Below are 57148 nucleotides of genomic sequence, written 5' to 3'. Positions count from 1 at the left end.
GACCGTCTGGCGGAATGGGCTACTTTGCCGGATTCCGATCTCAAGGACCGCATCGCCGCCATCGAAGGCAAGGCGCCGGATCGCATCAAGCTCGCCGAGGCGCGCAGGCTCTTCGCCAAGGCGCTGGAAACACCGGGCGGTTTGAAGATCCAGACAATCCACGCCTTCTGCGAGGCGTTGCTGCACCAATTTCCGCTGGAAGCCAATGTCGCCGGCCATTTCTCCGTTCTCGACGACCGCGCCGCAACCACGCTGCTGGCTGAGGCGCGCCGTTCGCTCCTGACCGCGGTTTCGACGGAAAGCGATGCGGACTTGGCGCAGGCGCTGGCCTATGTTCTCGATCTCGCCGATGAAAGCGGGTTGGAAGCGCTGCTTTCCGCCATCATCGCCAATCGCAGTGCCCTGCGGGCCTTCCTTCTGGATGCCAAACAGTCAGGCGGCATCGATGCCCGGTTGCGGCAGGCGATGCAGATTGCAGATGGAGAGACCGAAGAAACTGCCGCGGCCGCTTTCTGGCCTCTCCCCGGCCTCTCCGGCCTCGCGCTCGATACGTATCTCACCCTTGCCGACGAGGTGGGTGGATCACGCGTCATCGATGTCGCCTATGCACTCAGGGAAGCAAAACGACAACCAGACCCCGTGCGGCGGATGGAATTCATCGAAGCCGCCCTGCTGACGGCCAAGGGTGAAAAGAAATCGGATGCCTATGTCATCAACAAGGGCATGCAGAAATCCGCCCCCGAACTTCTCGATGCGCTGACACTGGCGCGGGACCATGTCGTTTCCTGCCGCAACCGTTATCGTCTGGTGCGAATGCTGGCGGCGACCAAATGCGCCCTTGTTCTGGCGGAAAGGCTGATCGGTGATTTCGAAGACCTGAAGAAACAGCGAAGCCAGCTCGATTTCGAAGACCTGATCGAGCGCGCGGCCAACCTCCTCAACCGCGATACGGCGGGTGCATGGGTGCATTACAAGCTGGATCAGGGCATCGACCATATTCTGGTCGATGAGGCGCAGGACACGAGCCCGGTGCAATGGTCGATCATCCAGTCGCTTGCGGCGGATTTCTTCACCGGCGAGAGCGCCCGCATGGGGCGGCGTACGCTGTTTGCCGTGGGCGATGAAAAACAGTCGATCTATTCATTCCAGGGCGCGCGGCCGGAACGGTTTTCGCAGGAGCGCGAAGAGACCAAGAGACGGGTCGATTCGGTCGAACAGGCCTTTCACCGCATTCGCCTGCCGCTATCCTTCCGATCCACGGAGGATGTGCTGGCGGCTGTCGACCAGGTGTTTTCGGACCCGAATAACGCAAGCGGCCTCAGTGCCGATAACGAGCCGGTGGAGCACCGGTCCAACCGCGCTGGCCATCCCGGCACCGTGGAAGTGTGGGATATGGTGGCACCGGAAACCACCGAGGACGAAGAGGATTGGACAGCCCCCTTCGATGCGCTGCGGGAAAGCGCGCCGGCCACCATAATTGCCCGCCGGATCGCCGCGCGCATCGCCGATATGATCGGACGCGAGACCATCATCGAAAAAGGCGTGGAGCGCGCCATCGAACCGGGCGACATTCTGGTGCTCGTCAGAAAACGTCATGCCTTCGTCAATGCACTGACCCGGGAGCTGAAACGGCGCAAGAACATACCCGTTGCCGGCGCTGACCGCCTTCGTTTGACCGACCACATTGCCGTGCAGGACCTTCTGGCGCTCGGTCATTTCGTTGTCCTGCCCGAAGACGACCTTTCCCTTGCCGCACTTTTGAAAAGTCCACTCTTCAACCTGACGGAAGACGACGTTTTCGACATTGCTGCCATGCGATCGGAAACGGAGAGCGTCTGGAAACGGCTGCAAATCCTTGCGCAGGAAGATAATAGCCATCTTTCCAGCGTTACCGCCAAGCTGGAAGGTTTTATCGCGCTTTCTAAAACGGCCACCGTACACGATTTCTTCGCAGCGGTGCTTACACTGCATGACGGACGCAAAAAATTTCTCGGCAGACTTGGCAACGAGGCAAGCGACGTTCTGGATGAATTCCTGTCCTTTGCGCTGGATCACGAAAGGACCGGCCTGCCCGGCCTGCAGGCCTTTCTCTCCGTTCTGGGAACTGACTCACCGGAGGTGAAGCGGGAGCAGGATAAGGATCGCGGCGAAGTGCGCATCATGACCGTGCACGCCTCCAAAGGGTTGGAAGCACCGGTCGTTTTTGTCGTCGATGGAGGTTCGAAGGCCTTCAATCACAGCCATGTGCCTAAACTGCGTTTTGTCGAAGCGGGTGAAGACGCCTTCCCGGTCTGGTTGCCCGGCAGCGGATTTTCAAACCACCTTATCCGATCGGATGAAGAGCGGCTGAAGACCGCCGCAGAAGATGAATATCGGCGGCTGCTTTATGTGGCCATGACGCGCGCCGCCGATCACCTCGTCGTCTGCGGTTATCGCGGCCAGAAGGAAAATCCCGAATGCTGGCATGCCATCGTCAAAAAGGCGCTTGCCAACAACGAAGACCATTGCAAGCCCCAGCTTTTCACGGCGGATGGTGAGGAATGGCAGGGGCTTGTCTGGCGCAAATCCGAACCGCGCTCGACACCTGTCCCACAAAGGCCGTCGGAAACGCCGCAGCAGGAAGACTATGCCCTTCCAGCGGGACTTCTTACCCCTTTGCCGGTCCTGCCCTCTCTACCGAGACCACTCAGCCCTTCCGGCGCGGGCACCATCATCGATGACGGTGCGGATGATCTCGCCGTGCGCTCACCACTGTTCGGGGAGAAAGCCGAGGTCTCTTCATTGGCGCTGCAGCGCGGACGGTTGGTGCATCGCATGCTTCAGGCGCTGCCCGATTTTCCGGAGGTCGAACGGGAAGAGGCGGCGCGCCGTTATGCTGAACGCGCGGCGCGGTTCTGGCCTGTTACCGAGCGCGAGCAATTGGTACGGGCCGTTTTGCGTGTCATGTCCGAACCCGCTGTGCAGCCGGCCTTCTCTGCCAACAGTCGCGCGGAAGTGTCGATCATGGGTACGATGGCCCTCGGCCGGCAGCAATATGCAGTCTCCGGCCGCATCGACCGGCTGGCGGTCGAAGGAGATCGCGTCATCCTGATCGATTACAAGACTAACCGAGTGCCGCCTCGTGAAGCGCGTGAAATTCCCTTCTCCCATACGGCGCAGCTCGCCATTTATCGTGAAATTCTGGCACCTCTTTATCCCGGCAAGGAATTTGTCTGTGCGCTGATTTATACGGAAAATGCTGCCTTTATAACGGTTGGCGACGATGCGATGAGAGAGGCCCTTGCCGCAATAAAGACAAAGTGAGATACCGGGGGCATTGAAATTTCGACGCGCCCGCATCACATCGATAGTGGAAAAGATTTACTGAAAGGAGAGCCAGATATGGCTACCGTAAAAGTCGATGCCGCCAACTTCCAGTCCGAAGTCCTTGAATCCTCCGAACCCGTCGTGGTGGATTTCTGGGCCGAATGGTGCGGCCCGTGCAAGATGATCGCGCCGAGCCTTGAGGAAATTTCCTCCGAGCTGGCCGGCAAGGTCAAGGTCGCAAAGCTGAATATCGACGAAAACCCGGAACTGGCCGCTCAGTTCGGCGTTCGCTCCATCCCGACGCTCGCCATTTTCAAAAGCGGTGAAGTGGCTGACATCAAGGTTGGCGCTGCTCCCAAGACAGCGCTTTCGGCCTGGATTTCCGGCGCCGCATAAGCAATATCAACGGAATGAAAAAAGCCCGGCATCGCTGCCGGGCTTTTTTATTGCGGAACCGTGCCGTTGAGGGCAAGTGCATTGCCAGCAAGGTAAAGCGAACCGCCGATCAGGATGCGCGGCGCCGGTCCTTCAGGGTCGAAGCGGCGCGACAACTCTTCCAGAGCATGTGTCAGAGACGATGTTGGCGCTGCAACGAGGCCAGCATCGAAGGCGGCATGGGCGAGTACCACAGGGTCGATCGCGGCATCCGTGCCACCGATCGGCACGGTAAAGACATATTCGGCGATATCGGCGAAGGCCTTGAAATAGCCCACCGGATCCTTGGTGTTGATGAGGCCGGCAATGATGAAGAGCGGCCGCGGCGTCTTTTCCTCAAAACCCGCCATTGCCTCTGCAATCACTTCACCCGCACCGGGGTTATGGCCACCGTCGATCCAGATTTCCGCATCTTTCGGTGCCATTTCAGCGATTTTTCCAGTCAGGATGCGCTGAAGACGACCGGGCCATTCCACCGTGGTCATGGCCTTTTCGATCATCCGCTCCGTCACCTCAAAACCGGCAGCCTTGACGGCGCGGATCGCGGCGGCGGCATTTGCAAGCTGGTGACGGCCCGGGAGCCGTGGCAGCGGCGCATCCGTCAGTCCGAACTCGTCCTGATAGACCATGCGGCCGAATTCTTCATGGGCGGAAAAATCCTGGCCATAGACGGACGCCGGGCAACCGAGACGCTCCGCCGTGGCGACAAGTGTTTCGAGCGCCGCATCATATTCCTGATGGCCAATGACGACGGGTGAGCCCTTTTTCATGATTCCCGCCTTTTCGGCGGCAATCAGTTCCACGCGATCGCCGAGATAAGCCTGGTGATCAAGCGAGATTGGCATGATGACGGAAACCGCCGGGTTATTGATGACATTGGTCGCATCGAAACGGCCGCCCAAGCCAACCTCAACGATCGCGGCATCGGCGGGCTGTTCCGCAAAAAGCACGAACATAGCCGCAGTCAGGATTTCGAAAACCGTGATTGTCTGACCTGCATTGGCAGTTTCAATGCGGCGCAGCGCGTCCGCAAATATCTCGTCTTTGACGTAACGGCCTTTATCGCCCGCCACGCCGATACGGTATCGTTCGTGCCAATTTACCAGATGCGGTGAGGTATGAACGTGGACGGAGAGCCCTGCAGCCTCAAGCAGGGCACGGCAAAAGGCAGTAACCGAACCCTTGCCATTGGTGCCGGCTACATGGATCACCGGCGGCATTCTGTTTTGTGGATTGCCGAGTTTTTCGAGAAGACGGGAAATTCTGTCGAGTGAAAGATCAAAGCCCTTGGGGTGGAGCTGCATTAGCTCTTCAATGATCTTTTCTGCCTCACCGATCGCGGGCTTCGTCATGTCTTCCGTTCGCCTTTCAGGCGTTTTGCTTGTCATTTTGTCCGCCGCCCCAAAAATGAAATCAGGCAACGTATAACATCATCCCGAAGGCAATTTATGCCTCCGGGCGACATATTTTTTTTCCTCAGGCCGAAGCGGCCAGCGGGACGACGGCGTTTGCGTTGTCAGCGGGCGCCTTGGTCATGATTTTGAGCAGATTAGCCAGCGTGTCCGGGATTTCGCGACGATCAATGACCATATCCACCATGCCGTGCTCCAGCAGGTATTCCGAGGTCTGGAAGCCTTCCGGCAGCTTTTCGCGAATGGTCTGCTCGATGACGCGCTTGCCGGCGAAGCAAATTTCAGCGCCCGGTTCGGCAATATGCACGTCGCCGAGCATGGCGTAGGAGGCCGTGACACCGCCTGTGGTCGGGTTCGTCAGAACCACGATGTAAGGCATGCCAGCTTCCTTCAGCATGTTTACCGCAACCGTGGTGCGGGGCAGCTGCATCAGAGAAAGAATGCCTTCCTGCATGCGCGCGCCACCGGAGGCCGGGAACATGACGAGCGGGCAGCGCTCGGAAATGGCGCGCTCGAAGGCCTTGACGATGGCTTCACCGGCGGCGATGCCGAGCGAACCGCCCATGAACTGGAATTCATGCACGACGGCGACGATCTTCAGGCCCTTCAGCAGGCCGACACCGGCAAGGATGGTATCCTCCTGCTCGGTCTTCGCGCGGCTATCACGCAGGCGATCGGTGTATTTCTTGGAATCGCGGAACTTCAGTGGGTCCTGCGCCACCTTCGGCTGCGGCAGAGCCTCATAGACGCCGCCATCGAAAAGATCGGCAAGGCGCGCTTTCGCCGGCATCTTCATGTGATAGCCGGACGCCGGGATGACCCACTTGTTGTCCTCGAGATCCTTGTGGAAGACCATTTCGCCCGTTTCCGGGCACTTGATCCAAAGATTTTCCGGAACCTCCGGGCGGCGACCGAGCATGGAATTGATCCGCGGCCGAACGTAATTGGTGATCCAGTTCAACTGTCTACTCCTGACTGGGCCGCGCGCTTATTCTGCAGCGGCGAGGCGCGATGCACGCACGCCCGTTGAAAGTCCTTTTACCAGCGTCGTAACCGCCGGCACGGTATCTGCGGTTGCCTGCCCGTCCTTGGTCAGGCTGCCGGCAATCTGGTTGACGATGGCGGAACCCACCACCACACCATCCGCCACGGCACCGATTGCCTTCGCATGATCAGCCGTCTTGACACCGAAACCGACACAGACCGGCAGTTCCGTATGCGCCTTGATACGACCGACAGCGCCCGAGATCAACGACGGATCGGGAAGCGCTGAACCGGTGATACCGTTCATCGAGACGTAATACACGAAACCTGAGGTATTTTTAAGGACGGTCGGCAGGCGTTTGCCATCGGTGGTCGGCGTTGCAAGACGGATGAAGTTGATGCCGCGCGCAAGCGCCGGAATGCAGAGCTCATCGTCCATTTCCGGTGGCAGATCGACCACGATCAGGCCATCGATGCCTGCCGCCAGTGCGTCGTCCAGAAATTTTTCGACGCCATAGATATAGATCGGGTTGTAATAGCCCATCATTACGATCGGCGTTGCATCGTCTTCTTTGCGGAACTCCCGAGCAAGATCGAGCGTGGTTTTCAGCGTCTGTCCGCCTTTGAGCGCGCGCTGGCCAGCGAGCTGAATGGCCGGGCCGTCCGCCATGGGGTCGGAAAACGGCATACCGAGTTCGATAACGTCGGCACCGGCTTCCGGCAGCGCCTTCATGATGCCAAGCGAGGTCTGGAAATCCGGGTCGCCGCCCATGAAATAGGTAATCAGGGCCGGGCGATTTTCCGCGCGCAGATCGGCGAAGCGCTTGTCCATACGTGCAGTCATGATCTTATACATCCATTCCAAGGAACTTGCTGACGGTGTGGACATCCTTGTCGCCGCGGCCGGAGAGATTCATCAGGATGATCTCGTCCTTGCCCATTTTCGGCGCACGCTTGATGACCTCGGCCAATGCATGGCTCGGCTCCAGAGCCGGAATGATGCCTTCAAGGCGGGTCAGCATCTGGAAGGCATCCAGCGCCTCATGGTCCATGATCGGCACATATTCGACGCGGCCGATGTCGTTCAGCCAGGAATGTTCAGGGCCGATACCGGGATAATCGAGGCCTGCGGAGATCGAATGGCCTTCCTTGATCTGACCATCTGCATCCTGTAGCAGATAGGTGCGATTGCCGTGCAGCACGCCCGGCGAACCGGCGGTGATTGAAGCGCAATGCTCTTCGCCCGAAAGGCCCTTGCCACCCGCCTCGACGCCGACGATGCGGACGCTCTTGTCATCAAGGAAAGGATGGAAGATGCCGATGGCGTTCGAGCCGCCGCCAACTGCCGCAATGACCATATCCGGCAGACGGCCTTCCGCTTCCAGCATCTGTGCCTTGGCTTCCTCGCCGATAACGGCCTGGAAATCGCGGACCATTTCTGGATAGGGGTGCGGGCCCGCGGCAGTACCGATCAGGTAATAAGTGTCGTCGACATTGGTGACCCAGTCACGCAGTGCCTCGTTCATGGCATCCTTCAGCGTGCCGTGGCCGGCCGTGACCGGCTTTACCTCGGCGCCGAGAAGCTTCATACGGAACACGTTCGGGGCCTGACGCGCAACGTCCGTCGCGCCCATGTAAACGACGCACGGCAGGCCGAAGCGCGCCGCAACGGTCGCCGAGGCAACGCCGTGCTGGCCGGCACCGGTCTCCGCGATGATGCGGGTCTTTCCCATGCGCTTGGCAAGCAGGATCTGGCCGAGGCAATTGTTGATCTTGTGTGAACCCGTGTGGTTCAGTTCTTCGCGCTTGAAATAAATCTTCGCGCCGCCAAGTTCCGCCGTCAGCCGCTCCGCAAAATAAAGCGGGCTCGGACGACCGGTATAGTGTGCGCCGAGATGCTTGAGTTCAGCCTGAAACTCGGGATCGGTCTTGGCCTTGTCCCATTCCGCCTGCAAATCCAGAATGAGTGGCATAAGCGTTTCAGCAACGAAGCGACCTCCGTAAATGCCGAAACGTCCGTCCTCATCAGGACCAGCGCGAAAAGAATTGGGTGTTGGCGCGTCGTTCACTTCAAGCTCCCTTTGGGCCTTTCGACCAATCATTCACCACATCGAAAAAAGCGTCGATCATGGACAGATCCTTGACGCCCGGCGCGCTTTCGACGCCAGATGACAAATCTAGTCCGCTCGCCCGGGTTTCTGCCAGAGCCTCGGCGACATTGTCCTTGTTCAGCCCCCCGGAAAGCATGTAATCGATGCTTCCGTCAAGGGAGCGCAGGATGGTCCAGTCGAAGGAAACACCGTTGCCGCCCGGAAGCTCCGAACCAGCGGGCGCCTTGGCATCCAGCAGAAAACGATCGGCTATCCCGTTATAAGGACCAATTTTGGCAAGATCAGCGGCATCGCGAATGGAAATCGCCTTCATGACCGGCAGGCCGTAAAGCGCCTTGATGGTCAACAGCCGCTCCGGGCTTTCACTGCCGTGCAGCTGCAGAATGTCAGGTTTTACAAGATCGACGATTTCATCGAGATAATCATTATCGGCATTGACGGTGACGGCGACCACCTTGGCTGCGCCACGGGCGGCTTCGGCCAGCTTACCGGCTAAATCGGGCTCGATGTTGCGTGGACTTTTTTCAAAGAAAATAAAACCGACATGCGACGCGCCGCGCCTGATGGCGCGCTCCAGCGCTTCCGGTGTCTTCAATCCGCAAATCTTGATATCCGGTTTCATATCCGCGACCTGACACGAAATGCGACGAGAGTCGAGCCAAATCGCATCCGTTATTGATGGAATGTTTCACGTGAATCCAGATGGCGATCGACGCCCTAAGTTTCAATCGAAATCGATGGCGTGGAGTTTGGAGCCATTATGTTTCAGCCAGTCCTTGGCTTCATCGGTGTGCGGGCAGAGTTTTTCGCACAAAGCCCAGAATTTCGGTCCGTGGTTCATTTCCCTCAAATGCGCGACCTCGTGGGCGGCGAGATAATCGATGACCTTTTCCGGAGCCATGACTATGCGCCAGGAAAAGCTCAGGTTTCCATCATGGGAACAGGAACCCCAGCGGCTGCGTGTATCCTTCATGCTGATCGATCGCACCGGCCGGCCGGCCGTTCTGGCATGAACGGCCACAAGCCGCTCCAGGTCGGCCTTCGCCTCCTTTTTCAGGAAGGCCGCTATCCGCCGTCTCAGATGCTCGGGCGCGCCGCTGACTTTCAGAACGGGCGCGCCATCAGCGTCTTTCGCGACATGCGTCAGGCCGCGCAGGCTGCCCGTATGGTCAATACGGTGGGCTATGCCCCTGATATCGATGGTCGTGCCGGAACGCAGACCGTCGTCAGGACTAAACTTCGGAAGTTTGCCTTCCAGCCAGCCCTGATGTCTCTCGAGAAAATCATCCACCTGGCGATGATGCAGACCCATCGGGATCGTCAGCTTCAGCGCCCGGCCGCCCGGCTCGATGCGCAAGGTAATGCGCGTCGCCCGCGGGTTCTCCCTGACCGTGATCGGCACCTGCCGGCCTGCCACCGAGACGGTGCGCTGGCTCGGCACGACCTTCTTTGGCGCCGGGGACTTCAGGGATTTTCTGAGGAGCGAAAACATGAAGCCTTCATAACCGATTCGTCCATCCCTTGGCCACGCAAATGCGCGGCGTCACCTACCGTTCTGCCGTTAGGTCGTCTTGTGTTTGGCAATGAAATCCAGCATACGCGGTACGATCTCCTTGCGGAAGCGCGAACCGTTGAAGACACCGTAATGCCCTACATCCGGCTGCATGTAGTGCGCGCGTTTATCTTCAGGGATGTTGCGGCAGAGATCGTGCGCTGCCTTTGTCTGGCCGACGCCGGAAATATCGTCATTCTCCCCTTCGACAGTGAACAATGCGACCTTGCGGATGGCAGCGGGATCGACCGCCCTGCCCCGATGCAGCATGTTTCCCTTCGGCAGCGCATGGTCGATGAAGACGGTTTCCACCGTCTGCAGATAAAATTCCGCCGTCAGATCCATGACGGCCAGATATTCATCGTAAAATTCGCGGTGTTTTTCGGCGGAATCGCCGTCATTCTTGACCAGATTGAGGTAAAAATCCTTGTGCGCCGTCATGTGCCTGTCGAGGTTCATGGACATGAAACCCGACAGCTGCAGGAAGCCCGGATAGACGTTGCGGCCGAAGGCTGGCTGCGGCCACGGCACCTGCATGACGACATTGTCGCGGAACCATTCGATCGGCTTGGCCTTGGCGAGACCGTTGACGGCGGTGGGGTTGATGCGCGTATCGATCGGCCCGCCCATCAGCGTCATGGAAGCGGGTGCAAACGCGTCACCATCCGCCTCCATCAGGGAAACGGCAGCCAAAACAGGCACGGATGGCTGGCAGACAGCAACCACATGGGTGCCGGGGCCGATCTGCCGCAGCATCTCGATGACATAGTCGATATAATCGTCGAGATCGAAGGTTCCCTCCGCTGCCGGCACCATCCGGGCATCGGCCCAATCGGTGATGTAAATATCGGCCGAGGGCAATAGTGCCTCCACGGTCCCGCGTAGCAGGGTTGCATAGTGGCCGGACATCGGGGCCACCAGTAGCACCTTCGGGTTGGACTGGGGGGCTGGATCGAGTTCTTTTTTGAAATGAAGCAGATTGCAGAACGGGCGCGACCAGACGGTCTCCTCCGTGACAACCACGGTTTGGCCATCAATGACCGTGGAGCCGAGACCGAATTCAGGCTTGACGTAGCGGCGCGTCAGCCGTTCGAAAACCTCGAAACCGGCATCGAGGCTTCTGCCGAAGGCCGTACTGGACAGCGGATTAAGAGGATTGTTGCAGGCCTGGCGCATCATATCGGCACCGGCACGCAGCGGTGCCATGGCCGCATGGTTCATTTCATAGAGGTGGTAGAACACTGATGACGCCTCCCTCGCGATCACGCTCTTTTTTTCAACCATAGCAGCTTTTCGCAGGTGCACAAAATCGAAGACGCCGGCGGTTTCCCGCCAGCGCCTCACTTTCCGTTGAACGCCGTATAATCAGATGTCGGCGACGAAGGTCTGCTTCTGGGAACCGAGACCCTCGATACCGAGTTCCACGACATCGCCAGCCTTCAGGTAACGCGGCGGCTTCAGGCCCATGCCGACGCCGGGAGGCGTGCCGGTGGAAATGACATCGCCGGGGTGCAGCGACATGAACTGGCTGAGATAGGAGACAACGTGGGCCACGCCGTAAACCATGGTCTTGCTGGAACCGTCCTGCATGGTCTGGCCGTTGACCTTCAGCCACATGCCGAGGTTCTGCGGATCGGTGATTTCGTCCTTCGTCACCAGCCACGGGCCGATGGGGCCGAAAGTGTCGCAGGACTTGCCCTTGGTCCACTGACCGGCGCGCTCCGTCTGGAAGGCGCGCTCGGAAACATCGTGCGAAACGCAATAACCGGCGACATAATCGAGAGCATCCGCTTCGGAGACATATTTGGCGGTCTTGCCGATGACGACGCCAAGCTCGACTTCCCAGTCGGTCTTTTCCGAACCGCGCGGGATGACGACATTGTCATTCGGACCAACGATGGCCGAGGTGGCCTTCATGAAAATGACCGGTTCCGGCGGTACGGTGGCACCCGTTTCAGCGGCATGGTCGGAGAAGTTAAGGCCGATGCAGATGAATTTCCCGGTTCCCGCAACGCAGGCGCCGATGCGCTCTTCGTTCAGCACCGGAAGTGAGCCGACATCGATCGCGGCGATCTTCTTGAGGCCCTCGGGAGAAATGGCTTCGCCGCCGATATCTTTGACATGGGCGGACAGATCGCGGACTTTTCCTTCCGCGTCGAGGATTGCAGGTTTTTCCTGGCCGGGCTGGCCAACACGCATCAATTTCATGGAACTCTCTCCCGGTTGTCAGACAAGGTGATGCATATATGAACGATGCATTCATACTTGTCACCCCTTGACTGTGCCAAGTTTCGAAAAATACCTTTTCCTTCCCGTCAATCAAAAGGACATGGCCCGTGACGAACAGCAATAACCGGCAATCAGAATACCCCGTTGATCCCCTCTTCCTCGATCGCTGGTCTCCGCGCGCCTTCGATGGTCACGCCATGCCGGCGCAGCATCTGATGACCATTCTGGATGCGGCGCACTGGGCGCCCTCCGCCTCCAATCATCAGCCGTGGCGGTTTGTCTATGCACACAAGGACAGTAAAGACTGGCCGCTCTTCGTGGAACTGCTGATGGAGGGAAACCAGCGCTGGGCAAAAAACGCCTCCGTGCTGCTTTTCGTCATTTCCCGAGACCACAATATCTCGCACGACGGCGAGAAGAAACCGTCAACAACCCATTCCTTCGATGCCGGCGCCGCCTGGTTTTCACTTGCCATGCAGGCGCACCTGCTCGGTTACCATGCGCACGGCATGGCCGGCATATTCAAGGACAAGATCGTCGAAAAACTGAATATACCGGAAGGCTACAAGGTGGAGGCAGGAGTCGCCATCGGCACGCTCACCGACAAGTCCGTTCTTCCTGATGATCTGGCGGAACGGGAGGTGCCAAGCAAACGCCTGCCCCTTTCCGATGTTGCCTTTGAAGGTCGCTTCACCGGCAAGGCTGACTGATCACCATTATCCGCATAAAATCAGAAGGCCCGGCGGAGATTACCGCCGGGCCTTTTGTTAAAGTTTCGTTTCACGTGAATCGTTACGCGAAACATTCCCCAAATTTAAATATCCAGGTTAGCGACGCTGAGTGCATTTTCCTGGATGAAGTCGCGGCGTGGTTCGACTTCGTCACCCATGAGGCGGGCAAACAGGCCGTCAGCATCAGTCGCGTCACTTACTCTTACCTGCAGCAGCGAGCGAACGTTGGCATCGAGTGTGGTTTCCCAAAGCTGCTCGGCATTCATTTCGCCAAGACCCTTGTAGCGCTGCATGGAGAGACCCTTGCGTCCGGCAGCGAAAATCGCATCCAGAAGCGCGCGCGGGCCGGCCAGCTCCATCGTGCCATCCTTGCGTTGCAGAACCGGCGGCGTGGCGTAGATATCACGCGTGCGGGCTGCAAGCTGATCGATATGCCGGGCATCGGCCGAACCGAGCAGGCCCATATCCAGCGTCGAGACTTCCTTGACGCCGCGCACCATGCGTTCGAAGCGCAAACCGCCGTCTTGCAGCACAGTGCCGGACCAGCCGCGTTCGGTCTCTTCAGCAATCATGTCGAGACGCCGGGCCACTTCGGCAACGGTTTCCTCCGCACGCGCTGCGTCGGCGGAAAGCTCGGGGTTGAGTGCGCCGGCAATGGCCGCCTGCTCCACGATGGAACGGCTGTAGCGGGAATGCAGCCCGTCGATCAGCGAGCGCATGCGCAGCGCATCCAGAATGACTTCGCGAAGATCGGCGCCAACACGCACTTCGCCAGAGCCGAGCGTCAAAGATGCTTCCTCGATACCCATGGAAATCAGGTACTCTTCCAGCGCTTTTTCGTCCTTCAGGTACTGAACGGATTTACCGCGCGTCACCTTATAAAGCGGCGGCTGGGCGATATAGAGATGGCCGCGTTCGATCAGTTCCGGCATCTGCCGGAAGAAGAAGGTCAACAGCAGTGTACGGATGTGGGCGCCATCGACGTCAGCATCCGTCATGATGATGATCTTGTGGTAACGCAGCTTGTCAGCGTTGAACTCGTCCTTGCCGATGGAGGTGCCGAGCGCAGTAATCAGCGTGCCGATTTCCTGGCTGGACAACATCTTGTCGAAACGGGCGCGTTCTACATTGAGGATCTTGCCGCGGAGCGGCAGGATCGCCTGCGTCTCGCGCGAGCGGCCCTGCTTGGCCGAACCGCCAGCGGAGTCACCCTCAACGAGGAACAGTTCTGATTTTGCCGGATCGCGCTCGGAGCAGTCGGCGAGCTTTCCGGGCAGAGAGGCAATATCGAGCGCACCTTTGCGGCGTGTCAATTCGCGCGCCTTGCGGGCGGCTTCTCGGGCGACAGCGGCTTCAACCACCTTGCCGACAAGGATTCTCGCGTCGGATGGATGTTCTTCGAGCCAGGTGGAGAGTGCTTCGTTGACGAGGCTTTCGACAACCGGACGCACTTCAGACGACACAAGCTTGTCTTTCGTCTGCGACGAAAACTTGGGGTCTGGCACCTTGACGGAAAGGATGGCCGTCAGACCTTCACGGCAGTCCTCACCCTGAAGGCTTACCTTTTCCTTTTTCAGGATGCCGGAGGTTTCGGCGTAGGAGGTGACCTGGCGGGTCAGCGCGGCGCGGAAACCTGCCATATGGGTGCCACCATCGCGCTGCGGAATGTTGTTGGTGAAGCAAAGCACGTTCTCGTGGTAGCTGTCGTTCCACCAGAGTGCGACCTCAACCGTAATGCCATCCTTTTCACCCTTGATGGCGACCGGCTTATCAACCAGCGGCTTCTTGGCGCGGTCGAGATAACGGACGAAGGCCTCGAGGCCGCCATCATACAGCAGTTCTTCCTGCTTGACGTCGGAATGGCGCTTGTCGGTGAGCAGGATGCGCACGCCGGAGTTCAGGAATGCGAGTTCGCGCAGGCGATGCTCCAGCGTTCCATAATCATAGTCGGTCATGGTGAAGGTTTCAGGGCTTGCTAGGAAGGTGACTTCCGTGCCCGAACGGCCTTCATATTCGCCGATAACGGAAAGCGGCGCGTCGGCGACACCATGGGTAAAGCCAATCTCGTGCACCTTGCCATTGCGGCGGATGCGGAGCTTCAGCCAGACGGAGAGCGCGTTGACCACCGAAACGCCGACACCGTGCAGACCGCCCGACACCTTGTAAGAATTCTGGTCGAACTTCCCGCCCGCATGCAGCTGGGTCATGATGACCTCGGCGGCAGAAACGCCCTCGGAGGAATGGATGTCAGTCGGAATGCCGCGTCCGTTATCGGTCACCGTCACGGAGCCGTCGGCATTCAGGGTCACCGTCACCAGGTCGGCGTGGCCCGCAAGCGCCTCATCGATGGCGTTGTCGACGACTTCGTAGACCATGTGATGTAGGCCGGAACCGTCATCGGTATCGCCGATATACATGCCGGGCCGTTTGCGCACGGCATCAAGGCCCTTGAGGACCTTGATCGAATCGGCTCCATATTCCGCGTTCGCGCCGACTTCGCTTGACGATGTTTCGGTCATAAGTACTCTTTCCAAAGTTTTCCTGGCCAGGTTTCCAGTGAGAGGGCCTGAAGCCAGCGAATCACTCAAATCCGACATGCGACTATAGAAATTCTATACCCAATCCCAAAGGCCGCATGCTTCAGGATGCTGCATAAAGCAGGGGATAGAGGGGTTTCAATCGCAAGAACGGCTTTTTTGCAGCACGGCTGACAGTTCCTCTACCACACTCGGCGGCAGCTTGCGAATATCCCGTGCCAACCGGTTGGCGAAAGCCGTATATTGCGGCGGCAGGCCGACTGTGTCGATCACCACCTTCGGGTCGGATGAGCCGGCAAGGAAGAACAGTTCCTCGGCCTCGTCCCAGATGATGTTGAAATATCCGGCAATGCGCTGGAGGAGATCGAAGCTCGGCTTGCCGCGCTTGCCATGCTCAAGCGCTGAAAGGTAGGCCGGAGAGACGCCGATGGCGGCGGCCATTTGCTTCTGCGTTACACCCTTGCGCTCACGAAGCTGCCGCACGGCCAGCGCAAAGGGCGTCATGACTTTTCGCCTCGCCGGCGCGAAAGCCGCACATAAAGCGCGCCATCGCCGCCGTGATTGGCCGACGCATCCTCATAGGAGGAAATCAGGTGGCGATATTCGGGTTTGGAAAACCACATGGGCACCGCCCTTTTCAAAGCCCCGTCACTGCCAATCGATCGACCCTTGCCGGTAATGACCAGCACATGTCTTAGACCCCGCTCATGTGCGCGCAACAGAAAATCGAGCAGTACGGCGTGGGCCTCGCTCTGGAACATGCCATGCAGATCGATCCGTCCTTCCAATGGCAGGCGGCCGCGGGTCAGCTTACGCTTGACCGGTTTTTCCATCGGCTGGTGGATTTTCGGCTTTTTATCCGGAGCTGGAGGGGGCGGCTCAGCCGGCTCCGCAAGGATGCGCGGAAAGGTGTCTTTACCGGTCAGAGAAACATCTGGTTCCCCCGCAGGGTCCTCCACGTCATCGAAAGCCAGCAAGTCTTCGAGCCTGCCGGAGATCGGCCGTGTGGTTTTTGCGACCTTTCCCCACAGAACGCGTTCTTCCTTGCCGAGCTTGCGACTGTTCTTCATCGCCGATACCTCTGCGCAGCAACCTGCGGTATCAGTATATAAAAATCTGCCTCATTGCGCACCGTGCCGGCAAGTTCTCCGGCTTCGAAACCCGAACCGGTAAAGATATCGCCGCGGGCCGGGCCAATGATGGCCGACCCGGTATCGAGCGCCAGCATCAGCCGCGCAAAAGGCTTTCCATCATCGAGATGGGTAAGCGACGGCGAATGGATGAAGAAGGGAAGCCCGAACGTGTGGATGAGCCTGTCCACAGCAAGCGAGCGCCCAGCGACGAGCGGTACTTTTGCGGCGGCGACCGGTCCCATATCCTCGTCGGCAACATCCGCCTCCCGGAAAAAAATGTAGGAGCGGTTATGCCATAGTACTCCATCCACCTGATCGGGATGGTCAGCGAGCCACTTGCGGATCGTCTGCATCGACACGGTTTTCGGATCGAGTTCTCCGCGATCGAGAAGCAGACGTCCAATCGGTGAAAAAGCATGGCCTGCCTTGGCCGCATAGGTAATGCGCTTTATCGCACCATTGGGAAAAACCAGACGTGCCGCGCCCTGCACATGGACAAAAAACAGATCGACCTTCGATTTCGCCCAGGCGATCTCAAGTCCCTTGCCCTCCAGATAGCCTTCATCGATCGCGCGGCGATCGGGGAAGCAGGAAATCCCGTCTTCATCCTGCCTGCCGAAAGCATAGGATGTATCGAAGCCGACGGGCCGATTGGTATCGTCGATATTCACCAATTCGGGTGGTCGGCGGTAAATGGGATAACGCCAGATGTCGTCAGGTTCAGACGAGACTTCCAGTTCAGGCTCATAGAAGGCGGTCACAAAACCGCTTTTTCCCTGCGACGGAAAAATCCTGAAAGGCACACAGTTGGTTTCAAAGAACCGGCGCGCCTGTTCGGGACTGTCTGCCTTGCATTTCTCAGCGACCTCCAGCAGCGAAACCAGTTCCGCCGCCGTGACGCCGAGTGCGCCAGTGCGATAGGGTTTTGCGCTCCGAAGATGCGACAGAATTGCGGTCATCGCCGGAAAAAGGCTAACGGGATCGTCTTGCCGCCACCCGGGCAGGTCGCTGAAAGAAACTTCTTCGATCGAAAAGGGCGCGGTCATTGCTCGGATTCGGTGGCGATCAGCTTCCAGTTCGGATCGCGTGAGCGGATATCGCGCGAGAAGGTCCAGATGTCATCCACCTCCGCAACCGCATCCGGATCACCATCGACCAGCTTGCCATCCTTGTCATAGGTCGCCGAGATGAGCTGGCTGACGATCCGGAGCGTTATCTGCACCTCGGAATCGCGAATACCCGCCTGGGTGATATCGGCTTTCTCAATGCCAACAAAAGTCGATTTCACCACCTCGCCGCGGCCTTCCCTTTCGGAAATCGCTGCGTCGAAACCTTCAAACACCTCTTTGGACAGCAGGTTCTTGAGCGTCTTGCGGTCGCCATCGGCAAAACCCATCACGATCATCTCGTAGGCCATGCGGGCGCCGTTCAGGAATTCCTTCGGGCGGAAGGACGGATCCTTCGTCATCACCTCACGCAGGGAGGCATTGAGTGCGCTGTCTGCAGGCGCCAGTGCATCCACCTCGGCGAAGCGGTTTTCATCTTCCGCCTCGGCCCGCTTCGGCAGTGTCACGACCTTGTTATCATCCGTGACGGGACCCTTCGCGACATCGCGCGGGCTATAAGGATCAAAAGGCGGCTTTTCATTGCCCGTGCGACGACCAAGGACGCTGCGCAGCTGAAAGAAGATCAGCACCGCTGCAACGAGAAAAAACAATGTGATAAAGTCGCTGAAGCCCATCTTTTACCAAAACCGCCATTTAAATTCGAAAACCACACCATCATATAGTCTGCATCTTACCATCATTCAAATATGCAGATTCAATCATCGGTGTCCCGCGAACCGGCAATCTGCCAGAGATGCACACGCAAGGCTAGAAGATGCGTTTTTCCTTTCTCCCCATCATCGTGCTGATGATGCCCATCCTTGAAATTGCAGGTTTCATTATTGTCGGCAAGACAATAGGCCTGTGGCTCACACTGGCTCTCGTCCTGTTCACGTCTTTCCTGGGATTGCTCATATTGCGCCTGGGCGGTCTCGGCATGGTGAGAAATCTTCAGGATGCGGGCCGCACGGGCGCACAGCCTGCGGACGAACTCGTCAATGGCGCGATGCGCGTCGTGGCGGGCATCCTGTTGTTCATTCCGGGTTTCATCACCGACATTCTCGGCCTCCTGCTTCTGTCGCCGGCCATTCGCCGGTTTTTCTGGAAAGCCTTCGGACCGCGCGTCGTCGTGGCTGGTTCATTCAGACAGCCCGGCGCCCGGCCGGGCGATTATTCCGGTTTCAGCAATGGCCCGGGATCTCATGGCAATTCGAAGGTGGTGGATCTGGATGAAGAGGAGTTTCACCGCGACGGGCCGAAAGACTCTCCCTGGTCGAACAGGCCCGATGATCGCGACCTGCCCAAGCCCTGACGCCGCGTCGATCGCATCGCGACGACCCGATCACGAAGGGTTGTAAGCCCGGAGTCGAAATGATAGACCGCCTTCCACGAATTCACGCCGCGAGGAACCGTAATGACCGCTGAAAATGGCGCACAGGGCGCAGCTAGCCCTTCTCTCAACATTCTTGCCCAGTACATCAAGGACCTGTCCTTTGAAAATCCGGGTGCTCCTCGTTCGCTGCAGGCCCGTGAGAATGCGCCGTCGATCAACATCAATGTCAACGTCAATGCTAATCCGATTTCCGGTTCGGATTTCGATGTCGTGCTGACACTGAATGCCGAAGCCAAGGATGGCGATAAGGTTCTGTTTGCGGCCGAGCTGGTCTATGGCGGTGTCTTCCGCATCGCCGGCTTCCCGCAGGAACACATGCTGCCGGTGCTCTTCATCGAGTGCCCGCGCCTGCTCTTCCCCTTCGCCCGCCAGATCATTGCCGACGTTACCCGCAACGGCGGTTTCCCGCCGCTCATGATCGATCCGATCGATTTTGCGCAGATGTTTGCGCAGCGCGTTGCCGAGGAACAGGCAAAGGCTCAGGTTCAGGCTGTCCCGAACTAAGCAGCGGCCATCTTCCATTACAGACAATCAAAACCCGGGTTCTTGGCCCGGGTTTTTCTTTACGCAGATTTGCGATTTAAGTATCTGAGCAGGCTTCAGTTCTGGTACCGGTTCCAGATCGCCTTGTCCCCCATGCCGAGAACGAGTTTGCCGTGGGCGGCAACCGTCTCTGCATCCAGCCGCGACGGCAGGGGGCGGGGCCGTCGCAGGGGCTCCAGCGGAATGTCTTCCTCAATGACAATGGTTTCCTGCCTGGCGGCAGAGCCGAAGCCGAGCGCGGTCTGGCGGCCGCCGATCATTTCGATATAGACTTCGGCCAGAAGCTCGGAGTCAAGAAGCGCGCCATGCTTGGTGCGATGGGAATTGTCTATTCCATAACGGCGGCAAAGCGCGTCCAGCGAATTCGGTCCCATCGGGTGCTTGCGGCGGGCAAGCGACAGCGTATCCGTCACCAGATCAGCGGCGACCGGTTCGATCCCGAGACGGGCGAATTCCGCGTTGATGAACCCCATATCGAATGTTGCATTGTGCGCCACCCAGCGCGCACCTTCGAAGAAATCCCGAATCTGGTCGACAACTTCAGCGAATTTGGGCTTATCCTGCAGGAACTCGTCGGTAATGCCGTGAACGGCAAGCGCATCGGGATGAACCTTGCGATCTTCGGGATTGATATAAAGATGCAGGGTGCGGCCAGTCGGGAAGTGGTTGATCAGTTCCACGCCGCCGATTTCGATGATCCGGTCCAGCTTCGACTCCAGACCTGTGGTTTCCGTATCGAAAATGATCTCACGCATGCATCTCTCCACGGCGCGACTCAACGGTCAGCTTCTGCAAAATGTCTCTTACCTGATCCCGGGCCGCTTCGACACCATTTCCGGAATCGATGATAAAATCGGCACGTCTACGCTTCTCCGCATCGGGCATCTGCCGGGCAAGGATCATTTCCAATTTTTCTTCGGTCATTCCTGGTCGTGACAGGACTCTCTCGCGCTGGATCTCTGGTGCACAACTCACCACCACGACTTTGTCGACACGGCTTTCCGCACCCGTTTCGAACAACAGCGGAATATCCAGAAGCGCAAATTTCCGGCTGTTTTTCCTTGCTTCGGACAGAAAGGTTTCCTGTTTTTTCCGAACCAGTGGATGGACGATTTCTTCAAGCCTTCTGAAATTAGCCGGATTCTTTCTCAAGATGTCACCGAGTTTTTCCCGGTCCACGACACCGGAAACCGTAGTGCCCGGAAAAGCTGCCTCGATCTGGCCTACGGCCTCCGCCCGATAAAGACCGTGAACGACCTCGTCCGAATCCAGAACCGGAACGCCTTCTTCGGCAAACAATTTCGCGGTTGTCGTTTTTCCCATTCCAATCGAGCCGGTGAGACCGATGACAATCATCAATGTTTCTCCATGTCCGCGATGATCAGAGCACGCAGAGTCTCATCCACCTCCGGCATCTTGCCGAACCATCGCTTGAACCCCGGTTTTGCCTGATGAAGCAACATGCCGAGGCCATCGACGGTCGTGATACCCTGCTCTTCCGCCATTTTAAGGATCGGTGTTCGTAATGGCACGTAGACGATATCGGTCACCACCGACTTGGCAGCGAGCTGCGAAAAATCGAGATGCGGCGCCTCAGCGCCATCCATACCGAGCGATGTCGTATTCACGAACAGCCCGGCGCCCTGCATGACCTCCTGCAGCGCTGCCTGGGGATGGGAAAAGACGCGTGGGCCAAAACGATCAGCCAGTTCGCGAGCACGTTCGAGGGTCCTGTTCAGGACGTGAATTTCCGCGATGCCCCGGTCCCGCAGCGACTGAATGACGGCACGGCTTGCGCCGCCGGCACCAAAAACGACCGCCCGGTCCGTTTTGTCCCAACCGGGATGCCGCTCATCCAGGTTAGACACGAACCCGTAACCATCGGTATTGGTGGCATGGAGTTTACCCTCCTCCACCCAGATGGTGTTGGCGGCACCCAGTTCTTCCGCCAGAGCATCAGGACGATCCGCCAACCGGTAAGCGGCCTCCTTGTGAGGGATGGTGACGTTGCCGCCCACCGCCGTACCGGGCTTACCTTCCTTCACGGTTGCAATGAAATTCGCAAAATCGTCCGATGCGACCTCGACTGCCTCATAGGTACCGGTGATACCGAATTTCTTGAGCCAGTAAGAATGAATGATCGGCGACCGGGAATGCTTGATCGGGTAACCAACAACGAAAGCGTTTATGGTTAATGTTTCACGTGAATCAGCCATCGATGACACCCAGGTCGCGCAGTTTCGATAAAAGCGGCAGAAGCGGCAGGCCGAGGATCGTGAAATAATCGCCTTCAATCGAAGTGAATAGCTGGATTCCCTCTCCCTCGAGCTGATAGGCGCCCACGCTGCTTAGAGCTTTTTCACCCACTCTCTGGAGGTGACGGGAGACAAATTCGGGGCTCAATGTTCGCACGGCAAGTTCAGCACTGGAAACCACCTTCCATATCACCTCCCCGCCGCGAACGAGGACAGCCGCGCTGTTCAAGCGGTGAACCTTACCGGACAATGACAGCAGATGTGCTTCGGCCTCGGCCATGGTCTTCGGCTTGTGATAGACCCGCGCACCGAGTGCCATGGTCTGATCGCAGCCCAGAACCAGTGCGTCCGGATGAAGCGAACCGACGGCAAGAGCCTTGGCAGTCGCGAGTTGTTGTGCAACTTCCTCCGGGCTGGCGCCCGTACGTTCCAGCCGCTCATCGAGCGCGCGCTCATCAATATCCGCTGGTATCGCCGAAAATGTCAGCCCCGCATTGCGCATCAGCATCTGGCGGGATGCGCTGGACGAGGCGAGGATCAACTCTTGTTTCATCGACTGTCTGCTCCTGATGGTGCGATCCGGATTATCGCGTCCTCGGGCGAAGGGCAAGGATGGCAGCAGCCGTTTCCTCAATGGAACGGCGTGTGACGTCAATCAGAGGCCAATTGTTGCGGGCGCAGAGCGCACGCGCATATTTCAGCTCTTCCATGATCGTGGCGCGATCCGTGTAACGGCGGCTGTCAAATCCGCCGGTTGCGCCCAGTTCGCGGTTCTCGCGAACCTGCGATATTCGATCCGACGTCGCCACGAGGCCGACGATCAGAGGCCGGGTGGCGGCATAGAGGCTTTCGGGCAAAGGCACGTTGGGTACAACCGGAATGTTTGCGGTCTTTATACCCCTGTTGGCGAGATAGATGCTGGTCGGAGTTTTCGACGTGCGGCTGATGCCGATGATAACGACATCCGCCTCGTCATAGGTCTCCGGCATCTGTCCGTCATCGTGATCCATTGCAAAATTGAGCGCTTCGATCCGCGCGAAATAATCCGCATTGAGGGCGTGTTGAGCACCGACCCGCCGTCTTGATGGCGCGCCCAGATAAGTCTGAAAGATGCCGATAATGGGTTCAAGCACGTTGACACAGGGCACGCCGATCGCGTGACAGCGCAAATCCAGGAATTCTGCCAGTTGCTGATCGACGATGGTGTAGAGGACAATGCCCGGTTCCTTGTCGATGAGGTCAATGACCTGCGCAAGCTGCTTCTGGTTGCGGATCATCGGATAGACGTGTTCCACCGGCATGGATGCGTGAAACTGTGCCGAGACCGCGCGGCCGGCAGACATGAGAGTCTCGCCTGTTGAGTCCGAAATCAGGTGCAGATGGAAGAAGCTTTTTTTGTTCTCCACGCTGTTTTTCTCCCGCTGTTGATAACCCGGGACAAATGTCCGAACGAGCCTGCGGGTCGAACCGCGCCGTGAATAAAGTGGTGTTTTTCCACAATCCGCAAGTGGCTTTCAACATGCTCCGGGCAGCCTGTGAATTGCTGGAAGAGTTGACACTTGTCCAACCCGATTCACAGCCTGTCCACAGGTCGAGAACTTTCCAATAAGAATATAATCCATTGAAAATTCGAGATAAATTACGATTTTTCCAGGTTTTTCAAGATCGCTGCCGAAATTTGTCCTACCACCGTGCTGAAAAGATGCGGCTGCGGCATTTCGACTGGAATGATTTTAATCCTTGCTACCCACAGACTCTAAGAAATAGAAAATCTTTTAAATCTCTTTGATTTTATTTTTTTAGAAGCTGGGTGTGATGAGCGAACGCAAGGTTATGACTGTTTTGAACGGGAAGACGGTCACGCCGCCGCCCATATGGCTGATGCGTCAGGCTGGACGCTATCTTCCGGAGTACCGGGAAACGCGGAAGAGCGCCGGAAGTTTCCTGGATCTCTGTTATAATCCCGAGTTGGCAACCGAGGTGACGCTTCAGCCCATTCGCAGGTTCGGGCTGGATGCAGCGATTCTTTTTTCCGACATTCTGGTGATACCCGACGCGCTTCACCGCAATGTGTCCTTCACCGAAGGCAGGGGCCCCGCCATGGACCCGATCGATGTCAGCGGTATTGAAGAACTCGATGCGTCTGATGTCATGGCGCATCTTTCGCCTGTCTTCGAAACGGTGTCGCGCCTACGCAGTTCATTGCCGGATGAAACGACGCTTCTTGGCTTTTGTGGCGCACCGTGGACGGTCGCGACCTATATGATTGCCGGTCACGGAACGCCCGACCAGGCGCCGGCGCGGCTATTCGGTTATCGGGAGCCCGCCGCGATGGAAAAGCTTTTGGCTTTTCTCGCTGAGGTTTCCGCGGATTATCTCGTGGCGCAGATCGATGCGGGGGCCGATGCCGTGCAGATCTTCGATTCCTGGGCGGGCGTGCTCGGCGAAAAGGAGTTCGAGAATTACGCAGTAAAACCGGTTGCCCGTATTATTGCTTCGGTGCGCGCGCGGCGTCCCTCCGCCAAAATAATCGCTTTCGCGAAGGGGGCGGGTTATCTTCTCAAGGACTATCGTCGTAAGACCGGTGCCGACGCGATCGGGCTGGATTGGTCCGTGCCGCTCAGCTTCGCCACGGATTTGCAGAAGGAAGGGCCCGTGCAGGGCAATCTCGACCCAATGCTGATGGTGGCGGGCGGGAGGGCTCTGCAGGATGGTATCGACGCCGTGCTGCAGGCCCTTGGGCAGGGTCCGTTGATCTTCAATCTCGGTCACGGCATCACGCCGCAGGCTGATCCGGACAATGTCACCCGGCTGGTCGAGCGGGTGCGTGCGGGTGGGACCGTGCCATGAATGACGAAAAACAGACTTCTGCGCGATCAGGAAATAGGGCCGCCCTGCGGGCTGGCGTCGGGCTGGGCGTTTTCATCGCAGTCGTCGCCCTGTTCTTTTACGTGGATCCTGCCGATCTCTATCTCTGGATCAAGGCGTTTCACATTATTGCTGTGATCTCATGGATGGCGGCGATCTTTTATCTGCCAAGGCTCTTCATCTATCATACCGATGCGCCGGCAGGTTCGCAGCAATCCGAAACTTTCAAGGTGATGGAGCAGCGGCTGATCAAGGTCATCATGAACCCGGCGATGATGATAAGCTGGGTGCTCGGACTTTATCTCGCCTGGTCGGCCTTCGGTTTTTCTGGTGGCTGGCTGCACGCAAAAATCGCTATGGTCGTGCTTCTGACTGCGACCCATGTTTATTTCACGCGTAGTGCGAAACGGTTCGCCCGGGATGAAAATACCAGGCCTGCCCGTCACTGGCGGTTGATGAATGAGGTTCCAACGTTGCTGATGATCTTCATCGTCATACTTGTGGTTGTGAAACCCTTCGGTTAGAGCGGTGTAACGATAAATTTCGCGGAATTCGTGCTTTCCTCTTGCAGCAGCGATGTTCAATCGCTATTTTCGGGCCACTCATCTTCGTGGCATGTGAATTATTCAGTCATCTGCGGTCTTTCCCACAGCATCTGATTCGCGAACACGCCCTCCCCCGACATTACATTATTAAACGGTCTTCTCTTCATGGCTGAAATGAAGCTTCAGGAACTTAAGAGCAAATCGCCTACCGACTTGCTGACTTTTGCCGAATCCCTGGAAGTTGAAAATGCGAGCACCATGCGCAAGCAGGAGCTCATGTTCGCAATCCTCAAGGTTCTCGCGAGCCAGGACATCGAAATCATCGGCGAAGGCGTCGTTGAAGTTCTGCAGGACGGTTTCGGGTTCCTGCGATCCGCAAACGCAAACTATCTGCCGGGTCCGGACGATATTTACATCTCTCCCTCGCAGATCCGTCGGTTTTCGCTGAAGACCGGCGATACGGTTGAAGGACCGATCCGCGGTCCCAAGGAAGGTGAGCGCTACTTCGCCCTTCTGAAGGTCAACACGATCAATTTCGACGATCCCGAAAAGATCCGCCACAAGGTCCATTTCGATAATCTGACGCCGCTCTATCCGAACGAGCGGTTCAAGATGGAGCTTGATGTTCCGACATCCAAGGATCTGTCGTCGCGGGTTATCGATCTCGTCGCACCGCTCGGCAAGGGCCAGCGTGGCTTGATCGTTGCACCGCCACGTACCGGTAAAACGGTTCTGCTACAGAACATTGCCCATTCGATCACGGCAAATCACCCGGAATGTTATCTCATCGTTCTTTTGATCGACGAGCGTCCGGAAGAAGTCACCGACATGCAGCGTTCGGTCAAGGGAGAGGTTGTATCCTCCACCTTCGATGAACCAGCGGTACGCCACGTACAGGTCGCTGAAATGGTCATCGAAAAGGCGAAGCGCCTCGTTGAACATGGCCGCGACGTCGTCATTCTGCTCGATTCCATAACCCGTCTTGGTCGCGCTTATAACACCGTCGTTCCCTCTTCCGGCAAGGTTCTGACCGGTGGTGTGGACGCCAACGCGCTGCAGCGGCCGAAGCGCTTCTTTGGCGCCGCCCGTAATATCGAAGAAGGCGGCTCGCTGACGATCATTGCGACCGCGCTGATCGACACTGGCAGCCGTATGGATGAAGTCATCTTCGAAGAGTTCAAGGGTACGGGTAACTCGGAAATCGTGCTTGACCGGAAGGTAGCAGACAAGCGTATCTTCCCGGCGCTGGATATTCTGAAATCTGGTACCCGTAAGGAAGACCTTCTGGTGCCGCGCCAGGATTTGCAGAAGATTTTTGTTCTTCGCCGTATTCTCGCGCCGATGGGAACGATGGACGCCATCGAGTTCCTCATCGATAAGCTGAAGCAGACTAAAAACAATTCGGATTTCTTCGAATCGATGAACACCTGAACCGGAAATTAGCCGGATTCATCTGAGGTCGTTAAAGCCGCATTCGTTTATTCGAATGCGGCTTGACTGTTTTGATCGAGGTGCGCCATGCCTTCCCCTGATACGATATATGCACTTTCGAGCGGCGCCCTCCCGGCGGGGGTGGCCGTCGTGAGGATCAGCGGACCCATGTGTTTCGCCATGCTGACAGAATTGACCGGACGAGAGCTTCCGGCACCACGAAAAGCCAGGCTGAGTTTGATTCGGAATCGAAACAATGAGACCATCGACCAGGCGCTCGTAATGTCTTTCCCGGCACCGCATTCCTTCACAGGCGAGGACTGCGTTGAAATCCAATGCCATGGAAGCCGCGCAGTCATTGCCTCGATTTTTGCTCAGTTCGAGCGGTTCCCGGATGTACGTCCCGCGGAGGCCGGGGAGTTCTCGCGCAGAGCCTTCGAGAATGGCAAGATGGACCTGCTTGAAGTCGAAGGTTTGGCCGACCTGCTTCAGGCTGAAACAGAGATGCAGCGTCGTCTGGCGGTTGAACAGAGTACAGGCAATCTTTCGGCTCTTTATGATGGATGGGCTCAGCGCCTGACGCGTGCGCGTGCGCTGATTGAGGCGGAGCTCGACTTCGCCGACGAGGAGGATGTCCCGGATTCCGTATCTGGACAGGTATGGGAGGCGATGAGACAGCTGAAAGCGGAAATCGCCTCCCATCTGGAGGCCGGCGGAAACGGCGAGATTATCCGGGACGGTTTCAAGGTGGCGCTCATCGGAGAACCCAATGCCGGGAAATCCACGCTGCTGAATTCGTTAGCTGGCCGGGATATCGCCATCGTCACCGACATTGCCGGTACGACCAGGGACGTATTGAGCGTGGACATTAACCTTGAGGGCTATCTGGTACGAATATTCGACACGGCAGGCCTGAGGGAAACGTATGATGTGGTGGAACAGGAGGGGGTGCGGCGCGCTGTTTTGACAGCGGAGACTGCGGATCTCATTCTGGTGCTGCAAGATAACGATTCGTTTCCGAAACAAACCATCGCATCACTGTCTGCAAAGACGCATCTGCGCGTCAGGACCAAGGCGGCGTTGTCATCGTCGACGCCTAGAGCTGAGTTCGATCTGGCGATCTCGGCGAAAGAAGGGATTGGTCTCGATGAATTGCGGTTCTTGATAAAGCGGGAGATTGAATCGCGATTGCAAGGGGTCCAGACTTTGATGCCCGCCCGGGCGCGCCATAAAAAACGACTTGAAGAGACGCTTAATTATGTTAGTGATGCGCTCGATTCTGAAGCCATGGACCTTGCTATAAGGTCGGAATTTTTGCGGCTCGCAGCGACATCGCTTGGTCGTATTACAGGACGCGTCGATGTTGAAGATTTGCTGGGCGTCATCTTTTCAGAATTCTGCATAGGAAAATGATTCACGTGAAACATGGGCCGTGGACGCGCGGTTAGATCAGAACAGGGCGCAGATAGATGCACCAGTCATTTGATGTCGTTATTATCGGTGGGGGACATGCCGGCAGTGAAGCGGCCGCGGCTGCGGCTCGCCATGGTGCAAAAACCGCGCTCGTGACCCATAAACGCGACACCATCGGTGTCATGTCCTGCAATCCAGCAATTGGCGGGCTTGGAAAGGGCCATCTCGTTCGCGAGATCGACGCCCTGGATGGTTTGATGGGTAGGGTAGCTGACGCTGCCGGTATTCAGTTTCGCATGCTCAATCGCAAAAAGGGCCCGGCAGTGCGCGGTCCCCGCACCCAGGCGGATCGCCGTCTTTATCGTGAAGCGATGCAAGGTGAAATTGCAAATATCGAGAATCTTACCATTATTGAGGGCGACGCTTTTGATATTGAGATGACGAATGAGCGAGTGGCTGCTGTCGTCATGGCGAATGGTAGCCGGATTCCCTGCGGTGCCGTGGTACTGACAAGTGGTACTTTCTTGCGTGGCCTTATTCATATCGGCTCCGAAAAGGTACCGGCCGGCCGTGTGGGTGAAGAACCGTCAATCGGCCTTTCCAACACTCTATCGCGGCTTGGTCTTCGCATGGGCAGACTTAAGACCGGCACGCCTGCCCGTCTGGACGGGCGAACAATCGACTGGAGCGGTGTTGATCGACAAGGCGCAGACGAAGATCCTGTGCCCTTCTCCTTCATGACCGACAATATCGTGAATCCGCAAATCGAATGTGGAGTTACCAGAACCACATCAGCCGGACACAGGGTCATTCAAGAGAATATCCATCTTTCAGCAATGTATTCGGGTCAGATCGAAGGCGTCGGTCCACGTTATTGTCCGTCGATTGAAGATAAGATCACTCGGTTTGGCGAGCGTGATGGTCATCAGATATTTCTGGAGCCCGAGGGACTGGATGATCATACGATCTACCCTAACGGAATTTCCACGTCACTTCCGGCGTCTGTTCAGGAACAGTTCATCCACACCATACCCGGTCTCGAGCGGGTTGCGATCTTGCAGCCAGGTTACGCGATCGAATATGACTATGTCGACCCGCGAGAACTAAAGCCCTCCCTCGAGTGTCGCAAGATTGCGGGACTATTCCTCGCGGGGCAGATCAACGGCACAACCGGTTATGAAGAAGCAGCTGCTCAGGGGCTCGTCGCCGGCCTCAATGCCTCTCTTTATGCAAGCAACAGCGATCCGCATTATTTCAGCCGGACGGAATCCTACATCGGCGTCATGATCGATGATCTGACATCCAAGGGTGTCAGCGAACCCTACCGAATGTTTACGTCAAGAGCGGAATATAGGCTGTCGTTACGAGTCGATAATGCCGATCTGCGGCTAACGCCAGTCGGTCAGCGGGCGGGAATCATCGGTTATCACCGTCAAAAGCGATTCGATAATTTTATAGAAGAACTTGGTCGGGGTCGTGACTTGCTGAAGACCCTCACGATCAGCCCTTCGCAGGCAGCAAAACAGGGATTAAAGCTCAATCAGGACGGACAACGCCGCTCCGTTTATGAATTGCTTGCCTATCCTGATATGTCGCTTGATGTCCTCAAACAGCACTGGCCCGAGTTGGGTGGGCTTCCCGAGAAAATTGCGGATGTGCTGCAAATCGAGGCTGGTTACGCTGTGTATATGCAGCGCCAGAGCGCCGACATCGTGGACATCAAACGCGACGAAGAGCGAAAGATTCCTGACGATTTCGATTTTCAAAGCCTGTCCGGCCTTTCCAATGAGTTGAAACAAAAGTTGGAAATGGCCCGTCCAGAAAACATTGCCCAAGCCGCACGTGTTGACGGTATGACGCCGGCTGCGATATCGCTGCTTCTCGCCCTTCTGCGGAAAAGCTCTCCTTCGCAGATGAAAAATTGCGTCTGCACCAATAGCGAGTCGGATTATGAAGATAAACGGCCAGAGTGTTTCACGTGAAACACAGGAGAAGCTCGAGCATTTTGTCGAGCTCTTCAAGAAGTGGAATAAGACCACCAATCTGGTGGCCCCCTCCACTCTTACAGAACTCTGGAGCCGTCACATTGCCGACAGTGCCCAGATATTTCATCTCTCTCCTTATCCGCAAAGATGGGTTGATCTGGGCAGCGGTGGGGGTTTTCCCGGTGTCGTCACTGCCATATTCCTCTCTGAAATTGGCGGCGGCTGGGTCGATCTGGTGGAAAGTAACAATAAGAAGGCCGCATTTCTCCGGATAGCGTTAAAGGAAACTGGCGCGCGTGGAGCGGTTCATCCCGTGCGAATTGAGAAAGCACCTGCCATTCTCAATACGTGCGATTCTGTGTCGGCCCGCGCACTGGCGGAGCTGGATTTGCTTTTCGACTATATTCATCCCTGGGCCACAAAAAATCCGGATCTCAAGGCATATTTCAATAAAGGCCGGGATTATGAATCCGAAGTGCAGAAAGCACATGGTCGCTGGCAATTTGATCTGGTAAAACATCGGAGTGCCATTGAGGCAGATTCTGTTGTTCTTGAAATCAGCAACCTCGCTCTGAGGCGCTGACAAGCTGGCCAGGTGCGGCATGACTTTGGAAAAAAACCGGATTATCGCAGTAGCAAACCAGAAGGGTGGGGTCGGCAAAACAACGACTGCTATCAATCTGGCCACAGCGCTGGCAGCCATCGGTGAGCGGGTATTGATAGTTGATCTGGACCCGCAGGGTAACGCCAGTACCGGGCTGGGGATTGACCGACGAGAGCGGAAGCTCTCCTCTTATGATCTCCTAATCGGTGATCACAATATTGCGGAAGTCGCTGTCCCAACCGCTGTTCCAAATCTCGATATTGTGCCATCGACGATGGATCTGCTTGGTTTCGAGATGCAAGTTGCTACCGTTGCCAATCGAGTCTTTCTTCTGCGTGAAGCGATGGAGACGACAGAGGCTAGAGGCTACTCCTATATACTTGTCGACTGCCCCCCGTCCTTCAACCTCCTGACGATGAACGCAATGACGGCCGCGCATTCCGTGCTGGTGCCATTGCAATGCGAGTTTTTTGCGCTGGAAGGCCTTAGCCAGTTGCTCGATACGGTCAGCCAGATAAGAGGGTCGGTCAATCCGCAGCTCGATATCCAAGGGATTGTTCTAACGATGTTCGATGCACGCAATAATCTGGCGCAACAGGTTGTCTCGGATGTCAGAACGCATCTCGGAGAAAAGGTTTACCATACGCTCATTCCGCGCAATGTTCGCGTTTCCGAGGCCCCATCTTATGGTAAGCCGGCAATTCTTTATGATTTGAAATGTGCTGGTAGTCAGGCCTATCTGCAGCTCGCATCGGAAGTGATCCAGAGAGAGCGTTTGCGTAAAGCCGCCTGACGTCTGCCGCAATCTACGGAGTGATATCCTATGAGTGATGATCTTTCCAAGCGCCGGCTGGGACGTGGTCTCGCGGCCTTGATCGGTGAAATGGACCAGCCTGTGCCCGTGGGTGAACCCCAGCGTACTGTCAGCGCTGATCGCACCATTCCGATAGAGTTCATTGCTCGTAGCCAACGGAACCCACGTCGTCATTTCGATGAAAATGAGCTGCAGGATTTGGCCGCGTCCATCCGGCAGCATGGCATTGTTCAGCCTGTGGTGGTACGGACGGTCGGAGTCAATCGATACGAGATTATTGCCGGTGAAAGGCGCTGGCGCGCTGCGCAGCTGGCCGGCTTCACCGACGTGCCTGTTATCGTTCGTGATGTGGATGATCGGACGGCGCTCGAGTTGGCCATCGTCGAGAACGTCCAGCGCTCAGACCTCAATCCGCTGGAAGAGGCGATGGGTTATGAGCAGCTGATCGCGGAACACGGTTACACTCAGAACGATCTCGGTGAGATTATCGGCAAGAGCCGAAGCCACGTCGCCAACAGCCTTCGGCTATTGAAACTTCCGGACCCGGTACGCGACATGCTCGCGGATGGTTCGCTTTCCGCAGGTCACGCGCGGGCGCTCGTTTCCACTTCCGATCCGGCGAATCTCGCACGCATGATCGTTTCCAAGGGCTTGTCGGTCCGTGATGCCGAGCGATTGGCTCAGAACGACATCAAATCGCAGGGCGAAGCTACGGAAAAGCGCCCTGCCGCGGAAAAAGATTCAGATACGGTCGCACTGGAGCGCAGTCTTTCTGATGCCCTCGGTCTTGACGTAAAGATTAACCACAAGGGGGGATCGGGGCAAATCCGTATCGCTTACCGGACGCTCGAGCAACTAGAGGCAGTGTGTCGCTTGTTGGAAAATAAACAATAAGTACTTGTTTTAATTGAAAAATACCCGCCGTTGGCGGGTATTATCGTTATGGCGACCGGCTAAAAATCTATTGCGCGGCCCTTTATTTCGTAGTCGCCGAAACGAACCGGTTCGGCGCCGCCGCGGCCACCGGTTTCCGGCGGTAACTGTAGATCTGCCTGTTGTTTGCGCCGTTCTTCTGCTTCTTTCAGGGCCCGCTCAGCCGCGGGCGATAGCCGCCTCCGCTGCTCCGCGCCGTTGTCGTTATCCGCATCCTGCATGAGAAACCCTCCCTATAACGGGATATTGAAATATGTTTGCCGTTTCCCAGATTATATACCCATAGGGATTTTTTAAACCCCGGAATAATCCGGCGATGAGAATTCCGGCCACGACAGGGAGATTTCAGCGGATGAACATGATGCGCACGGCAATGCTTCTGGCCTTCATGACGGCATTGTTCATGGGCGTCGGTTTTCTGATCGGGGGCAAGGGCGGCATGATGATTGCTCTCGTCATGGCTGCCGGCATGAATCTTTTTTCCTACTGGAATTCAGATAAGATGGTTCTCTCGGCCTATCATGCCCGGGAAATCGATGAGGCGAATGCGCCTGAGTTCTTCCACATGATCCGCGATCTCTCACATAATGCCGGCCTGCCCATGCCGAAAGTCTATATTTATGACAGCCCGCAGCCAAACGCCTTTGCGACGGGAAGGAACCCGCAAAACGCCGCTGTTGCTGCTTCAACGGGTCTGCTGGAGCGTTTGACGCCCGAGGAAGTGGCAGGTGTGATGGCACATGAACTGGCGCATGTGCAAAACCGGGATACGCTGACAATGACAATTACCGCTACGCTGGCGGGTGCGATTTCCATGCTCGGCAATTTCGCGTTCTTCTTTGGCGGCAATCGGGAAAACAATAATAACCCTCTCGGATTCATCGGCGTCCTGGTTGCGATGATCGTCGCACCGCTTGCCGCAATGCTGGTCCAGATGGCGATCAGCCGGACACGCGAATATTCCGCCGACCGGCGTGGCGCTGAAATCTGTGGCAATCCTCTCTGGCTTGCATCGGCGTTGCAAAAAATTTCCGGCATGGCGCAGCGTATCCACAATGACGACGCGGAGCGCAATCCCGCAACAGCGCATATGTTCATCATCAACCCGCTCTCGGGTGAACGTATGGACAATCTTTTCTCCACGCACCCGAATACGGAAAACCGGGTGGCGGCATTGCATGCGATGGCACAGGAGTTTTCCCCGCGAGGATCGACGCCGCCGCCATCGGGTGATAGACCTCAGCGCAAATCGGGTTCGGTTCCCAAGACAGGCTGGGGACGGGGCAATGAAAATGAGCGCAAGGGACCTTGGTCTTGACATCAGATATTCAAAATAAGCCGTCACGGTCCAAAAAACCGAGGTTGGCGCAAGGCAGGGGCCGTGAAGACGGCCCTTCGTCTTTCCAAGACAAACCCGGTCTTCCTGCGCGCATAGCTGCCGCCCGCATATTGGCCGCCGTTCTGGAAAAGAAAACCTCGCTGGACGGTATGCTGGACAGCGAAAATGGCAATTCCGTTTATCGTGCGCTGTCGCCCGCGGACAGAGCGCTGGTGAGAGCCATCGTCAATAGCGCGCTTCGTCACCTCCCTCGGATTGAAACGGCGCTGTCAATGCTGCTGGATGGCCCGTTGCCACAGGGTGCGCGGTCATTGCACCACATTCTCGTCGTTGGCGCAGCGCAGATGCTCTACCTTGATGTCCCGGATCACTCGGCCGTCGATCTCGCTGTCGAGCAGGCGCATCGTGATCCACGCAACCGGCGCTTCGTAAAGCTGGTCAACGCGGTTCTGCGACGGCTGGGTCGTGAGAAGGCCGAAATCGAAAAGGCCGTCGCCGGTGTGTCGGTCCTGCCGGACTGGTTCTACGCAAGGCTGGTTTCGGCCTATGGGCATGAGGTGGCGCAACGCATCTCTGACGCGCAGCTCACACCTTCTTCCATCGACCTCACCGTCAAGGCCGATCCTGCCCTCTGGGCTGAGAAGCTGGGCGGAACCGTCATGCCGAATGGCAGCGTGCGCCTGGGTGAATTTGAAGGCCAGATACCTTCTCTTGAAGGTTTTGCGGAAGGTGCCTGGTGGGTGCAGGATCTTGCGGCCAGCATGCCCGTGCGATTACTCGGAGATATCTCAGGCAAGCGTGTTGCCGATCTCTGCGCCGCTCCGGGCGGCAAGACGGCCCAGCTTGCACTTGCGGGTGCGAAAGTGACGGCGCTGGATCAGTCTGGCAATCGTCTTCGTCGCCTGAGGGAAAATCTCGACCGGCTTGGCCTTCAGGCTGAAACGGTTGAGGTCAATATGTTGAAGTATCAGCCGGAGCAGCTTTTTGACGCTGTTCTTCTCGACGCACCCTGCTCTTCAACCGGGACATTGCGCAAACATCCCGATGTTTGCTGGACGAAGGACGAGGCCGATATTGCCAAGCTGGCTGCCCTGCAGGGCCAGATGTTGCGGCACGCGCTGACGCTGGTTGCACCAGGCGGTATTGTGGTGTTTTCCAATTGCTCGCTCGATCCTTCCGAAGGTGAGGCGATGATTGCCGAAGTCCTGGCGGAAAATCCCGATGTAGAACGTCTCGCCGTCCACCGTGAGGATTGGCCGGGAATGGAAGCGGCGATCAACGCCGAGGGTGACTTTCGCACCACGCCCGACATGTTCGGGGGGGTCGATGGGTTTTTTAGCAGTGTCTTGCGTAAGAAGTAGAAAAAAGCCAAGCTTTCGCGAATCATTGGATAATTGTCGATAACGTTCCGGTCATCACGGTTCACTGATAAAAACAAAACATGTGAAACGGGAAACACAGCTTGTTAGGGTCCTTTGCAGGCAGCATGAATGCCGCCGGTCTTCTTTCGCGGATGGCGTATCGCCATCTGTGTGTCGGCCTCACGCCGCTACGTCTGCATGTTTCACGTTTTGCTAATCGTGCGCCGGAGGGGCTGGTTGCGGCACCGACGGATCTTCGGGCAATCGATCCCTATTTTGCCGAGGAGTTGCTGCGCGGCCGTATCGCGCTTGCCGGCCGTGTCATGGAAACCGGTGGCCACTCGCCTTTTCAGGTGGAATATCCTTCGCTTGTTTTTGAAGAGCGGCTGCATGCGTTTAGCTGGCTGCGCCACATCCGTTCCGACAGATCGAGCGAGGCATGCAGGAAGGCCCGCCGTATCGTCGCCGAGTGGATGGCCATCCATGGCAAAAAGCTTGCGGGGGTTGCGTGGGCTCCGGAAATCGCGGCGCAGAGATTGATCGCCTGGCTTTCCCACTCGCCCGTGGTCCTGTACGAAGCAGATGCGGGGTTTTATCGCCGGTTTCTGAAAAGCCTGGTCTTTCACGTGCGCTACCTCGAGAAAATCGTCAGGCACGCGCCGGATGGGGAGGTGAGACTGCGGATCAGGATCGCGCTTGCCATGGCTTCTATCGCCATGCCCACCCGGATGTCGCGGATCGCGCGGCACGGAATGAAGCTGGCTCAGGAAATGGAGCGGCAGATCCTGCCTGATGGCGGGCATGTCTCCCGCAATCCGCGCGTGATGCTGGATCTGCTGCTCGACCTTCTGCCCCTCCGACAAAGCTATATCAATCTCGGCCATGACCTGCCGTCCGGGCTGGTTCCTGCGATAGACCGCATGTTTCCGGCGATACGGTTTTTTCGGCACCAGGGCGGCGATCTCGCCTTGTTCAACGGCGCGACGGCCACGCTTGCCAATGAGCTTGTTTCGGTGCTCCGTTATGATGAGACAGCGGGCCGGCCTTCAAAGGTGTTGCCGGATGTGAATTATCACCGCCTTGCCGCGGGCGAGACGGTGGTTATCGTGGATACGGGCTATCCTGGCTCGGCCGAGCTTTCACGTAACGCGCATTCGGGCTGCCTCTCTTTCGAGATGTCATGCGGAAAAAACCGCTTCATCGTCAATTCCGGGTTTCCGCGAAACGCGGCGCCTGAATATCAACGGGCTAGCCGATCGACCGCTGCTCATTCCACCGTCACGCTCGCCGACACGTCTTCATGCAGACTGTCGCGATCCAGATTGCTCGGACCGATCATGGTTTCCGGTGTCAGCCAGGTCGATAGCCGGCGCGAAACGGGCGCAAACGGCAATGATGTCCTGTGGGCGGCGCATGACGGATATCTTCACAACTTCGGCTGTTATCACGAACGGGAGATGGAGCTGAATGCCGCTGGCACCAAGATAAAGGGTCGTGACCTGCTAAGGGCCGATCATAATGCCGCAAACGCGCAGACCCAGTCGGTCTCGGCGGTTTCGCGTTTCCACATCCACCCCCATATCCAGCTGCACCAGCGGGATGATGAGTCAATTTATCTTGAGGCCGCGGACGGAACCACCTGGCTGTTGACGGCACCGGGGTTGGAGCTTTTCGTGACCGAGGACGTGTTCATGGCCGATGCGTCCGGCATGCGGCCATCGCAGCAGATCGAGCTACCGTTCAATCTCGCCAACACGCGGGAGATTCGTTGGCTTATCGAGCGGCAGGCCTGAGCCTTTCCCCCTGGATTCGGCAAAAATACCCTAGTTTTTATCCTTCGACGTCCCCGCTGTTTATTCTTGCGGTAAGCTGTGTTAACGCGGCGGCAATCGCTGGAAAACCCGTTCCAGCCTGTCCTCCCCGTTTAACGGAGTATATTCGATGGCCGTCGTATCCAAAAAAATTCCCGCTCCCGACAAGGTCAAAATTCGCACGGCGCTGCTCTCCGTGTCCGACAAGACCGACATTATCGAGCTGGCGACAGTTCTGTCCAAACTCGGCGTCAAGCTGCTCTCGACGGGCGGAACGGCAAAGGCTATTGCCGATGCCGGTCTGCCGGTGACGGATGTCTCCGAGGTCACCAATTTTCCCGAGATCATGGATGGCCGCGTCAAGACCCTGCATCCCAACGTGCATGGTGGGCTTCTGGCAATCCGGGATGATGCCGAACATGTGGATGCGATGAAGGCTCACGGTATTGAGGCCATCGATCTTTCTGTCATCAATCTTTATCCGTTCGAGGACGTTCGCGCCAAGGGCGGCGATTATCCGACCACGGTGGAAAACATTGATATTGGTGGTCCGGCCATGATCCGGGCATCGGCGAAGAATCATGCCTATGTGACCGTGGTGACCGATCCGTCCGATTATCCTGATCTGGTTGAAGCCCTGCAGGCCGATGACGGACAGACAAGCTATGCGCTGCGCCAGCGCTTCGCCGCCAAGGCCTATGCCCGCACGGCTGCTTATGACGCAATGATTTCCAACTGGTTTGCCGAGGCGCTCGCTATCGAAACCCCTGACTACCGCGCCATTGGCGGCGTGCTGAAGGAAAAGATGCGTTATGGCGAAAACCCGCACCAGAGCGCCGGTTTTTATCTGACCGGAGAAAAGCGGCCTGGCGTGGCAACAGCGACGCTTCTTCAGGGCAAGCAACTGTCCTACAATAATATCAACGACACCGACGCCGCCTACGAACTGGTTGCGGAGTTCCTGCCGGAAAATGCGCCGGCCGTTGCAATCATCAAGCACGCCAATCCCTGTGGCGTCGCGACCGGTCCGACGCTTGCAGAAGCCTACCGGCGAGCGCTGGCATGCGATTCCGTCTCGGCCTTCGGCGGCGTCATCGCTCTCAACCGCACGCTTGATGCGGAAACGGCGGAAGAGATCGTCAAGCTTTTCACTGAAGTCATCATCGCACCTGATGTTACAGAAGAAGCAAAATCGATCATTGCCCGCAAACCTAACCTGCGACTTCTGGCAGCCGGCAGCCTGCCTGACCCGCGCGCGGCCGGCATTACCGCAAAGACGGTTTCGGGCGGCCTTCTGGTCCAAAGTCGCGATAATGGCATGGTCGAAGATCTGGATCTCAAGGTCGTCACCAAGCGCGCGCCGACGGCGCAGGAACTTGAAGACATGAAGTTTGCCTTCAAGATCGCCAAGCACGTGAAATCCAACGCCGTCATCTACGCCAAGGACGGCCAGACAGCGGGTATCGGCGCCGGCCAGATGAGCCGTGTCGACTCAGCCCGTATCGCGGCTCAGAAGGCCGAAGATGCCGCCAGGGCTCTCGGTCTGGCTGAACCGCTGACCCGTGGCTCTGCCGTCGCCTCGGAAGCCTTTTATCCCTTTGCCGATGGCCTGCTTGCGGCGATTGCCGCTGGCGCGACTGCCGTTATTCAGCCCGGCGGTTCCATGCGCGATCAGGAAGTGATCGACGCTGCCAATGAGCACGATGTTGCGATGGTCTTTACTGGCATGCGTCACTTCCGCCATTAAGCGCAATATGATCAGAAATGAACAAGGCCCGAAGAATCGCTCTTCGGGCCTTTTTTGTTTCACGTGGGACAGTGGCGTGAGGGCTCAGGTCACTGCGCCGACCTGCCAGGGCACGAATTCATTATCGCCATAGTCGTAGATCTCGCTGACAGTCTTGTTGCCGGAGGCCACCGCTATGATGTGTTCGAAAATTCTTTCGCCGGATTGTTCGATTGTTTCGTTCCCGGTAACGATCTCGCCGCAGTTCAAATCCATATCTTCCTTCATGTGTTCATACATTTCGGAATTTGTGGCGATCTTGATGCATGGTGCAGGCTTGAAGCCGGAAACCGAGCCGCGGCCGGTGGTGAAACAGATGACGTTACAGCCGCCAGCAACCTGCCCTGTCACGGCGACAGGGTCGTAACCGGGTGTGTCCATGAAGACGAAACCCTGCTCCGTTACTGTCTCCGCAAATTCGTACACCGCCTTCAACGGCATGGATCCGCCCTTAGCGACCGCGCCCAGCGATTTCTCCAGAATGGTTGTCAGGCCGCCAAGCTTGTTGCCGTGAGAGGGGTTGTTGTTGAGTTCATCGCCGTTACGAGCCGTGTAATCCCGCCACCAGTCGATACGCTGCAAAAGCTTTTCGGCGACGGCAGGGGTGATGGCGCGCTTGGTCAAAAGATGTTCGGCGCCGTAAATCTCCGGCGTTTCGGAGAGAACTGTGGTGCCGCCATTGCGGACGATGAGGTCGGAGGCATATCCGAGGGCCGGGTTGGCGGAAATGCCGGAGTATCCGTCGGAACCGCCGCATTCCAGCGCCACTTTCAGCTTTGAAAGAGGCTGTTCCGTACGGCGTGCGGCATTGACCATCGGCAGCATGGCCTTAATCTCGGCAATTGCCGCGTCGATCGTTTTGCGGGTGCCGCCATGCTGCTGGATTGTCATGGTGCGCAGCCGGTCGCCCTCCTCCATTTTGTAATGTTCGAGGATAGGCGCGATCTGGTTGGTCTCACAGCCCAAGCCGATCAACAGGATGCCACCAAAATTGGGATGGCGGGCATAGCCCTGAATGGTGCGGATCAGCAGACGGTAGCCTTCCGATTTTGTATTCAGCGCGCAGCCGCCGCCGTGGGTCAGCGCCACGACGCCATCGACGTTGTCGAAACCATCAAGGCCGCCCTGCTTGTTGAAATAATCGGCGATATAGCGCGACACCGTGGCGGAACAGTTCACAGAAGCGATGACGCCGATATAGTTTCTCGTTCCGACACCGCCGAGGCCACGGTCATATCCCATGAAGGTACGGCGCTCGGCTTCCGGCACCATGCCCTTCTCCTCAATGTCGACGCTGAACTGATGCGCGTGTTCGGAAGGCACCATGGCAAGATTGTGCAGGTGCACGTGCCGGCCAGGTTCGATGTCCTGGGTGGCGATGCCAATCACCTGCCCGTATTTCAGCACCTCATCTCCGGATCTGATGAATTTAAGGGCCACCTTGTGCCCGCGCCCAATCAACTCCAGCGCCGCCAGATCGCCCCTGCCCGTCGCGCCGCCCGCCGGGATGGACCGACGCGCCACCGCAACGTTGTCGTTGGCGTTCAGCAAAATGGTTGCCTCGGAATTCTCACTCACGGATGTTCCTCCTCCCGGTATATTGTCTGCTATGTTCCTGGGTCAGTTTTCGACCCAGCGTCTCTTAGAACCTTCCAGATGGGTATGCATGGCGGCCTGCGCCAACAGCGGGTCTTTCAGTTCAAGCGCGGCGAGAATGGCCTCGTGTTCCTGAAGAGCATGGGTCCAGGTATCGCGGTCTTCAAACTTCACGCGGAGCTGGGCCGAAATGGGGCTATGGCGCTCATCGAAAAGGTTGGCCACCATTCGGGCTAAAACGCTGTTACCGGATTGCTCGGCTATTGTGACGTGAAACAGCCGGTCCTGATCCAGCGGCTTGCGACCGGCCTCTATTTCCCTCTGCATGGTATTGAGTATCTGGCGCAGGGTCGCGATCGCTTCATCGGTCATCCGGCTTGCCGCCAGCACGATGGTGGCACCCTCCAATGCGGCGCGCGCCTGCATCAGTTCGGAGGGGCTGTCGCCAAGCGATTTGGTATGGTGGGTCGTCTGCAGCGCTTCCGCCGAAACATAGACGCCGGAACCCATACGAATTTCCACTGTGTTGTCGATTTCAAGCGCAATCAGAGCCTCGCGCAACGAAGGCCTCGATACACCGAGCTTCTGAGCCAGTTCCCGCTCAGCGGGAAGCCGCGTACCGGGCAGGAATTCACCCAGATCGATGAGTTCGCGTATCTGGTCCGCAATCTGCTGATAAAGCCTGCGCGGCTCCGCTATTTTGGCCTGACCACTCATGAGTTTTACGACAAGTCCTGTCCGAAGTTCATATTTGGCCTTACCGTAGCGCCAAGCGTATCAATACGCAAGAAATTACTTAAATACTTGAAATTACATGTTTTTTACCGAAGCAGTTTAGATATGAAATTTTCGCTATGAGTCCGGATTCGCAAATTGTCAGCTAATTGGCTTGACCATTTTAAAAAACCGGCCTAACCATTTGACCTGTTCATGACCCCGGTGGAGCGGGGATACGGGTGGGAGGTTTCCAGATGTCGCAGGGCGCATCGACAATTCGGGGCGAGTACTCGCCTGAGGAGATGGCGCGCGCGGAGCGTTCGGCCCTTCTGCGTCTCGAAAATATCAGCAAGGAATTCCCGGGCGTCAAAGCCTTGTCGAATGTGCATTTCGATCTGCGCAGCGGCGAGGTGCATGCTGTCTGTGGTGAGAACGGGGCGGGAAAATCGACGCTGATGAAAATCATCAGCGGTGTGTACCAGCCAAGTGATGGCACCATCCTGCACAAGGGCGTGAAGGTGCAATACGCCTCCCCGCTCGAGTCCGAAGCTGCCGGCATCGCCATCATCCACCAGGAACTCAATCTCGTTCCGCATCTTTCTGTCGCCGAAAACATCTATCTTGCGCGCGAACCGCGTCGCGGTTTCCTGGTTGACCGCAAGAAGCTACGCCTCGATGCCAAGCGCTGTCTCGACCGGCTGGGTGTCGATATCGATCCGGATCAGATCGTGCGCGGCCTCTCCGTCGCCCAATGCCAGATGGTGGAAATCGCCAAGGCGCTCTCTCTTGATGCTGAAGTGCTCATCATGGATGAGCCGACTTCTTCTCTGACTGAGCAGGAAACCCGCCTTCTCTTCAAGGTCATCAGAGACCTCAAGGCTTCCGGTGTCGGTATCGTCTATATTTCTCACCGTCTCGACGAAATGGCCGAGATCGTCGATCGTGTGACGGTCTTGCGCGACGGACGTTATATTTCGACCGACGACTTCGCCTCCATCACCGTTGATGACATCGTCACGCGTATGGTCGGGCGTCCGCTGGAGGATAAATTTCCCGAGCGCACGTCGCGCCCGACGGACGATATCATCTTCTCCGTCGATGGGCTGACCCGCAACGGCGTGTTCAGCGATGTCAGTTTTTCGCTTCGGCGCGGCGAAATCCTGGGTTTTGCCGGCCTTATGGGCGCAGGTCGAACGGAAGTCGCGCGGGCGATTTTTGGGGCGGACCCGCTCGATGCCGGCAAGATCACCTTCAATGGGCGCGAGCTTTCGATCAGCTCACCGCAGGATGCGATTGAAGAAGGCATCGCCTATCTCTCGGAAGACCGGAAAAGCGACGGCCTCGCCATCAAGATGTCGGTAGCGGCCAATACGACGCTCGCCAATCTCGGCGAACTTTCCAACCGTTTTGGGCTGATCGACTTCAGGAAACACGACGAGGTCACCAAGCGATACGTCGACCTCTTGAATATCCGCACGCCTTCCATCGAGCAGACGGTGCGCCTGCTATCGGGGGGGAATCAGCAAAAGATCATCATCGGCAAGTGGTTGTTCCGCCAATCCCGTATCCTGTTCTTCGATGAGCCTACACGTGGCATCGATGTCGGTGCGAAATTCGCGATCTACAAGATCATGGATGAGCTGGCCGCTCAGGGCATCGGTGTCATTCTCATCAGTTCGGAACTGCCGGAAATTCTGGGGCTGACGGACCGCATCGCGGTTTTCCACCAGGGCCGGATCACGGGCGTGCTCGAAACCGCCAAGACCAATCAGGAAGAAATCATGCGGTATGCGTCCGGTTACGGCCGGGCCGCGCAGTGAGGAACGACATGGCCAATATTGCAGAACCCAAAAAGGGCTTCGCTGTCAGCGATCGCCAGAAGGACATCATCCAGAAATTTGCCGCGCTCGGCAGCCTGTTCGCCCTTGTCGCGGTGTTCTCCGCCACCAGCAGCGCCTTTTTTACCGTCAATAACGGCATGACGATCGCGTTGCAGGTCACGTCCATCGCTCTGCTCGGCATTGGCGCCACCTGTGTCATCATCACCGGCGGCATCGACCTTTCCGTCGGTTCGGTGCTGGCTCTTGCAGGGGTCGTTGCCGCTCTTGCGGTGAAGGAACTCGGCATGCCGGTGCCGGTCGGCATGTTGCTCGGCATTCTGACGGGTTCGCTCTGCGGGCTGATCAACGGGCTGCTGGTCACGCGCTTCAAGCTGCCGCCCTTCATCGCCACGCTCGGCATGATGCTGATTGCCCGCGGTGTGGCATTGCAGATCACCGGTGCGCGCGCCGTGTCCGGCCTTGGCGAATCCTTCGGCGAACTTGGCAACGGCGCCCTTTTCCGCATCGTCAATATCGGTGATGACGGCTTTCCGAATGTCGTATTTCCAGGCATTCCCTACCCTGTCATCCTGATGGTGGTGATTGCGCTTGCGGTGTCCTTCATGCTCAACCGCTCGATCCTCGGCCGCCACATCTATGCCGTGGGTTCCAATGCAGACGCCGCACGTCTTTCCGGCGTCAACGTCGCCCGCGTCACCAACTTCACATACATCCTCTCCGGTACGCTTGCCGGGTTGACGGGCTGCGTTTTGATGTCGCGCCTCGTTACCGCCCAGCCTAACGAAGGTGTGATGTATGAGCTGGATGCCATTGCCAGCGCGGTTATCGGCGGCACATCGCTGATCGGCGGCGTGGGCACGATTTCAGGCACGGCCATCGGCGCCTTCGTCATCGGCATCCTGCGCAACGGTCTTAATATGAATGGCGTCTCTGCCTTCACGCAACAGATCATCATCGGCCTCGTCATTCTGGTCACCGTCTGGATAGACCAGTTGCGCAACCGCCGCTGATCAAAGGGCTGCGGACCCTTTCCGCAAAAAAGATCGGCAGGGGAGGCCCGGTATGCCGACATCACGGAGGAAGAAATGAAAAAAATTGCGACTGCCCTTCTGACATCCGCAATCGCGCTGTGGAGCGTTTCCACCGTGCAGGCCGGTGAAATCGCCGTCATCGTCAAGACCGTCAATTCGACTTTCTGGCAGAACGTCCAGAAGGGCGCCGATGCGGCCATGAAGAATTCTTCAGGCAACACCATGACCTTCCAGGGTCCGGCTGCGGAATCGGCCATTGCCGACCAGGTTAACATGGTTGAGAACGCCATCAACCGTAAGGTCGCCGGCATCGTGCTTGCACCTTCCGATCCGGACGCGCTGGTGCCTGCTGTCAAGAAGGCCTGGGAAGCCCGTATCCCCGTCGTTCTCATCGACTCGCAGCTCGCCAAGGGCTCTGAGCAATATTACCAGTCGTTCCTCGCGACCGATAACAAGAAAGCCGGCGAACTGGCAGCGCAGGCGTTGATCGACAAGGTGGGCAAGGAAGGCAAGATCGCCGTCATGTCCTATGTCGCCGGGGCTGGTTCTGAAATCGGCCGTGTCGGCGGTTTCACCGATTACATCCAGATGAACTCAAACCTGAAGATCGTCGGCCCGTTCTACTCGCAGTCGCAGATGGCGACCGCGCTGAACCAGACGACCGACGTTCTGGCCGCCAATTCGGACCTGAAGGGCATTTTCGGCGCCAATGAGCCGACGGCCATCGGCGTTGGCCGTGCGCTCGCCCAGTCAGGCAAGGCCGGCAAGGTCGTCGCCATCGGCTTCGACGGCAACCAGGATCTGCAGAACTTCGTGAAGGACGGCACGCTCGCCGGAATCGTGGTTCAGGGCTCCTATCAGATGGGTGAAAAGGGCGTCGAAACCGTCACCAAGCTCATCAACAAGGAAAAGGTCGAGAAGTTCGTCGACACCGGCGTCGTTGTTGTCACCAAGGACAATATCGAAAAGCCGGAAGCAAAGAACGTTCTTTACTGATCAAGCGATGACGCGCCGCTTCACCGGCGGCGCGTCTTTCCAAAGGCAAGCTGGAAAGTCTCCGCGATGAAAGTCTCCGATACACGTAAATTGCCGCGCCGCGCCGTCGACGTTACCGTCATGGGTCTCGGTTGCGCCCAGATGGGCAATCTCTACCGCGTTACGCCCTATGAAGAGTCCAAGGGTGCGTTTGACAAGGCATGGGAAAGCGGCATGCGTTATTTCGATACCGCGCCGTTTTATGGATATACGCGGTCGGAGCGTCGCCTGGGGACCATGGTGACGGAGCATGACCGGAGCGAATATTCGCTGAGCACCAAGGTCGGTCGCGTCATGGTTCCCGATGAGACCGTCGGCCCCAAAGAGGATGCCTATATTGCGCCGCTACCCTTCCGCCCGTTCTATGATTATTCCTATGATGGCATTCTACGCTCTTTCGAGGCCAGCCAGCAGAGGCTCGGCGTTCTGAAGCCGGATATTCTTTATGTGCACGATATCGGCTCCTACACACATGGCGAAAAGCACCAGCATTACTGGGAGCAGCTGACCGCTGGCGGCGGCTTCCGGGCGCTTGGCAAGCTGCGTGAGGAAGGTTCAACTGGCGCTATCGGCCTTGGCGTCAACGAGTGGGAAATTGTCAACGACGCCATGGATGTCTTTGACATCGACGTCGCCATGCTTGCCGGCCGCTATACGCTGCTGGAGCAGCAGAGCCTTGCTTTCATGAACCGCTGCGCCGAAAGCGGTGTCGGCATCGTTGTCGCCGGTGCTTTCAATTCCGGCATTCTCGCGGGCAACCGCAAATTCAATTATGCCGATGCGCCTGCCGATATCCTTACGCGGGTTGATGCGCTGCAGGGTGTCTGCGAAGAAGTCGGTGTGTCGCTGCAGGCGGCTGCATTGCAATTTCCGCTGGCCCATCCGGCTTCGGTCACCGTCGTCTCGGGCGCGCGGAATGCGCAGCAGCTCGCTTCCAATATCGAATGGTTCGAACAATCTATTCCGGATGAGTTCTGGGCGGAACTGCACAGACGCGGTCTGATCGCCGAAGGTGCGCCGGTGCCGGGCGGAAAGGCCTGAGGCAATGCTTATCGACGCCCACCAGCATTTCTGGTTAATGAAGGACCGTGCCGGCCAGTGGCCGCCGCCGTCGCTCGCCGCCATCTACCGGGATTTTCTTCCAGCGGATCTATCGCCATTGCTGGCCGCGGCCGGAATTTCCGGCACCGTGCTGGTTCAGACGATGGAGACGGCTGCTGATACGGATTTCATGCTGGCGCTGGCGGAAGAAACAGATTTCATCAAAGGTGTGGTCGGCTGGGTGGACATGAAGTCTCCCGATGCTGCAACGGAAATCGCCCGCCGGGCAAAACATCGGGCGTTCAAAGCCGTGCGCCCGATGCTGCAGGGCATGGAAGACGTGGCATGGATCGATGATCCGCTGCTCGATCCCGCCGTGGCGGCGTTGGTGAACCACGGCCTGGCGTTCGATGCGCTGGTCCTGCCGCCCAATCTGCCGCATCTCCTCGCGTTTGCCCGGCGTCACCCGCAATTGCCTGTTGTCATCGACCATGGTGCCAAGCCGCTGATTGCGACCGGCCACTACAGCGCCTGGCGCAAGGATATGGGCGCTTTGGCGGCTCTTCCCAATGTCCATTGCAAGCTCTCCGGCCTCCTGACCGAGCGCGGCGATCAGCGACCGGAAGCAGTGCGGCCCTATGCCGAAACCATTCTGGAGCTGTTCGGCGCAGACCGGGTGATTTTCGGCAGCGACTGGCCGGTTTTGCGACTGGCGGGCGATTATCAGGAATGGCTGGACTTCTGTCGCGATATCGTGCCGGCAGCGGACCATGCGGCAGTCTTCGGCGGTAACGCCATTCGTTTTTACTCCCTTTCCCACAGGTGATCCATGCTGGCGATTTTCTGCGACACTCCCGGTCAACTCAGCGCCAAGGATCTGCCTAAACCTGTGCGTGGCGAAGGTGAGGTGCTGGTGCGCGTCCGTCGCATCGGGGTTTGCGGTACGGATCTCCACATCTTCACCGGCAATCAGCCCTACCTCTCTTATCCGCGGATCATGGGCCATGAGCTCTCCGGTACGGTTGAAGAGGCGCCGCAGGGCAGCCATCTGTCCGTCGGCGACGTTGTTACCATCATTCCGTATATTTCTTGCGGAAAATGTAGCGCCTGCCTTAAGGTCAAGAGCAATTGCTGCCGCAATATCGGCGTGCTCGGCGTTCATCGTGACGGCGGAATGGTGGAATATCTGAACGTGCCGCAGCAATTCGTGTTGAAGGCTGAAGGGCTGAGCCTCGACCAGGCGGCGATGACCGAATTTCTGGCTATCGGCGCGCATGCGGTGCGCCGTGGCAACGTCGAAAAAGGACAGAAGGTTCTGATCGTCGGCGCCGGACCGATCGGCATGGCGGTAGCGGTTTTCGCGGTTCTCGATGGCGGCGAAGTCACGATGATCGATGGCCGTACCGACCGGCTGGATTTTTGCAAGGAGCATCTCGGCGTCGCCCATACAGTGTCGCTTGGGGACGGCGACAAAGATCGTCTTTCCGAGATTACCAACGGTGATTTCTTCGATGCGGTCTTCGATGCGACCGGTAATCCTAAAGCCATGGAGCGCGGCTTTTCCTTCGTCGGCCATGGCGGTTCGTATGTGCTTGTTTCCATCGTCGCGAGCGATATCAGCTTCAACGATCCGGAGTTCCACAAACGTGAAACGACGCTGCTCGGCAGCCGCAATGCGACGCCGGAGGATTTCGAACGCGTGTTGCAGGCATTGCGGGAAGGGAAAGTACCTGAGGCGCTGATTACGCACCGTATGGCGCTTGCCGACGTTCCATCGCAGTTCGCAGGGCTGACAGATCCGAAAGCCGGAGTCATCAAAGGCATGGTGGAGGTCGCATGACGCCCGAGACGCCCATCCTGCAATTCGGTACCAGCCGCTTTCTTCTTGCGCATGCGGACCTCTTTGTCTCGCAAGCACTGGACAAGGACGAGGCTATTGGTCGCATCGCGATTGTCCAGACAACCGGCAATGCGGAAAGCCTGAAGCGTGTCGCGGCGCTAAATAGTGGCGCGCCCTACCCCGTGCGCATTCGCGGCATCCGTGACGGGCGGAACGTGGATGAGGAAATTGAGGGCAAGGCTGTCGCGCGGGCCCTGACCTCGGCAACCGAATGGGAGGAAGTACGCCGCCTCGCCTGCGAAGCTGCTGTCATCTTGTCCAATACCGGAGACCGCGGTTATGAGCTTGATTCTGCGGATGGCGCAGATCTCACGGAGGATTTTACGGCCGTCCCGAGGAGTTTTCCGGCGAAACTCTGCATTTTGCTGCTCGAACGTTTTCAGCGCAATCCGGAAGCGCCCGTGTCCATCTTTCCTTGTGAACTTGTGCCGCGTAATGGCGAAAAGCTGAAAGAGGTCATTCGCCGGCTTGCCGATGAATGGCAATTGCCGGCGGGTTTTGCCTTTTACCTGAACGAAAAGTGCCGTTTCGCCAATAGCCTGGTCGATCGCATCGTTTCCGAGCCTATCGATCCGGTAGGTGCAGTGGCGGAGCCTTACGCGCTCTGGGCGATCGAAAAGCAGGACGGGCTTGTTCTGCCCTGCACTCACCCTGCCGTGGTGCTGACGGACGATCTCGATCACTATGAAAAGCTGAAGCTTTTCCTGCTCAATCTCGGCCATTCCTATCTGGCGGAACGCTGGCTGCAGGATGCGCGGGCGAAGGACGAGACGGTGCGCCAGGCAATGGACGACAGTGCACTCGTCGCGGATCTGGAAACGTTATGGCGCGACGAGGTTCTGCCGGTCTTTATTGCTGAAGGCATGGGAAATGATGCGCAGGCCTATATCGGCGTGCTGCGGGAGCGTTTACGCAATCCCTTCCTTGCCCATCGACTGGCCGATATCGCCGGTAATCACGATGAGAAGAAGCGCCGACGCTTTGCTCCGGTCATTGCCGCAGCGGACCGGCTGGGATTGAGCCTGCCGCAATCAAAGCTGCGCGCGGCGCTTGCCACCATCAGAAAGTAACGGAGTTTTTCATGCAGCGTATGGGAATGGTGATAGGCGTCAAGCCGGAGATGATCGCGGAGTATAAAAGGCTGCATGCCGCCGTCTGGCCGGAAATTCTGGCGCTGATCAGCGATTGCAATATCCGTAACTACACGATTTTCCTGCGGGAGCCGGAAAACCTGCTGTTTGGCTATTGGGAGTATCATGGCACCGGTTTCAGCGCCGATATGGCGAAGATGGCGGCAAGCCCCAAGAACCAAGAATGGTGGTCTTTTACCATTCCCTGCCAGAAACCGCTCGAAACCCGCAGGGACGGCGAGTGGTGGGCTATGATGGAAGAGACCTTCCACCACGACTGAACGATTCCATAGGCACTGACCGCGAGTAAACGGCCATGACAAAAATTACTGATCTGCGTGTTTTCGACCTGCGTTTCCCCACATCCCAGAGCCTGGACGGCTCCGATGCGATGAACCCCGACCCGGATTATTCGGCGGCTTATGTCATTCTCGACACGGATGAGCCGGGTCTTAAAGGCCACGGGCTGACCTTCACCATCGGCCGGGGCAACGATATTTGCTGCATGGCCATCGAAGCGATGCGTCACCTCGTCGTCGGCACCGATCTTGCCACGGTCACTGAGAACCCGGGCAAATATTGGCGGCATCTGACCAGCGACAGCCAGCTGCGCTGGATCGGCCCCGACAAGGGTGCAATGCATCTCGCCACCGGCGCCGTTGTCAACGCGGTGTGGGATTTGCTGGCCAAGAAAGCCGGCAAGCCGGTGTGGCAGCTGGTGGCTGATATGAGCGCAGAAGAAATCGCCGATATCGTTGATTACCGTTATCTCACTGACGTGCTGACCCGGGACGAGGCGCTCGCAATTCTCAAGAAAGCCGAAAGCGGCAAAAAGGAACGCATCGAGACGCTGAAGAGCGAAGGTTACGCCTGCTATACGACCTCTGCAGGCTGGCTCGGTTATGACGACGACAAGCTGCGCCGTCTTTGCCAGGAAGCCATCGATGCCGGTTTCAACCATGTGAAGATGAAGGTTGGACGTGATCTGGAGGATGACATTCGCCGTCTCGCCATTGCCCGCGAAGTGATCGGCCCCGACCGTTATCTGATGATCGATGCCAATCAGGTGTGGGAAGTGGACCAGGCAATCGAGTGGGTGAATAAGCTCGCCTTTTCCAAGCCCTTCTTCATCGAAGAACCGACCAGCCCGGATGATGTCGCCGGCCATCGCAAGATTCGCGCAGCCATTGGTTCCGTGAAGGTGGCGACGGGCGAAATGTGCCAGAACCGCATCATGTTCAAGCAGTTCATCGCTGAAGGCGCGATCGATGTGGTGCAGATCGACAGCTGCCGTATGGGTGGCCTCAACGAAGTGCTGGCGGTGCTGCTGATTGCCGCCAAATACAATCTGCCGGTCTGGCCGCATGCCGGCGGCGTCGGGCTTTGCGAATATGTGCAGCACCTGTCGATGATCGACTATCTGGTGGTTTCAGGCACCAAGGAAGGTCGCGTCATCGAATATGTGGATCACCTACACGAGCATTTCATCGAGCCCTGCGATATCAGAAACGCCGCTTATATGCCGCCGAAACTGCCGGGTTTCTCCATCGAAATGAAGCCGGAGTCGATTGAAACCTACACTTTCGAGGGATGATCGAAAGAGAGCAGCGCCGCTTGAAGGCGCTGCCACTCAGCGTCGTTACCCGGAAGGCCGAAACGGATGTCGTGCGGCCTTTCATCGAAAATGCGCACGAGTATTCCGAGACGGCCGAGATGATCGAACAGGGCCTTGGAACGCTCGTCCCGCACCAGTGTGAACAGAGGCGTGCCGCCAACCCCGTTCAGCCCCGCTTTTTCCAAAAGGCAATTCATGCGCCGTGCTTCATCCGCGAGACGCAGCCGCATCGCAGATTGCCACGTTCCATCCGCCAGGGCTTCCGTTGCAATGTGCAGCGCCGGGCCGGAAACCGCCCATGGGCCGAGCCTCGCCTCCAACCCCGCAGCGATATCAGGGTGCGCAATTGCAAAACCAAGCCGGATTCCCGCCAGGCCATAAAATTTGCCGAAGGAACGAAGGACGACCAGAGCGTGCCGATCAACGCTATCCGCAAGGCTCTCGGCGCCTCCGGTTTCGATGAAGGCTTCATCCACCACCAGCAGGCCGCCGTTTCGATGTATTGAATCGGCGAGCCGCAAAAGAGTTTCGCGATCGATGATCCGTCCGTCGGGGTTGTTGGGATTGACCACCACCACGTAGTCGTGAGCGATCAGGTCGCTGACATGCTCCACTTCCCTCATGGTCAGCCCGGCCATGCGTGCGGTGCGGGCATGTTCCGCGTAGGCAGGTGACAGCACCGCGCCGCTCTTGGCGCCCCGGACAAGTGCGGTTTGAGCCAGCAGCGGCATGAGCATCTGGGTGCCGGGCGATAGCGTGACATGTCGGGCGGAGGGTGCGCCGAAATGGAGTGCGGCCAGCCGTTTCAGATAGTCGGCCGTCTCGGGCTCCGGCAGGCGAGCGAATGCGCTGGCGGGAATGGCAGAATACGGATAGGGATGCGGGTTGATTCCGGTCGAAAGGTCGATCCACGGTTCAGACGCGTCTGGAAACATCAGGCGCGCTCTGCCGAGATTGCCGCCGTGGCGGATCGCAGCCTGTGCCATTTCTGATATTGTCTCGCCCATGTTCCTCGCTCTCGCTTTCCTGTCGCTCGTGATCGAACGCCTGACCGGTTATCCGGACTGGCTGTTCAAACATATCGGCCATCCTGTCACCTGGGTCGGTTCGCTTATCGCGCTGCTGGACCAAAAATGGAACCGGGACAGCGCGTCATTTTCACGGCGCAAGGCCGCGGGTGTTGTGGCGCTGGTTGTTTTTGTCGGGCTGACGGTGATCCTTGCATGGTTTGCGCAATCTGTTCTGCTTTTCCTGCCCTTCGGACTTCTGGTGGTCGCCATCCTCGGTGCTTCGCTTCCGGCGCAGAAAAGTCTGGAACAGCATGTGGAGGCGGTTGCGACTGCGCTGGAGCGTGAAGGAGTTGAGGGTGGCCGCAAGGCTGTCTCGATGATCGTCGGCCGCGACCCGCAAAAGCTGGATGAGGCGGCGATCTGCCGGGCGGCGATCGAAAGTCTCGCCGAGAACTTTTCCGATGGCATCGTCGCCCCTGCCGTCTGGATGGGGCTTCTGGGCCTGCCAGGTGGCGCGGCTTATAAGGCGGTCAATACGGCCGACAGCATGATCGGTCATCGTTCGCCTCGCCATGAAGCGTTCGGCTGGGCTTCGGCCCGGCTTGACGATCTCATCAATCTGCCCGCTTCGAGATTGAGCGGCAGCCTGTTTGTCGTCGCCGCATTTTTTGTCGAGGGCGCGTCGCCAAAAGCGGCCATTGCCGCGATCCGTCGCGATGCGCACCACCACCGCTCTCCCAATGCAGGCTGGCCGGAGGCGGCGCTGGCCGGCGCGCTGGGTTTTGCGCTTGCCGGACCGCGTTCTTACGGCGGACAGATGATCGAAGCGCGTTTCATGGGGGACGGCGGAAGGTCTGCGCTGGTCGCCGGCGATATTCGCACGGCGTTGCGGCTGGCTCGGATTGCGGACCTGTTGCTGATCGGCCTATTCGGGCTTCTGGCGATCCTTATCGCGCTATAGCCAGCAGCCCGTCGAGATCGAGGTGCTGTTCCATATGCGCAGCCAGACGGTCGAGAACCGCATCCACCTGCGCATCATAGTTCAGGTCGGTGCCGCACCCGCCGAGACGCTCCAACCATGCGCCGCGCTGGCTATCATGAGCAAAGAGGCCGTGAATATAGGTGCCGAAGACACGGCCGTCGGGTGAGATGCTTCCATCGTAATGCCCGTCGATCGTCGAAAACACCAGATTGCCTGCTGCTCCCGTGGTCTCCCCGACATGCATTTCGTAGCCGGATAAACCAACACCATCAAAGCTCACGCCTTGAACGGAAACGAGTCGCTTGTCACCCGTCAAAACCGTCTCGACATCAAGCAGGCCGAGCCCGTCCACAGTCGCAGGTGATCCCTCGATACCGTCAGGATCCGCAACGGTTTTTCCGAGCATCTGGTAGCCACCGCAAAGGCCGAGAACGTAGCCGCCGCGGCGCACATGCGCCTTTATGTCGATGTCCAGACCCGCATCTTTCAGCACGGCGAGATCGGCAATGGTGGATTTTGAACCGCACAGCAAAACCAGCCGGCAATCGGCGGGAATGGTCTCGCCCGGCCGCACGCGGATCAGTTCCACGTCCGGCTCCATGTCCAGAGGGTCGAGATCATCGAAATTGGAAATGTGCGGCAGGATCGGCACGGCGATGCGGATCTTTGCGCCGGGTTTTCGCTCAGCCGGGCCGGAAAGACCGAGCGCGTCCTCAGCCGGCAGTTTCGTGGCATCGGAGAAATGCGGCAGAAGGCCTATCGAGGCCCAGCCTGTCCTTTTCTGAATTATCCGCATGCCGTCCGAAAACAACGCGGGATCACCGCGAAATCGGTTGACGATGAAACCTTCGATCATCGCCGCATCGTCAGGTTCGAGGACGGCTTTGGTACCGACAAGGCTGGCGATGACGCCGCCGCGGTCAATATCGCCGATGAGGATCACAGGCGCGTCAGCAGCTCTCGCAAACCCCATATTGGCGATATCATTGGCACGCAGATTGATTTCGGATGCGCTGCCCGCCCCCTCCACCAGCACCAGATCGGCCTGTTGTTTCAGGCGGTTGAAGCTATCCAGCACGCGCGGCATCAACCCGGCTTTCAGGTGCTGGTAATCGGCTGCCCTGGCATTGCCGGCGATTTTGCCCTGAACCACCACCTGTGCCCCGGTCTCGCTCTGCGGTTTCAGAAGAACCGGATTCATGTGGACAGAGAGGGGTACGCCAGCGGCCCGCGCCTGCAGCGCCTGTGCTCGGCCGATCTCGCCGCCGTCGGCGGTAACGGCCGCATTATTCGACATGTTCTGTGGTTTGAACGGCATGACGGATAGGCCGCGCCTGACGAAGGCGCGGGCTAGACCGGCCACCATCAGCGATTTGCCGACATCCGAGCCGGTTCCCTGAAACATCAGAACCCGTGCGGCCATGTCAGAATTCTATCCCTGGCTGTGCTTTCACGCCCGCCTTGAAATGATGCTTTACCAGCGTCATCTCCGTCACCATGTCGGCGGCGTCGATCAGCGGTTGCTTGGCATTGCGGCCGGTGACGATGATGTGCAGATCGGGCCGGCGGCTGGCCAGCGTCGTCACGACCTCGTCAAGCGGCAGGTAATCATAACGCAATGCGATATTCAGTTCGTCGAGTATCAGCAGGCCGATCGTCTGGTCAGCCATCAGTGTCACGGCTTCTTCCCACGCCTTCGCGGCAGCGGCAACATCGCGCTTCAGATCCTGCGTATCCCAGGTGAAGCCTTCCCCCATGGTACGCCACACCACCTTGTCACCGAACAGAGCCAGCGCCTGCTGTTCGCCGGTCGACCATGCACCCTTGATGAATTGCACGACGCCGACCCTGCGCCCGATGCCGAGCATACGCAACGCAAGGCCGAAGGCGGCCGTGGACTTGCCCTTGCCGGGGCCGGTATTGATCATCAGCAGACCTTTTTCGATGGTCTTTGCCGCGACTTCGGCATCCTGCACCGTCTTGCGGTTGACCATTTTCTGCCGATGGCGCTCGGCTTCGTTGTCGCTGATGTCGCGTGTCATCGCATATTCCTTCTTCACTCCAGCAGCCGGGAACTTATCCCTGCCCTTCGGAGCGGCGACTATACCCAATTTGCCGCACCCGGCAATGCGCGAGCCACGGGGGGCGGCATTGACCCCAAAGCCCGTTCGGCCTAAGGGTAAGGAACTGACGGTCTTTCCCCGGCAACGGGAAAAGCTAAGAGGGAACACGGTTCCACCCTGAAACGGGTCATTCCGTGGCTGCCCCCGCAACTGTAAGCGGCAAGCCCGCACCGTAAAGCCACTGGACCAGAGAGACGGTTCGGGAAGGCGGTGTCCGGGCGCTCATCGAGCCGCAAGCCAGGAGACCTGCCGCTTCAGGAAAAACGTCTACCGGGCGGGGTGCTCCGGTCAGTCGATGACGTCGAACAGCCGGTCTGTGCCTGTGCGCATACCGTTTTCGATATCCGCACCCCGAAGAATTTGACTCGGCGCGAGAACGATACGGTTTGGATATTTCAGCGACATCTTCATTTGCTGGTGGAAACGCGCAGGATGAAACGGCGTCCGGTGTGGTCGTTTTCGTTTGCCGAAGCTGTCGCGACGAAGCTGATCCCAGTGCCGAGCCACGTGCCGGCTCACGTCTTGCCGAGGCCGTCACCGCAGAGGCGGAAGCGTCCGGCATCGCGGTCCGTTCCGTCAATTGTCTCGCCAACTGCAAACGTGGCCTCAGTGCCGTGCTGCGCAGCGCCAATGGCTGGTCCTATGTGTTTGGCGGGCTGACACCCGACGATGCAGGGGACCTGCTGACCGGCGCGCGGCTTCTTTCTGCGTCTTCAGATGGCCTGATGCCCTGGCGCGGCCGCCCCGAACCATTAAAGCGCGGCATGGTGGCGCGCATTCCCCCATTCGATTTTACCGAGGAGAGATCATGAACAACCATCTGGACCGCGTTCCCTGCACCATCGTCACCGGTTTTCTGGGGGCGGGAAAAACGACGCTGTTGCGTGGTCTTCTGGAAAAGCTGGACGGCAAGCGGCTCGCAATCATCGTCAATGAATTCGGCGATATCGGTATCGACGGCGAAATCCTGAAAGGCTGCGGCATTGAAAGCTGCCCCGAAGAAAACATCGTCGAACTGGCCAACGGCTGTATCTGCTGCACGGTGGCTGACGATTTCCAGCCCGCGATCGAACAAATTCTCAGCCGCCAGCCGAAGGTGGAGCATATCCTGATCGAGACCTCTGGTCTTGCCCTGCCTAAGCCGCTGGTCCAGGCTTTCCAATGGCCGGCCATCAAGAGCCGCGTGACCGTGGACGCCGTCGTGGCCGTGGTGGATGGCGCCGCCCTTGCTGAAGGAAAGGTCGCGCACGACATGGAGGCGCTCGCTGCTCAGCGGGCCAATGACGAGGCGCTTGATCACGATGATCCGGTTGAGGAAGTTTTCGAGGACCAGGTCGCCTGCGCCGATCTCATCGTTCTCACCAAGGCCGATCTCCTTGATGAAGCCGGCCTCGACAAGGCGAGGGCGCATGTGCTCGAACATCTGCCGAAGGCGGCGAAGATCGTTGTGGCCTCCAATGGCGCCATCGACCCCGCCGTGCTGATCGGTCTTGGTCTTGCCGTTGAAGAGGATATCGAAAACCGCCGCACCCACCATGACGGTGAACTGGACCATGAGCACGACGATTTCGACAGCTTCGTCATCGACCTGCCGGCCGTAGCCGATCCGGAAGCACTGGCGGCGCGCATTGCCGAAACGGCTGCGGCTGAAAACGTCCTGCGCATCAAGGGCTTTGTCGAAGTTTCCGCCAAGCCCATGCGTCTGCAGGTGCAGGCGGTCGGAAGCCGGGTCAATCATTATTACGACCGCCCCTGGGCAGCGGGCGAGCAGCGCCGCAGCCGACTGGTCATTATCGGCGAAAAGGGCATCAATCGCGAAAAGATCGAACAGATGCTGGCCGCCTGACGATGCATATTCTTGCCACCACATCCTCGTCTCTTGACGATCTGATCGAGCCGGTTGACCTCAACCAGCCTCGATCGGATGTGGTGATGCTGTCGTTTTCGACAAGCGATCTTGCCGGGCTTGAGCAGGCGTGGCGACAGGCGGACAGTGTGCTCCCCAGCCTGTCCGCCGCAAACCTCGCCGAGCTTCGCCATCCCATGTCGGTTGACCTGTGGATCGAAAAGACGGCGGAGCATGCCACGGTCATCCTTGTCCGAATCCTCGGTGGAGCGGAACGCTGGCGTTATGGAGTTGATCAGCTTTCCAGCATGGCGCGCCGACGTGGGATAAAGCTTCTGCTTCTGCCCGGCGAATGCAGTGAAAGGGACGAAAAGCTCGAAGCGGCGTCGACCGTGGACACACACATCCTGGCATCCGTCCTTTCCTTTTTCCGCGAAGGTGGAAGAGAGAATATGGGTCGCCTTGCCGGTGGCCTCGCCGCTCTGGCAAGAGATGACGCATGGCCGATGATAGAAGCTGAGCCATTGCCGAAAGCCGGCTTTTATCGGCCGGGGGTGGGGGTGTTGGGGCAAATGGAGGCCTGCTCTGGCTTCCCGGCTGCCGCGCCCGTTCTGCCTATTGTCTTTTATCGCTCCATGTTGCTGGCTGCGGATGCAGCGCCGGT

General features: G+C 57.9%; 54 protein-coding genes and 1 riboswitch (2 of these 55 only partly in view). Of the genes, 30 read left to right on the top strand and 24 right to left on the bottom strand.

Annotated elements, in window-relative coordinates; genetic code table 11:
- Both addA and trxA read left to right on the top strand, forming a co-directional pair.
- Window positions 1-3303: the 3' portion of a double-strand break repair helicase AddA gene (gene addA / locus FHW77_RS20325; protein WP_004444291.1), read on the top strand. 255 nt of this gene lie to the left of the window's left edge; the window shows 3303 of its 3558 coding nt (coding positions 256-3558); the start codon falls outside the window, past its left edge; it ends in the stop codon at window positions 3301-3303.
- A gap of 78 nt (window positions 3304-3381) precedes the next feature.
- The gene (gene trxA / locus FHW77_RS20320) at window positions 3382-3702 is read left to right on the top strand and encodes a thioredoxin (protein WP_003516334.1); all 321 of its coding nucleotides are present in this window, start codon (window positions 3382-3384) and stop codon (window positions 3700-3702) included.
- A gap of 47 nt (window positions 3703-3749) precedes the next feature.
- On the opposite strand, the gene FHW77_RS20315 is transcribed toward trxA, so the two are convergent.
- From FHW77_RS20315 to FHW77_RS20280, 8 genes are all read right to left on the bottom strand, one after another.
- The gene (locus tag FHW77_RS20315; protein WP_373887380.1) at window positions 3750-5129 is read right to left on the bottom strand and encodes a bifunctional folylpolyglutamate synthase/dihydrofolate synthase; all 1380 of its coding nucleotides are present in this window, start codon (window positions 5127-5129) and stop codon (window positions 3750-3752) included.
- An 88-nt stretch (window positions 5130-5217) separates the two neighbouring features.
- Complete coding sequence (gene accD, locus FHW77_RS20310; protein WP_004444285.1) at window positions 5218-6114, bottom strand: acetyl-CoA carboxylase, carboxyltransferase subunit beta; 897 nt, start codon at window positions 6112-6114, stop codon at window positions 5218-5220.
- A gap of 27 nt (window positions 6115-6141) precedes the next feature.
- Window positions 6142-6981, bottom strand: coding sequence for a tryptophan synthase subunit alpha (trpA, locus tag FHW77_RS20305; protein ID WP_004444282.1), 840 nt, complete (start codon window positions 6979-6981; stop codon window positions 6142-6144).
- Window positions 6982-6985: 4 nt separating this feature from the next.
- Window positions 6986-8206, bottom strand: a complete 1221-nt coding sequence (gene trpB, locus FHW77_RS20300; protein WP_004444279.1) for a tryptophan synthase subunit beta — start codon at window positions 8204-8206, stop codon at window positions 6986-6988.
- 1 nt (window position 8207) lies between these two features.
- Complete coding sequence (locus tag FHW77_RS20295; protein ID WP_004444276.1) at window positions 8208-8870, bottom strand: phosphoribosylanthranilate isomerase; 663 nt, start codon at window positions 8868-8870, stop codon at window positions 8208-8210.
- 102 nt (window positions 8871-8972) lie between these two features.
- Window positions 8973-9740, bottom strand: a complete 768-nt coding sequence (locus tag FHW77_RS20290) for a M48 family metallopeptidase (RefSeq protein ID WP_004444275.1) — start codon at window positions 9738-9740, stop codon at window positions 8973-8975.
- A gap of 69 nt (window positions 9741-9809) precedes the next feature.
- The gene (locus FHW77_RS20285) at window positions 9810-11042 is read right to left on the bottom strand and encodes a polyhydroxyalkanoate depolymerase (RefSeq protein ID WP_004444273.1); all 1233 of its coding nucleotides are present in this window, start codon (window positions 11040-11042) and stop codon (window positions 9810-9812) included.
- Between the two features lie 123 nt (window positions 11043-11165).
- Window positions 11166-12008 carry a fumarylacetoacetate hydrolase family protein gene (locus FHW77_RS20280; RefSeq protein WP_004444270.1) on the bottom strand — a complete coding sequence of 281 codons (843 nt, stop codon included), beginning with the start codon at window positions 12006-12008 and terminating at the stop codon, window positions 11166-11168.
- Between the two features lie 128 nt (window positions 12009-12136).
- On the opposite strand from FHW77_RS20280, the gene FHW77_RS20275 reads away from it, so the two are divergent.
- Window positions 12137-12739, top strand: a complete 603-nt coding sequence (locus FHW77_RS20275) for a nitroreductase family protein (RefSeq protein ID WP_004444268.1) — start codon at window positions 12137-12139, stop codon at window positions 12737-12739.
- Between the two features lie 104 nt (window positions 12740-12843).
- Here the strand turns inward: FHW77_RS20275 and gyrB are convergent, their stop codons facing one another.
- The 5 genes from gyrB to FHW77_RS20250 form a co-directional block, all read right to left on the bottom strand.
- The gene (gene gyrB / locus FHW77_RS20270) at window positions 12844-15279 is read right to left on the bottom strand and encodes a DNA topoisomerase (ATP-hydrolyzing) subunit B (RefSeq protein WP_004444267.1); all 2436 of its coding nucleotides are present in this window, start codon (window positions 15277-15279) and stop codon (window positions 12844-12846) included.
- A gap of 156 nt (window positions 15280-15435) precedes the next feature.
- Complete coding sequence (locus FHW77_RS20265; RefSeq protein ID WP_004444265.1) at window positions 15436-15801, bottom strand: helix-turn-helix domain-containing protein; 366 nt, start codon at window positions 15799-15801, stop codon at window positions 15436-15438.
- The gene (locus tag FHW77_RS20260; RefSeq protein WP_004444262.1) at window positions 15798-16367 is read right to left on the bottom strand and encodes a Smr/MutS family protein; all 570 of its coding nucleotides are present in this window, start codon (window positions 16365-16367) and stop codon (window positions 15798-15800) included. Before FHW77_RS20260 ends, FHW77_RS20265 begins: the two co-directional genes overlap by 4 nt.
- A complete protein-coding gene (mltA, locus tag FHW77_RS20255) occupies window positions 16364-17476 on the bottom strand; it encodes a murein transglycosylase A (protein WP_004444260.1) in 1113 nt (370 codons plus the stop codon). The genes FHW77_RS20260 and mltA overlap by 4 nt, the downstream gene beginning before the upstream one ends.
- Window positions 17473-18171, bottom strand: coding sequence for a Tim44/TimA family putative adaptor protein (locus tag FHW77_RS20250; RefSeq protein WP_004444258.1), 699 nt, complete (start codon window positions 18169-18171; stop codon window positions 17473-17475). Before FHW77_RS20250 ends, mltA begins: the two co-directional genes overlap by 4 nt.
- Before the next feature lie 140 nt (window positions 18172-18311).
- Between FHW77_RS20250 and FHW77_RS20245 the strand changes: the two genes are divergently transcribed.
- Both FHW77_RS20245 and secB read left to right on the top strand, forming a co-directional pair.
- Complete coding sequence (locus FHW77_RS20245) at window positions 18312-18848, top strand: FxsA family protein (RefSeq protein ID WP_044459678.1); 537 nt, start codon at window positions 18312-18314, stop codon at window positions 18846-18848.
- 102 nt (window positions 18849-18950) lie between these two features.
- Complete coding sequence (gene secB / locus FHW77_RS20240) at window positions 18951-19433, top strand: protein-export chaperone SecB (protein ID WP_022555303.1); 483 nt, start codon at window positions 18951-18953, stop codon at window positions 19431-19433.
- A 95-nt stretch (window positions 19434-19528) separates the two neighbouring features.
- Here the strand turns inward: secB and dnaQ are convergent, their stop codons facing one another.
- The 5 genes from dnaQ to FHW77_RS20215 are packed head-to-tail and all read right to left on the bottom strand — an operon-like array spanning window position 19529 to window position 23133.
- Window positions 19529-20227: a DNA polymerase III subunit epsilon gene (dnaQ, locus tag FHW77_RS20235; RefSeq protein ID WP_004444252.1), complete on the bottom strand. Its 699-nt coding sequence runs from the start codon at window positions 20225-20227 to the stop codon at window positions 19529-19531.
- Window positions 20220-20828: a dephospho-CoA kinase gene (coaE, locus tag FHW77_RS20230; protein WP_044459679.1), complete on the bottom strand. Its 609-nt coding sequence runs from the start codon at window positions 20826-20828 to the stop codon at window positions 20220-20222. The genes dnaQ and coaE overlap by 8 nt, the downstream gene beginning before the upstream one ends.
- Window positions 20828-21688: a shikimate dehydrogenase gene (locus FHW77_RS20225; RefSeq protein WP_044459680.1), complete on the bottom strand. Its 861-nt coding sequence runs from the start codon at window positions 21686-21688 to the stop codon at window positions 20828-20830. Before FHW77_RS20225 ends, coaE begins: the two co-directional genes overlap by 1 nt.
- Entirely contained in the window at window positions 21681-22280 is a 600-nt protein-coding gene (locus FHW77_RS20220) for a Maf-like protein (protein ID WP_044459681.1), read from the bottom strand. Before FHW77_RS20220 ends, FHW77_RS20225 begins: the two co-directional genes overlap by 8 nt.
- A 31-nt stretch (window positions 22281-22311) precedes the next feature.
- Window positions 22312-23133, bottom strand: a complete 822-nt coding sequence (locus FHW77_RS20215) for a pyruvate, water dikinase regulatory protein (protein ID WP_006700254.1) — start codon at window positions 23131-23133, stop codon at window positions 22312-22314.
- A 409-nt stretch (window positions 23134-23542) separates the two neighbouring features.
- Between FHW77_RS20215 and hemE the strand changes: the two genes are divergently transcribed.
- The 8 genes from hemE (at window position 23543) to FHW77_RS20175 (ending at window position 32281) form a co-directional block, all read left to right on the top strand.
- Window positions 23543-24577 (top strand): uroporphyrinogen decarboxylase, encoded by a 1035-nt coding sequence (gene hemE, locus FHW77_RS20210; RefSeq protein WP_044459682.1) that lies wholly within the window; start codon window positions 23543-23545, stop codon window positions 24575-24577.
- On the top strand, window positions 24574-25119 hold the full coding sequence (hemJ, locus tag FHW77_RS20205) for a protoporphyrinogen oxidase HemJ (RefSeq protein WP_044459683.1): 546 nt from the start codon (window positions 24574-24576) through the stop codon (window positions 25117-25119). The genes hemE and hemJ overlap by 4 nt, the downstream gene beginning before the upstream one ends.
- A 186-nt stretch (window positions 25120-25305) precedes the next feature.
- Window positions 25306-26571: a transcription termination factor Rho gene (rho, locus tag FHW77_RS20200; RefSeq protein ID WP_004444236.1), complete on the top strand. Its 1266-nt coding sequence runs from the start codon at window positions 25306-25308 to the stop codon at window positions 26569-26571.
- 87 nt (window positions 26572-26658) lie between these two features.
- Window positions 26659-27984 carry a tRNA uridine-5-carboxymethylaminomethyl(34) synthesis GTPase MnmE gene (gene mnmE / locus FHW77_RS20195; RefSeq protein WP_004444234.1) on the top strand — a complete coding sequence of 442 codons (1326 nt, stop codon included), beginning with the start codon at window positions 26659-26661 and terminating at the stop codon, window positions 27982-27984.
- Between the two features lie 56 nt (window positions 27985-28040).
- Window positions 28041-29966 (top strand): tRNA uridine-5-carboxymethylaminomethyl(34) synthesis enzyme MnmG, encoded by a 1926-nt coding sequence (gene mnmG / locus FHW77_RS20190; RefSeq protein WP_004444232.1) that lies wholly within the window; start codon window positions 28041-28043, stop codon window positions 29964-29966.
- Window positions 29935-30552, top strand: coding sequence for a 16S rRNA (guanine(527)-N(7))-methyltransferase RsmG (gene rsmG / locus FHW77_RS20185; protein WP_004444230.1), 618 nt, complete (start codon window positions 29935-29937; stop codon window positions 30550-30552). The genes mnmG and rsmG overlap by 32 nt, the downstream gene beginning before the upstream one ends.
- A gap of 19 nt (window positions 30553-30571) precedes the next feature.
- On the top strand, window positions 30572-31366 hold the full coding sequence (locus tag FHW77_RS20180; protein WP_004444228.1) for a ParA family protein: 795 nt from the start codon (window positions 30572-30574) through the stop codon (window positions 31364-31366).
- 30 nt (window positions 31367-31396) lie between these two features.
- Window positions 31397-32281 (top strand): ParB/RepB/Spo0J family partition protein, encoded by an 885-nt coding sequence (locus tag FHW77_RS20175; protein WP_004444225.1) that lies wholly within the window; start codon window positions 31397-31399, stop codon window positions 32279-32281.
- 59 nt (window positions 32282-32340) lie between these two features.
- Here FHW77_RS20175 and FHW77_RS20170 read toward each other — a convergent pair whose 3' ends face one another.
- On the bottom strand, window positions 32341-32541 hold the full coding sequence (locus FHW77_RS20170; RefSeq protein WP_004444223.1) for a DUF1674 domain-containing protein: 201 nt from the start codon (window positions 32539-32541) through the stop codon (window positions 32341-32343).
- A gap of 131 nt (window positions 32542-32672) precedes the next feature.
- On the opposite strand from FHW77_RS20170, the gene htpX reads away from it, so the two are divergent.
- From htpX to purH, 4 genes are all read left to right on the top strand, one after another.
- A complete protein-coding gene (gene htpX, locus FHW77_RS20165; RefSeq protein ID WP_004444222.1) occupies window positions 32673-33638 on the top strand; it encodes a zinc metalloprotease HtpX in 966 nt (321 codons plus the stop codon).
- On the top strand, window positions 33635-35020 hold the full coding sequence (locus tag FHW77_RS20160) for an RsmB/NOP family class I SAM-dependent RNA methyltransferase (protein ID WP_004444221.1): 1386 nt from the start codon (window positions 33635-33637) through the stop codon (window positions 35018-35020). Before htpX ends, FHW77_RS20160 begins: the two co-directional genes overlap by 4 nt.
- A 125-nt stretch (window positions 35021-35145) precedes the next feature.
- Complete coding sequence (locus FHW77_RS20155) at window positions 35146-36813, top strand: heparinase II/III family protein (RefSeq protein ID WP_034500007.1); 1668 nt, start codon at window positions 35146-35148, stop codon at window positions 36811-36813.
- 148 nt (window positions 36814-36961) lie between these two features.
- Complete coding sequence (purH, locus tag FHW77_RS20150; protein WP_004444216.1) at window positions 36962-38578, top strand: bifunctional phosphoribosylaminoimidazolecarboxamide formyltransferase/IMP cyclohydrolase; 1617 nt, start codon at window positions 36962-36964, stop codon at window positions 38576-38578.
- 84 nt (window positions 38579-38662) lie between these two features.
- Here purH and FHW77_RS20145 read toward each other — a convergent pair whose 3' ends face one another.
- Together FHW77_RS20145 and FHW77_RS20140 are read right to left on the bottom strand one after the other, a co-directional pair.
- Window positions 38663-40195 (bottom strand): UxaA family hydrolase, encoded by a 1533-nt coding sequence (locus FHW77_RS20145; RefSeq protein ID WP_004444214.1) that lies wholly within the window; start codon window positions 40193-40195, stop codon window positions 38663-38665.
- 42 nt (window positions 40196-40237) lie between these two features.
- Complete coding sequence (locus FHW77_RS20140) at window positions 40238-40930, bottom strand: FadR/GntR family transcriptional regulator (RefSeq protein ID WP_004444212.1); 693 nt, start codon at window positions 40928-40930, stop codon at window positions 40238-40240.
- A gap of 254 nt (window positions 40931-41184) precedes the next feature.
- On the opposite strand from FHW77_RS20140, the gene FHW77_RS20135 reads away from it, so the two are divergent.
- The 9 genes from FHW77_RS20135 to FHW77_RS20095 all read left to right on the top strand — a co-directional run bounded on the left by FHW77_RS20135 (window position 41185) and on the right by FHW77_RS20095 (window position 50502).
- Window positions 41185-42750: a sugar ABC transporter ATP-binding protein gene (locus FHW77_RS20135; RefSeq protein WP_004444209.1), complete on the top strand. Its 1566-nt coding sequence runs from the start codon at window positions 41185-41187 to the stop codon at window positions 42748-42750.
- Between the two features lie 8 nt (window positions 42751-42758).
- Window positions 42759-43781 carry an ABC transporter permease gene (locus tag FHW77_RS20130; RefSeq protein ID WP_004444206.1) on the top strand — a complete coding sequence of 341 codons (1023 nt, stop codon included), beginning with the start codon at window positions 42759-42761 and terminating at the stop codon, window positions 43779-43781.
- A gap of 75 nt (window positions 43782-43856) precedes the next feature.
- Window positions 43857-44798 carry an ABC transporter substrate-binding protein gene (locus tag FHW77_RS20125; protein ID WP_004444202.1) on the top strand — a complete coding sequence of 314 codons (942 nt, stop codon included), beginning with the start codon at window positions 43857-43859 and terminating at the stop codon, window positions 44796-44798.
- A gap of 66 nt (window positions 44799-44864) precedes the next feature.
- A complete protein-coding gene (locus FHW77_RS20120) occupies window positions 44865-45878 on the top strand; it encodes an aldo/keto reductase (protein WP_004444199.1) in 1014 nt (337 codons plus the stop codon).
- 4 nt (window positions 45879-45882) lie between these two features.
- Window positions 45883-46704, top strand: a complete 822-nt coding sequence (locus FHW77_RS20115; protein WP_004444194.1) for an amidohydrolase family protein — start codon at window positions 45883-45885, stop codon at window positions 46702-46704.
- A gap of 3 nt (window positions 46705-46707) precedes the next feature.
- Window positions 46708-47718 (top strand): zinc-binding alcohol dehydrogenase family protein, encoded by a 1011-nt coding sequence (locus tag FHW77_RS20110; protein ID WP_004444192.1) that lies wholly within the window; start codon window positions 46708-46710, stop codon window positions 47716-47718.
- The gene (locus FHW77_RS20105; protein WP_004444190.1) at window positions 47715-48848 is read left to right on the top strand and encodes a mannitol dehydrogenase family protein; all 1134 of its coding nucleotides are present in this window, start codon (window positions 47715-47717) and stop codon (window positions 48846-48848) included. Before FHW77_RS20110 ends, FHW77_RS20105 begins: the two co-directional genes overlap by 4 nt.
- A gap of 11 nt (window positions 48849-48859) precedes the next feature.
- Window positions 48860-49189 (top strand): L-rhamnose mutarotase, encoded by a 330-nt coding sequence (locus FHW77_RS20100; RefSeq protein ID WP_034500010.1) that lies wholly within the window; start codon window positions 48860-48862, stop codon window positions 49187-49189.
- A gap of 35 nt (window positions 49190-49224) precedes the next feature.
- Complete coding sequence (locus FHW77_RS20095) at window positions 49225-50502, top strand: L-fuconate dehydratase (RefSeq protein ID WP_004444186.1); 1278 nt, start codon at window positions 49225-49227, stop codon at window positions 50500-50502.
- Here the strand turns inward: FHW77_RS20095 and cobD are convergent.
- Window positions 50484-51530, bottom strand: a complete 1047-nt coding sequence (cobD, locus tag FHW77_RS20090) for a threonine-phosphate decarboxylase CobD (RefSeq protein WP_034500013.1) — start codon at window positions 51528-51530, stop codon at window positions 50484-50486. The two genes, FHW77_RS20095 and cobD, sit on opposite strands and share 19 nt — an antisense overlap.
- On the opposite strand from cobD, the gene cbiB reads away from it, so the two are divergent.
- A complete protein-coding gene (cbiB, locus tag FHW77_RS20085) occupies window positions 51529-52494 on the top strand; it encodes an adenosylcobinamide-phosphate synthase CbiB (RefSeq protein ID WP_034500015.1) in 966 nt (321 codons plus the stop codon). The genes cobD and cbiB overlap by 2 nt on opposite strands.
- Here cbiB and FHW77_RS20080 read toward each other — a convergent pair.
- Window positions 52481-53938, bottom strand: coding sequence for a cobyric acid synthase (locus FHW77_RS20080; protein WP_004444181.1), 1458 nt, complete (start codon window positions 53936-53938; stop codon window positions 52481-52483). The two genes, cbiB and FHW77_RS20080, sit on opposite strands and share 14 nt — an antisense overlap.
- A 1-nt stretch (window position 53939) precedes the next feature.
- Window positions 53940-54557, bottom strand: coding sequence for a cob(I)yrinic acid a,c-diamide adenosyltransferase (gene cobO / locus FHW77_RS20075; protein WP_004444179.1), 618 nt, complete (start codon window positions 54555-54557; stop codon window positions 53940-53942).
- Window positions 54558-54689: 132 nt separating this feature from the next.
- A riboswitch (cobalamin riboswitch) is annotated at window positions 54690-54906 on the top strand.
- Between the two features lie 118 nt (window positions 54907-55024).
- Here cobO and FHW77_RS20070 point away from each other — a divergent pair.
- The 3 genes in view from FHW77_RS20070 to cobN are tightly spaced (at most 2 nt apart) and all read left to right on the top strand, a layout consistent with a single transcriptional unit that may run on beyond the window.
- Window positions 55025-55450 (top strand): DUF1636 family protein, encoded by a 426-nt coding sequence (locus FHW77_RS20070; protein WP_004444176.1) that lies wholly within the window; start codon window positions 55025-55027, stop codon window positions 55448-55450.
- Window positions 55447-56484 (top strand): cobalamin biosynthesis protein CobW, encoded by a 1038-nt coding sequence (gene cobW / locus FHW77_RS20065; protein WP_004444173.1) that lies wholly within the window; start codon window positions 55447-55449, stop codon window positions 56482-56484. Before FHW77_RS20070 ends, cobW begins: the two co-directional genes overlap by 4 nt.
- A gap of 2 nt (window positions 56485-56486) precedes the next feature.
- Window positions 56487-57148: the 5' end (the start) of a cobaltochelatase subunit CobN gene (cobN, locus tag FHW77_RS20060; protein ID WP_004444170.1), read on the top strand. It continues 2689 nt past the right edge of the window; only the first 662 of its 3351 coding nucleotides appear in the window; the start codon lies at window positions 56487-56489; its stop codon lies off the right edge, out of view.

Origin of the sequence: Agrobacterium sp. RC10-4-1 (assembly GCF_014138475.1) — a bacterium.
Classification (GTDB): Bacteria; Pseudomonadota; Alphaproteobacteria; order Rhizobiales; family Rhizobiaceae; genus Agrobacterium; species Agrobacterium pusense.
Note: the sequence above shows the minus strand (reverse complement) of the source record. Positions and strands in the feature narration are given on the sequence as shown.

What these genes read in the sequence shown, in the direction of transcription:
- htpX (WP_004444222.1), top strand. Translation starts at nt 32,673, where the DNA reads ATGAACATGATGCGCACGGCAATGCTTCTGGCCTTCATGACGGCATTG.
- gyrB (WP_004444267.1), bottom strand. Translation starts at nt 15,279, where the DNA reads ATGACCGAAACATCGTCAAGCGAAGTCGGCGCGAACGCGGAATATGGA.
- FHW77_RS20170 (WP_004444223.1), bottom strand. Translation starts at nt 32,541, where the DNA reads ATGCAGGATGCGGATAACGACAACGGCGCGGAGCAGCGGAGGCGGCTA.
- FHW77_RS20250 (WP_004444258.1), bottom strand. Translation starts at nt 18,171, where the DNA reads ATGGGCTTCAGCGACTTTATCACATTGTTTTTTCTCGTTGCAGCGGTG.
- cobD (WP_034500013.1), bottom strand. Translation starts at nt 51,530, where the DNA reads ATGGGCGAGACAATATCAGAAATGGCACAGGCTGCGATCCGCCACGGC.
- rho (WP_004444236.1), top strand. Translation starts at nt 25,306, where the DNA reads ATGGCTGAAATGAAGCTTCAGGAACTTAAGAGCAAATCGCCTACCGAC.
- cobO (WP_004444179.1), bottom strand. Translation starts at nt 54,557, where the DNA reads ATGACACGCGACATCAGCGACAACGAAGCCGAGCGCCATCGGCAGAAA.
- FHW77_RS20245 (WP_044459678.1), top strand. Translation starts at nt 18,312, where the DNA reads ATGCGTTTTTCCTTTCTCCCCATCATCGTGCTGATGATGCCCATCCTT.
- FHW77_RS20080 (WP_004444181.1), bottom strand. Translation starts at nt 53,938, where the DNA reads ATGGCCGCACGGGTTCTGATGTTTCAGGGAACCGGCTCGGATGTCGGC.
- FHW77_RS20225 (WP_044459680.1), bottom strand. Translation starts at nt 21,688, where the DNA reads ATGGCTGATTCACGTGAAACATTAACCATAAACGCTTTCGTTGTTGGT.
- hemJ (WP_044459683.1), top strand. Translation starts at nt 24,574, where the DNA reads ATGAATGACGAAAAACAGACTTCTGCGCGATCAGGAAATAGGGCCGCC.
- FHW77_RS20120 (WP_004444199.1), top strand. Translation starts at nt 44,865, where the DNA reads ATGAAAGTCTCCGATACACGTAAATTGCCGCGCCGCGCCGTCGACGTT.
- FHW77_RS20295 (WP_004444276.1), bottom strand. Translation starts at nt 8,870, where the DNA reads ATGAAACCGGATATCAAGATTTGCGGATTGAAGACACCGGAAGCGCTG.
- FHW77_RS20110 (WP_004444192.1), top strand. Translation starts at nt 46,708, where the DNA reads ATGCTGGCGATTTTCTGCGACACTCCCGGTCAACTCAGCGCCAAGGAT.
- cbiB (WP_034500015.1), top strand. Translation starts at nt 51,529, where the DNA reads ATGTTCCTCGCTCTCGCTTTCCTGTCGCTCGTGATCGAACGCCTGACC.
- FHW77_RS20280 (WP_004444270.1), bottom strand. Translation starts at nt 12,008, where the DNA reads ATGAAATTGATGCGTGTTGGCCAGCCCGGCCAGGAAAAACCTGCAATC.
- FHW77_RS20130 (WP_004444206.1), top strand. Translation starts at nt 42,759, where the DNA reads ATGGCCAATATTGCAGAACCCAAAAAGGGCTTCGCTGTCAGCGATCGC.
- coaE (WP_044459679.1), bottom strand. Translation starts at nt 20,828, where the DNA reads ATGATTGTCATCGGTCTCACCGGCTCGATTGGAATGGGAAAAACGACA.
- rsmG (WP_004444230.1), top strand. Translation starts at nt 29,935, where the DNA reads ATGAAGATAAACGGCCAGAGTGTTTCACGTGAAACACAGGAGAAGCTC.
- FHW77_RS20115 (WP_004444194.1), top strand. Translation starts at nt 45,883, where the DNA reads ATGCTTATCGACGCCCACCAGCATTTCTGGTTAATGAAGGACCGTGCC.
- hemE (WP_044459682.1), top strand. Translation starts at nt 23,543, where the DNA reads ATGAGCGAACGCAAGGTTATGACTGTTTTGAACGGGAAGACGGTCACG.
- FHW77_RS20315 (WP_373887380.1), bottom strand. Translation starts at nt 5,129, where the DNA reads ATGACAAGCAAAACGCCTGAAAGGCGAACGGAAGACATGACGAAGCCC.
- FHW77_RS20105 (WP_004444190.1), top strand. Translation starts at nt 47,715, where the DNA reads ATGACGCCCGAGACGCCCATCCTGCAATTCGGTACCAGCCGCTTTCTT.
- FHW77_RS20155 (WP_034500007.1), top strand. Translation starts at nt 35,146, where the DNA reads ATGAATGCCGCCGGTCTTCTTTCGCGGATGGCGTATCGCCATCTGTGT.
- secB (WP_022555303.1), top strand. Translation starts at nt 18,951, where the DNA reads ATGACCGCTGAAAATGGCGCACAGGGCGCAGCTAGCCCTTCTCTCAAC.
- FHW77_RS20260 (WP_004444262.1), bottom strand. Translation starts at nt 16,367, where the DNA reads ATGAAGAACAGTCGCAAGCTCGGCAAGGAAGAACGCGTTCTGTGGGGA.
- FHW77_RS20180 (WP_004444228.1), top strand. Translation starts at nt 30,572, where the DNA reads ATGACTTTGGAAAAAAACCGGATTATCGCAGTAGCAAACCAGAAGGGT.
- trxA (WP_003516334.1), top strand. Translation starts at nt 3,382, where the DNA reads ATGGCTACCGTAAAAGTCGATGCCGCCAACTTCCAGTCCGAAGTCCTT.
- FHW77_RS20100 (WP_034500010.1), top strand. Translation starts at nt 48,860, where the DNA reads ATGCAGCGTATGGGAATGGTGATAGGCGTCAAGCCGGAGATGATCGCG.
- FHW77_RS20125 (WP_004444202.1), top strand. Translation starts at nt 43,857, where the DNA reads ATGAAAAAAATTGCGACTGCCCTTCTGACATCCGCAATCGCGCTGTGG.
- FHW77_RS20175 (WP_004444225.1), top strand. Translation starts at nt 31,397, where the DNA reads ATGAGTGATGATCTTTCCAAGCGCCGGCTGGGACGTGGTCTCGCGGCC.
- dnaQ (WP_004444252.1), bottom strand. Translation starts at nt 20,227, where the DNA reads ATGCGTGAGATCATTTTCGATACGGAAACCACAGGTCTGGAGTCGAAG.
- trpA (WP_004444282.1), bottom strand. Translation starts at nt 6,981, where the DNA reads ATGACTGCACGTATGGACAAGCGCTTCGCCGATCTGCGCGCGGAAAAT.
- mnmE (WP_004444234.1), top strand. Translation starts at nt 26,659, where the DNA reads ATGCCTTCCCCTGATACGATATATGCACTTTCGAGCGGCGCCCTCCCG.
- purH (WP_004444216.1), top strand. Translation starts at nt 36,962, where the DNA reads ATGGCCGTCGTATCCAAAAAAATTCCCGCTCCCGACAAGGTCAAAATT.
- FHW77_RS20095 (WP_004444186.1), top strand. Translation starts at nt 49,225, where the DNA reads ATGACAAAAATTACTGATCTGCGTGTTTTCGACCTGCGTTTCCCCACA.
- FHW77_RS20220 (WP_044459681.1), bottom strand. Translation starts at nt 22,280, where the DNA reads ATGAAACAAGAGTTGATCCTCGCCTCGTCCAGCGCATCCCGCCAGATG.
- mnmG (WP_004444232.1), top strand. Translation starts at nt 28,041, where the DNA reads ATGCACCAGTCATTTGATGTCGTTATTATCGGTGGGGGACATGCCGGC.
- mltA (WP_004444260.1), bottom strand. Translation starts at nt 17,476, where the DNA reads ATGACCGCGCCCTTTTCGATCGAAGAAGTTTCTTTCAGCGACCTGCCC.
- cobW (WP_004444173.1), top strand. Translation starts at nt 55,447, where the DNA reads ATGAACAACCATCTGGACCGCGTTCCCTGCACCATCGTCACCGGTTTT.
- FHW77_RS20140 (WP_004444212.1), bottom strand. Translation starts at nt 40,930, where the DNA reads ATGAGTGGTCAGGCCAAAATAGCGGAGCCGCGCAGGCTTTATCAGCAG.
- FHW77_RS20290 (WP_004444275.1), bottom strand. Translation starts at nt 9,740, where the DNA reads ATGTTTTCGCTCCTCAGAAAATCCCTGAAGTCCCCGGCGCCAAAGAAG.
- FHW77_RS20135 (WP_004444209.1), top strand. Translation starts at nt 41,185, where the DNA reads ATGTCGCAGGGCGCATCGACAATTCGGGGCGAGTACTCGCCTGAGGAG.
- FHW77_RS20265 (WP_004444265.1), bottom strand. Translation starts at nt 15,801, where the DNA reads ATGACGCCCTTTGCGCTGGCCGTGCGGCAGCTTCGTGAGCGCAAGGGT.